This window comes from Desulfovibrio sp. (assembly GCF_019422935.1).
Taxonomy (GTDB): domain Bacteria; phylum Desulfobacterota; class Desulfovibrionia; order Desulfovibrionales; family Desulfovibrionaceae; genus Desulfovibrio.
Window position 1 is genome coordinate 1 of sequence record NZ_JAHZCJ010000008.1, and the last position, 57,671, is coordinate 57,671.

At 58.0% G+C, this 57,671-nt stretch carries 44 protein-coding genes, 1 pseudogene and 1 riboswitch (1 of these 46 running past the window's edge); of the genes and pseudogenes, 26 read left to right on the forward strand and 19 right to left on the reverse strand.

Going from position 1 to position 57,671, the window contains the following annotated elements; genetic code table 11:
- Positions 1 to 281 precede the first annotated feature (281 nt).
- Positions 282 to 857 (reverse strand): rubrerythrin, encoded by a 576-nt coding sequence (gene rbr / locus QZ383_RS10660; RefSeq protein ID WP_192113312.1) that lies wholly within the window; start codon positions 855 to 857, stop codon positions 282 to 284.
- A gap of 116 nt (positions 858 to 973) precedes the next feature.
- Positions 974 to 1,480 (reverse strand): FlxA-like family protein, encoded by a 507-nt coding sequence (locus QZ383_RS10665; protein WP_291445333.1) that lies wholly within the window; start codon positions 1,478 to 1,480, stop codon positions 974 to 976.
- A 201-nt stretch (positions 1,481 to 1,681) separates the two neighbouring features.
- On the opposite strand from QZ383_RS10665, the gene QZ383_RS10670 reads away from it, so the two are divergent.
- The 5 genes and pseudogenes from QZ383_RS10670 to QZ383_RS10690 all read left to right on the forward strand — a co-directional run bounded on the left by QZ383_RS10670 (position 1,682) and on the right by QZ383_RS10690 (position 6,783).
- Complete coding sequence (locus QZ383_RS10670) at positions 1,682 to 2,731, forward strand: YgjP-like metallopeptidase domain-containing protein (protein ID WP_291445335.1); 1,050 nt, start codon at positions 1,682 to 1,684, stop codon at positions 2,729 to 2,731.
- Positions 2,732 to 3,089: 358 nt separating this feature from the next.
- Complete coding sequence (locus QZ383_RS10675) at positions 3,090 to 3,584, forward strand: Orn/Lys/Arg decarboxylase N-terminal domain-containing protein (protein WP_291445337.1); 495 nt, start codon at positions 3,090 to 3,092, stop codon at positions 3,582 to 3,584.
- Positions 3,585 to 3,596: 12 nt separating this feature from the next.
- Positions 3,597 to 4,868, forward strand: a pseudogene (locus QZ383_RS10680) (hypothetical protein); the annotation flags it as partial.
- Complete coding sequence (locus tag QZ383_RS10685; protein ID WP_291445555.1) at positions 4,845 to 5,390, forward strand: hypothetical protein; 546 nt, start codon at positions 4,845 to 4,847, stop codon at positions 5,388 to 5,390. The pseudogene QZ383_RS10680 and the gene QZ383_RS10685, both read left to right, overlap by 24 nt.
- A gap of 70 nt (positions 5,391 to 5,460) precedes the next feature.
- Positions 5,461 to 6,783, forward strand: coding sequence for an amino acid permease (locus tag QZ383_RS10690; RefSeq protein WP_291445339.1), 1,323 nt, complete (start codon positions 5,461 to 5,463; stop codon positions 6,781 to 6,783).
- Positions 6,784 to 6,889: 106 nt separating this feature from the next.
- Here the strand turns inward: QZ383_RS10690 and QZ383_RS10695 are convergent, their stop codons facing one another.
- Together QZ383_RS10695 and QZ383_RS10700 are read right to left on the reverse strand one after the other, a co-directional pair.
- Complete coding sequence (locus tag QZ383_RS10695; protein ID WP_291445341.1) at positions 6,890 to 7,549, reverse strand: TrkA family potassium uptake protein; 660 nt, start codon at positions 7,547 to 7,549, stop codon at positions 6,890 to 6,892.
- Positions 7,550 to 7,591: 42 nt separating this feature from the next.
- Positions 7,592 to 8,956 carry a potassium transporter TrkG gene (locus tag QZ383_RS10700; RefSeq protein ID WP_291445342.1) on the reverse strand — a complete coding sequence of 455 codons (1,365 nt, stop codon included), beginning with the start codon at positions 8,954 to 8,956 and terminating at the stop codon, positions 7,592 to 7,594.
- Between the two features lie 84 nt (positions 8,957 to 9,040).
- A riboswitch (TPP riboswitch) is annotated at positions 9,041 to 9,156 on the forward strand.
- A gap of 57 nt (positions 9,157 to 9,213) precedes the next feature.
- Here QZ383_RS10700 and thiC point away from each other — a divergent pair.
- Positions 9,214 to 10,494: a phosphomethylpyrimidine synthase ThiC gene (gene thiC / locus QZ383_RS10705; RefSeq protein WP_192113305.1), complete on the forward strand. Its 1,281-nt coding sequence runs from the start codon at positions 9,214 to 9,216 to the stop codon at positions 10,492 to 10,494.
- Between the two features lie 70 nt (positions 10,495 to 10,564).
- Here thiC and QZ383_RS10710 read toward each other — a convergent pair whose 3' ends face one another.
- The gene (locus QZ383_RS10710) at positions 10,565 to 10,903 is read right to left on the reverse strand and encodes a hypothetical protein (RefSeq protein WP_291445343.1); all 339 of its coding nucleotides are present in this window, start codon (positions 10,901 to 10,903) and stop codon (positions 10,565 to 10,567) included.
- Positions 10,904 to 10,921: 18 nt separating this feature from the next.
- Here QZ383_RS10710 and QZ383_RS10715 point away from each other — a divergent pair, with 18 nt between their 5' ends.
- Positions 10,922 to 12,133 carry an iron-containing alcohol dehydrogenase gene (locus QZ383_RS10715; protein WP_291445345.1) on the forward strand — a complete coding sequence of 404 codons (1,212 nt, stop codon included), beginning with the start codon at positions 10,922 to 10,924 and terminating at the stop codon, positions 12,131 to 12,133.
- Positions 12,134 to 13,145: 1,012 nt separating this feature from the next.
- On the opposite strand, the gene ahpC is transcribed toward QZ383_RS10715, so the two are convergent.
- Positions 13,146 to 13,712, reverse strand: coding sequence for an alkyl hydroperoxide reductase subunit C (gene ahpC / locus QZ383_RS10720; RefSeq protein WP_291445348.1), 567 nt, complete (start codon positions 13,710 to 13,712; stop codon positions 13,146 to 13,148).
- On the opposite strand from ahpC, the gene QZ383_RS10725 reads away from it, so the two are divergent.
- The 3 genes from QZ383_RS10725 (at position 13,711) to QZ383_RS10735 (ending at position 14,920) form a co-directional block, all read left to right on the forward strand.
- On the forward strand, positions 13,711 to 13,941 hold the full coding sequence (locus QZ383_RS10725) for a hypothetical protein (protein ID WP_291445349.1): 231 nt from the start codon (positions 13,711 to 13,713) through the stop codon (positions 13,939 to 13,941). The two genes, ahpC and QZ383_RS10725, sit on opposite strands and share 2 nt — an antisense overlap.
- A 94-nt stretch (positions 13,942 to 14,035) precedes the next feature.
- Positions 14,036 to 14,497, forward strand: a complete 462-nt coding sequence (locus QZ383_RS10730; RefSeq protein WP_192113301.1) for a transcriptional repressor — start codon at positions 14,036 to 14,038, stop codon at positions 14,495 to 14,497.
- 210 nt (positions 14,498 to 14,707) lie between these two features.
- On the forward strand, positions 14,708 to 14,920 hold the full coding sequence (locus tag QZ383_RS10735; protein ID WP_291445351.1) for a hypothetical protein: 213 nt from the start codon (positions 14,708 to 14,710) through the stop codon (positions 14,918 to 14,920).
- A 218-nt stretch (positions 14,921 to 15,138) separates the two neighbouring features.
- On the opposite strand, the gene uvrA is transcribed toward QZ383_RS10735, so the two are convergent.
- Positions 15,139 to 18,093: an excinuclease ABC subunit UvrA gene (uvrA, locus tag QZ383_RS10740; protein ID WP_291445353.1), complete on the reverse strand. Its 2,955-nt coding sequence runs from the start codon at positions 18,091 to 18,093 to the stop codon at positions 15,139 to 15,141.
- A gap of 222 nt (positions 18,094 to 18,315) precedes the next feature.
- On the opposite strand from uvrA, the gene QZ383_RS10745 reads away from it, so the two are divergent.
- Positions 18,316 to 18,927 carry a hypothetical protein gene (locus QZ383_RS10745; protein ID WP_291445355.1) on the forward strand — a complete coding sequence of 204 codons (612 nt, stop codon included), beginning with the start codon at positions 18,316 to 18,318 and terminating at the stop codon, positions 18,925 to 18,927.
- A 163-nt stretch (positions 18,928 to 19,090) separates the two neighbouring features.
- On the opposite strand, the gene QZ383_RS10750 is transcribed toward QZ383_RS10745, so the two are convergent.
- Entirely contained in the window at positions 19,091 to 19,978 is an 888-nt protein-coding gene (locus QZ383_RS10750; protein WP_291445356.1) for a DMT family transporter, read from the reverse strand.
- A gap of 111 nt (positions 19,979 to 20,089) precedes the next feature.
- Positions 20,090 to 20,680 carry an RNA methyltransferase gene (locus QZ383_RS10755; protein WP_291445359.1) on the reverse strand — a complete coding sequence of 197 codons (591 nt, stop codon included), beginning with the start codon at positions 20,678 to 20,680 and terminating at the stop codon, positions 20,090 to 20,092.
- A gap of 179 nt (positions 20,681 to 20,859) precedes the next feature.
- On the opposite strand from QZ383_RS10755, the gene QZ383_RS10760 reads away from it, so the two are divergent.
- Complete coding sequence (locus QZ383_RS10760; protein ID WP_291445360.1) at positions 20,860 to 22,317, forward strand: sodium:proton antiporter; 1,458 nt, start codon at positions 20,860 to 20,862, stop codon at positions 22,315 to 22,317.
- A 312-nt stretch (positions 22,318 to 22,629) separates the two neighbouring features.
- Here the strand turns inward: QZ383_RS10760 and QZ383_RS10765 are convergent, their stop codons facing one another.
- Entirely contained in the window at positions 22,630 to 24,021 is a 1,392-nt protein-coding gene (locus tag QZ383_RS10765) for a radical SAM protein (RefSeq protein ID WP_291445361.1), read from the reverse strand.
- 403 nt (positions 24,022 to 24,424) lie between these two features.
- Between QZ383_RS10765 and QZ383_RS10770 the strand changes: the two genes are divergently transcribed.
- Positions 24,425 to 25,489: a BMP family ABC transporter substrate-binding protein gene (locus QZ383_RS10770; protein WP_291445362.1), complete on the forward strand. Its 1,065-nt coding sequence runs from the start codon at positions 24,425 to 24,427 to the stop codon at positions 25,487 to 25,489.
- Between the two features lie 188 nt (positions 25,490 to 25,677).
- Positions 25,678 to 26,796 (forward strand): alanine dehydrogenase, encoded by a 1,119-nt coding sequence (gene ald / locus QZ383_RS10775; RefSeq protein WP_291445364.1) that lies wholly within the window; start codon positions 25,678 to 25,680, stop codon positions 26,794 to 26,796.
- Between the two features lie 118 nt (positions 26,797 to 26,914).
- Here the strand turns inward: ald and QZ383_RS10780 are convergent, their stop codons facing one another.
- The 4 genes from QZ383_RS10780 to QZ383_RS10795 form a co-directional block, all read right to left on the reverse strand.
- Complete coding sequence (locus QZ383_RS10780; RefSeq protein WP_291445366.1) at positions 26,915 to 27,913, reverse strand: bifunctional methionine sulfoxide reductase B/A protein; 999 nt, start codon at positions 27,911 to 27,913, stop codon at positions 26,915 to 26,917.
- A 274-nt stretch (positions 27,914 to 28,187) separates the two neighbouring features.
- Positions 28,188 to 29,174 carry a UDP-glucose 4-epimerase GalE gene (gene galE, locus QZ383_RS10785; protein ID WP_291445368.1) on the reverse strand — a complete coding sequence of 329 codons (987 nt, stop codon included), beginning with the start codon at positions 29,172 to 29,174 and terminating at the stop codon, positions 28,188 to 28,190.
- 248 nt (positions 29,175 to 29,422) lie between these two features.
- Entirely contained in the window at positions 29,423 to 29,869 is a 447-nt protein-coding gene (locus QZ383_RS10790; RefSeq protein WP_022659487.1) for a flavodoxin, read from the reverse strand.
- 299 nt (positions 29,870 to 30,168) lie between these two features.
- On the reverse strand, positions 30,169 to 31,596 hold the full coding sequence (locus tag QZ383_RS10795; RefSeq protein ID WP_291445371.1) for a radical SAM protein: 1,428 nt from the start codon (positions 31,594 to 31,596) through the stop codon (positions 30,169 to 30,171).
- Between the two features lie 83 nt (positions 31,597 to 31,679).
- Here QZ383_RS10795 and QZ383_RS10800 point away from each other — a divergent pair, with 83 nt between their 5' ends.
- Positions 31,680 to 32,063, forward strand: a complete 384-nt coding sequence (locus QZ383_RS10800) for a hypothetical protein (protein ID WP_291445373.1) — start codon at positions 31,680 to 31,682, stop codon at positions 32,061 to 32,063.
- Between the two features lie 46 nt (positions 32,064 to 32,109).
- On the opposite strand, the gene QZ383_RS10805 is transcribed toward QZ383_RS10800, so the two are convergent.
- Complete coding sequence (locus tag QZ383_RS10805; protein WP_291445375.1) at positions 32,110 to 33,162, reverse strand: glycosyltransferase; 1,053 nt, start codon at positions 33,160 to 33,162, stop codon at positions 32,110 to 32,112.
- Positions 33,163 to 33,307: 145 nt separating this feature from the next.
- Here QZ383_RS10805 and QZ383_RS10810 point away from each other — a divergent pair, with 145 nt between their 5' ends.
- From QZ383_RS10810 to QZ383_RS10820, 3 genes are all read left to right on the forward strand, one after another.
- Positions 33,308 to 36,796 (forward strand): AsmA-like C-terminal region-containing protein, encoded by a 3,489-nt coding sequence (locus QZ383_RS10810; RefSeq protein ID WP_291445378.1) that lies wholly within the window; start codon positions 33,308 to 33,310, stop codon positions 36,794 to 36,796.
- Positions 36,797 to 36,927: 131 nt separating this feature from the next.
- Complete coding sequence (locus QZ383_RS10815) at positions 36,928 to 37,599, forward strand: adenylate kinase (protein ID WP_291445379.1); 672 nt, start codon at positions 36,928 to 36,930, stop codon at positions 37,597 to 37,599.
- A 531-nt stretch (positions 37,600 to 38,130) separates the two neighbouring features.
- Positions 38,131 to 40,374 carry a GGDEF domain-containing protein gene (locus QZ383_RS10820; protein ID WP_291445382.1) on the forward strand — a complete coding sequence of 748 codons (2,244 nt, stop codon included), beginning with the start codon at positions 38,131 to 38,133 and terminating at the stop codon, positions 40,372 to 40,374.
- Between the two features lie 108 nt (positions 40,375 to 40,482).
- Here the strand turns inward: QZ383_RS10820 and glgP are convergent, their stop codons facing one another.
- Genes glgP through QZ383_RS10840 form a run of 4 tightly spaced genes read right to left on the reverse strand, consistent with a single transcriptional unit; the run spans position 40,483 to position 49,553 of the window.
- Positions 40,483 to 44,739, reverse strand: coding sequence for an alpha-glucan family phosphorylase (gene glgP / locus QZ383_RS10825; RefSeq protein WP_291445383.1), 4,257 nt, complete (start codon positions 44,737 to 44,739; stop codon positions 40,483 to 40,485).
- A gap of 29 nt (positions 44,740 to 44,768) precedes the next feature.
- Positions 44,769 to 46,025 carry a glycoside hydrolase family 57 protein gene (locus tag QZ383_RS10830; RefSeq protein WP_291445384.1) on the reverse strand — a complete coding sequence of 419 codons (1,257 nt, stop codon included), beginning with the start codon at positions 46,023 to 46,025 and terminating at the stop codon, positions 44,769 to 44,771.
- Entirely contained in the window at positions 46,025 to 47,374 is a 1,350-nt protein-coding gene (locus tag QZ383_RS10835) for a glycosyltransferase family 4 protein (protein WP_291445385.1), read from the reverse strand. The genes QZ383_RS10830 and QZ383_RS10835 overlap by 1 nt, the downstream gene beginning before the upstream one ends.
- 10 nt (positions 47,375 to 47,384) lie before the next feature.
- On the reverse strand, positions 47,385 to 49,553 hold the full coding sequence (locus tag QZ383_RS10840; RefSeq protein ID WP_291445386.1) for an amylo-alpha-1,6-glucosidase: 2,169 nt from the start codon (positions 49,551 to 49,553) through the stop codon (positions 47,385 to 47,387).
- 643 nt (positions 49,554 to 50,196) lie between these two features.
- Between QZ383_RS10840 and QZ383_RS10845 the strand changes: the two genes are divergently transcribed.
- From QZ383_RS10845 to mnmG, 8 genes are all read left to right on the forward strand, one after another.
- A complete protein-coding gene (locus tag QZ383_RS10845) occupies positions 50,197 to 51,318 on the forward strand; it encodes a branched-chain amino acid ABC transporter substrate-binding protein (RefSeq protein ID WP_291445387.1) in 1,122 nt (373 codons plus the stop codon).
- Between the two features lie 157 nt (positions 51,319 to 51,475).
- Positions 51,476 to 52,381, forward strand: a complete 906-nt coding sequence (locus tag QZ383_RS10850; RefSeq protein ID WP_291445388.1) for a branched-chain amino acid ABC transporter permease — start codon at positions 51,476 to 51,478, stop codon at positions 52,379 to 52,381.
- Complete coding sequence (locus QZ383_RS10855) at positions 52,378 to 53,349, forward strand: branched-chain amino acid ABC transporter permease (RefSeq protein WP_291445390.1); 972 nt, start codon at positions 52,378 to 52,380, stop codon at positions 53,347 to 53,349. The genes QZ383_RS10850 and QZ383_RS10855 overlap by 4 nt, the downstream gene beginning before the upstream one ends.
- Entirely contained in the window at positions 53,346 to 54,116 is a 771-nt protein-coding gene (locus QZ383_RS10860; RefSeq protein ID WP_291445392.1) for an ABC transporter ATP-binding protein, read from the forward strand. Before QZ383_RS10855 ends, QZ383_RS10860 begins: the two co-directional genes overlap by 4 nt.
- Positions 54,117 to 54,119: 3 nt before the next feature.
- Positions 54,120 to 54,830, forward strand: a complete 711-nt coding sequence (locus QZ383_RS10865) for an ABC transporter ATP-binding protein (protein ID WP_291445393.1) — start codon at positions 54,120 to 54,122, stop codon at positions 54,828 to 54,830.
- Between the two features lie 192 nt (positions 54,831 to 55,022).
- On the forward strand, positions 55,023 to 55,289 hold the full coding sequence (locus tag QZ383_RS10870) for a PxxKW family cysteine-rich protein (RefSeq protein ID WP_291445394.1): 267 nt from the start codon (positions 55,023 to 55,025) through the stop codon (positions 55,287 to 55,289).
- A gap of 159 nt (positions 55,290 to 55,448) precedes the next feature.
- A complete protein-coding gene (locus tag QZ383_RS10875; protein WP_291445395.1) occupies positions 55,449 to 56,690 on the forward strand; it encodes a M20 family metallo-hydrolase in 1,242 nt (413 codons plus the stop codon).
- A protein-coding gene (gene mnmG, locus QZ383_RS10880; RefSeq protein ID WP_291445397.1) for a tRNA uridine-5-carboxymethylaminomethyl(34) synthesis enzyme MnmG crosses the window boundary here: on the forward strand, positions 56,683 to 57,671 show its 5' portion. The gene runs 958 nt beyond the window's last position; 989 of the gene's 1,947 nt are visible here — the first part of the coding sequence; its start codon is at positions 56,683 to 56,685; its stop codon lies beyond the right edge, outside the window. The genes QZ383_RS10875 and mnmG overlap by 8 nt, the downstream gene beginning before the upstream one ends.

A 57,671-nucleotide genomic window follows, 5' to 3' on the forward strand; every position in this document is an offset into this window, starting at 1 on the left:
AGTTGCCAGACCGCAAGTTGTTGTAACAAATCAAAAGGAGTTTTGCTGACATGCTACGGAACCCCCCGCCTAGCGGGGGGGTTTCTACATACAAAAAAAAACGCCAGACCCCAAAGGCCTGGCGTTTGTGGTCGACGCAGCTCGACTGAGATCAATAGATAATAATTAAGGTCGTTACGGGCAAAATACCATTCTATCCGGCGCGTTTCTCTGGCGCACATTCCGTGCCGTCACCCGTGCTCATAAAAGGGCACGACAACTTCTCCCGGAACCCATGCCGCCTAGAACGTGTAGTTGAGCTCGGCAAAGTAGGCCTTGGGATGCGCACAGGCGGGGCACATCTCGGGAGCGTGGTCACCCTCCACAAGACAGCCGCAATTCAGACAACGCCATACCGTGGGCTTGGTGCGCATGAACATGCGCCCTTCCTTGATATCCTTGGCAAGCGTAAGAAAACGCTTTTCATGGTAGGCCTCGGCAACGGCAATCTGGCGCATGACGGCAGCAACCTCAGAAAAACCTTCTTTGTCTGCCGTAGCCGCAAATTCAGGATACATGACGGTGTGCTCGTGGTTTTCACCACTGGCGGCTGCGATAAGGTTGGCTTCGCTATCAGCGATGACCCCGGCAGGGTACGCCGCCGTGATTTCTACATCTCCGCCTTCAAGAAACTTGAACAGGCGCTTGGCGTGTTCTTTTTCCTGCAAGGCAGTTTCTACAAAAATTTCCTGCACCAGCACAAAACCGTCATTCTTGGCCCGCCCGGCAAAGTAGTCATAGCGGTTACGCGCCTGAGATTCACCAGCAAAGGCTGTAAGAATATTTTTTTCCGTCTGGCTGCCTTTCAGCGATTTCATAGCGTCTTCTCCTTGGAATGATTGGTGGCTGCGCGCCTATTGGCGCAACGGCAAAAAAGGGCATGAGCAAAAGTGCCCCTCTTGTTGAACCAGTCTAATCAGGAATCATTCCTATGTCAAGCAGAAGTCGACTCTGCTTCGGCAAGCTGTGCTTCGAGAGCTGCAATCTGCGCCTCGAGCGACTGGATTTTACTTTCCACCGCCGTGCTGCTGCCGCTGCCAGCATGGCTGGCCAGGCTGGAAAGCTGGCTCTTCAGGGACTCAATCTGTTTTTTGATCTTCTCGGTAGGATCAGAAGAACTGCCGTTACCGCCACCGCCGCCAGCGCCACCGGCCTTGGTCGAACCTCCTCCACCGGCTTCGCCGGTTTCACCATCGGCAGTTTCGGCAGAGGTTTCGTCCTTGCTTTCCGCTGATTGCGAAGGCGTGGCCGTGGACGAACCCTTGTCGTACATGTGGATTTTTTCAGAAAAAAGCTTCTTGGCTTCATCAGAAATATCAACGGTGTCGCCTGAATCGGACGAATCACTGCGCGTGCGGATGGTATTCGACCCCAGACCAACCTTGTAAACAGCCTCTGCGCTGCTGGAACCCAACAGATTGCCAATCCCTGTTGTACTCATATGACGCCCCCCGCAGTAATCTTAGCTGCGAAATGCCGCATCATTTTTAATAGTGGCTCCCCCACAGAAACCCTGGGTGCGGCTGCCCAACGGGTTTGCACCCGGCAAAACCTGCCGGATGCACCTTTCCGCAGGTAGTAGAGCAACAACCATGCCGCAGGCAGTCTTTACAGCCTTTACCTCCTATGGCAGCTTTGGCGTATGCCTGCCCGCAAAGTCCCTGCCGCCCCTCTGCACGATCTGCCTGCCACGGTAGAATTTCCCCTGACCGACGGCACGCGCCTAACGGCGTCGGTGCGCCTCTCAACCCGTGCCCGCAGGGCAAAACTGTCGCTTACGCCTCGAGGCGGCCTTGTGCTGACTATCCCGCTGAGCATGGGACCAGCACAGCTTCAATCAAGCTTGCCGCTCTTCTTGCCCTGGCTGGAGCGCGCCCGCGCAACCCTGTTGCGCAGGGTTCCCGCCCCCCAGTTGCCGCCCAGTATCACCCTGCCGCTCACGGGCGAATTTTTTGCCGTTGTACCCGGTGGCGATATGGCGGCAGGCCGCAAAGCCGCCACGGCGCAAACCGGCAAAACCGCCACAGTGCAGGTTGCCAACGGCGCACGGCGTTTGCTGTTGGTGGAAAGCGCGGATCAGGTGCGCCTGTACGGCGCCGTAGATGACATATCCTTATGCGCGCAGGCCCTGCGCCAGTGGTGCCGCAAAAAAGCAGCCCGCCTGCTGCCGCCGTATCTGGAACAGCTTGCGACAACGGAAGGATTTGCCCTTGCGGGTGTGAGCGTGCGGGACCAGAGCGGACGCTGGGGCAGTTGCTCCCGTCTGCGCAGGGGGCACACCCCTCAGCCCGGAGCGCAGCGGTCAAAACTGCCGCAAGGGGCTTTTGGCCGCACCAGATCGCTGGAACAGCTCACCACGCGCATCCGCAACTTTTTTTCCACTCCGCCCATGCCCGTTACATATGACGCGGCCCCCTCCTTTGCCCAAGGCGGCTCACCCCTCGCGCCTGCATGCCCCGAGGGGCGCATCAGCCTCAACTGGCGCGCTCTGCTTCTGCCTGCCCCGCTGCTGGAGCACTTGTGCTGGCATGAGCTGTGCCACTTGCGCCATATGGATCATTCCCCGGCCTACCGGGAGGAGCTTGCCCGCTTTTCGCCCCAATGGCCCGCGCATGAAAAGGCGCTCAATGCCGCATGGCGGGGCTTGCCCTGGTGGGCACTGCCCGGCGAAGACGCCTCCCCCATCCGCTGATTTTCCCCAAGCCTCGCCCCGCGCACAAGCCATGTGCAATCCTGCCGACAGACTGACCATCTTACCCGCCCATTTCGCCAGATATTGCGCCAGCCGCCACTGCGCAATCGTTGCATTACATAAAGAATATTCAAAGATTGCTGCAAGATTACGCCAGAGCATTGCACAAATCCTCGCCTAAAATGTACAATTTTCAGTGAACCCCGGCTAAACACAAATGGACAAAGTTTATACTTTGAGCGATAAAAGACAAACAGATAGATAGGCATTCAATCTGCACAGCACAGCTTCATCATGCGCAGGCATTCCCTGCTGCGCACACCCTCTACTTGCCGCTGTAATGGTAAGGAGCGCGCCAATGCCCATAGACAAGCATGAATGGCCTGTATTGATTGTTTCTGGTGAATTTGATGCGGCAACAGATGAAGGTTGCAGACTGCGCGAGCTGAAGAAACAGCTTGTGGAAAACAAAGGCTGCTCTGTTCTCATATCCCTGCGATATGAAGACGCAATAAATATTTTTGCATCCCGCGCAGACCTTGGAACTGTCATAATAGACTGGGACATACAGTGCGAAGACCCCGGCGAGCAGGCAACGGCAGCAGAGTTGCTTGAGGGCATCCGTCAGCGCAACAAAACCATCCCGGTCGTGCTGCTCACTGACCATTCCGAGCTGGAAAATCTGCCCACGGATGTTCTTTCCAAAGTGGACGACTGCATCTGGAAGATAACAGATACCGTGGATTTTCTGGCCGGACGCATTGAAGTGCTGGTCAGCGATTACCTGCAAACGGTGTATCCGGCCTTTTTCGGCGGCATGGCCCGCTACGCCAATGAATACAAATACGCTTAGCACACGCCCGGCCACATGGGCGGCGAGGGTTTTCTCAAAAGCCCCGCAGGCGTGGCCATGCACAAGTTTTTTGGCGAAAACGTCTTTCGCGCCGACCTTTCCATTTCCGTGCCCGAGCTTGGCTCCCTGCTTGACCACAACGGCCCGGTTGGCGATGCGGAAGAAAATTCCGCCAGAGTCTTTGGGGCGGACATAACTTTTTATGTGCTCAACGGCACCTCCAACGTCAACCAGATCATCTGGCGCAGTCAGGTACTGCGCGACGACATAGCCTTTGTTGACCGCAACTGTCACAAATCCCTCAACTACGCCATGGTCATTACCGAGGCCTACCCCGTGTATATGACGCCACGGCGCAACCGGCGCGGCATCATCGGGCCGTGCAGGCTTTCGGAATTTTCAGAAAAAAGCATCCACAAAAAAATCGCCGCCAACAAACTGATTCCTGACGAGCTGAAAAGCAGCCGGGTCAAGATGTCCGCCCTCACCAATTCCACCTATGACGGGCTGTGCTACAACGTAACCAACATCAAGAAGCAGCTTCGCAAGAGCGTGGATAACCTGCACTTTGACGAGGCATGGTACGCCTACGCCCGTTTCAGCCCCATGTATGAGAACCACTATGGCATGACGGATGCCGACAATGTGGCCGATCATCCGCCCATTTTCTGTTCACAGTCCACCCACAAGCTGCTCACGGCCTTTTCACAGGCCTCCATGCTGCACGTAAAGCACGGCACGCATGTACGGATCAACCGCGATGAACTCAATGAATCCTATATGATGCACGGCTCCACATCGCCGCAATACAACATGATCGCTTCACTTGATGTGGCCACCAAGATGATGGACGACGACGGCGAGGTGCTGCTGCACGACACCATTGCCGAGGCCGTTCGCATCCGCCGCAAGATCACCCTCATGGAGCGGGAAATGACCGCCAGGGGCGACTGGTTCTTCAGCATGTGGCAGCCCAGAAGGGTTCCTTACCAGAAGGGCATGCATGACTTCCTGGAAGTGCCCGCCGAATATCTGGCAGAAAGCCAGCTCCCCTGGGTACTGGACAGCGCCAACAACTGGCACGGCTTTGACGATATTGAGCCGGATTACGTCATGCTTGACCCCATCAAGCTGACCTTCATCACGCCCGGCCTTGCGGAAGACGGCACAATGGCGGATACGGGCATTCCTGCTGCCATTGTCACCAACTACCTGATCCGGCACCGCGTGGTGTGCGAAAAAACCGACTATTATTCCTTTTTGCTGCTCAACTCCATCGGCACCACCAAGGCCAAGGAAGGGGCGCTCATCTCGGGCCTGCTCAAATTCAAACAGCTCTATGACGCCAATGCCCCGCTGAGCGTTGCCCTGCCTGATCTCTACGCCGCTTTTCCTGAAACATACAAGGGCGTTGGCCTCAGAGATCACAGCAACGCCATCCACAGGCACTTCCGCGAGCACAAGCTGCTGGACAAGATGCAGGCAGCCTTTCAGGGCATCCCCGATCAGGTCATGCGGCCTGCGGAGGCCTACCATGAAGTGGTGCGCCACAATGTGGAATATGTGGAACTGGCCGACCTGCGCGGGCGCGTTCCGGCTGTCATGATTGTGCCCTATCCGCCAGGCATTCCCGTCATGATGGGCGGCGAAATCATGAACGAGATTGCGGAACCCATATTTGCCTATCTTGAGGCGCGCCAGAACTTTGAAAATGCCTTTCCCGGTTATGAAAGCGACATCCACGGCGTAGAACGCATAGAACGCGACGGCAAAAAATACTTCAGTGTATTGTGCGTAAAAAAGTAACTACGCCCGCTGATTTTTGCCCCGAAACGCCGGGGAGCGTTTTTTAACCGCAGCAAAAAGGACAACAGCCATGACCACGCCCGGCACAAAGAAACTTGGCCTTTTCGCCTGCACCACTGTGGTGGCGGGCAATATGATGGGGTCTGGCATTGCTCTTTTGCCCGCCAACCTTGCGGGCATCGGCAGTATATCGGTCATTGGCTGGCTGGTGGCCATTCTGGGAGCCATGGGCCTGGCCTATGTGTTTGCCCGTCTGGGCATGGAAGACCCGCAGGAGGGCGGCCCCCTTGCCTATGCCAACGAGATCGGGCCGGAGCTGGGCTATCAGACGGGCCTGCTCTATTACCACGCCAACTGGATAGGCAATCTGGCCGTAGCCATAACTGGCGTGGATTATCTTTCGGTATTCTTTCCCGCGCTGGAGCATCCCCTGTGGGCAGGCTTCGCATCGCTGGCCCTCATCTGGATATTCACAGGCGTGAACATTCTGGGCGCGGCCTGGATAGGCAGGCTTGTTTCCATTGGAGTCGTCCTGCTGCTGATCCCCGTATTTATTACGGGCACTGTGGGCTGGCTGTATTTTGACCCTGCGGTGTTTTCCGCCAACTGGCTCGCCGGGGGCAAACCTGCGGGCAGCTCCGTCATGAGCGCCGTTGTGCTCTGCATCTGGAGCTTTATAGGAATTGAAAGCGCCTCGGTGAATACTGCGGTAGTAGAAAACCCCAAGCGCAACATTCCGCTTTCCACCCTCATTGGCACTGCTCTGGCCGGGCTTGTGTACATACTTTCCTGCACGGCCATATCGGGCATGTTTCCCGCAAAGCAGATGGCGGAATCCGGCGCGCCCTTTTCGCTGGCAATGGGGCATATCTGCGCAGGGCTGCCCCTGGCCCACCTGGTGCCGGACATGGTTTCGGCAGTGACCGCATTTGCCTGCCTGGCCTCACTGGGATCATGGATAATGCTTGTTTCCAACGCTGGCTGCCGCGCCGCGCAGGACGGCACCCTGCCGCCCATCTTTGGCAGAAAAAACGCCAAGGGTCAGCCCGTGGCAGGGCTGATTCTTTCAGCCTGCATGATGAGCGCCATGCTGCTTTTGATGATGATTGTCAGCCGCTCCGGCGACACTCAGGATTTGTTCAACAGCATTACCAGCGTGGCAGTGCTGCTGACGCTCCCGGCCTATTATTACTCTGCTCTGGCGCTGCTCAAGAGGTATGGCCTGCGCAACCGGGCCGCATGGCTCAAGGTTGCGGCATCGCTCGGCGCTTGCATGTTCTGCCTCATCGCCTTTTCCGGTGCAGAAAAAAGCGCCCTGTCCGGAGCTGTCATCGTCATGCTGGGCGCGTTCATTTTCTATGTGGGCAAACCGCGCCCCGCCCGTCAGGGATAACAAGCAAACAAAAACGGCCTTCTCCAGTTCAGGGGAAGGCCGTACTGTTTGTGCATCCGGCAATCTGGTCAGCTCAGGGATAAATCCTGGGCCCGGTTTGACGGGCTCAGGGTTTCAGTTGGCGCATGGAATCGGCCTTTCCCGCCACAACCAGCGAATCACCCTTGTGCAAAACCGTTGTTGCGGGCGGCACAAAAACAAAGGCGTTTTTTCCCGCCGGACGAATACCCATGACCATAACATTGAACTGCTGTATAAGGTTCAATTCTATCAGTGTTTTACCGTCCCACGCATCCACGCGCAGTTCCTGAATGGCAATGCCGCCGTACTTGGGGATAAGGTCGAGCATGCCGGGGTGGGTCAACTGGTGGGCCGCCATGACGGCAGCCTCGGTTTCCGGCACCATGGCACGGGTAACGTGCAGGCGTTGCAGAATTTTTTTGTGTTCTTCGTTGGAAGCTTTGACCCATATCTTGGGGCCGTTCAGCTCCTGCACGTTGAGGGTGATGCTCAGCGACTGTTCCACGCTTTCCCCAACGCTGATCACAACCCAATCCAGATCCTGCACGTGCAGCGACCGCAGTACGGCAATATTGGTGGCATCGGCCTTGTATACGGTATCCAGCGCTTCTTCCGCCCTTTGCACCCTGGCCTCGGACATATCAATGCCAAGCACGGTATGCCCCAGCGATACCAGAGTGGAGGCCATGCGCAGGCCAAATTTGCCAAGGCCGATAACGCCGATTTCCAGTTTCTTTTCCGCCATAAATACCTCTCTGACCGTCAGACCACGACCGGGCAAGCCCGCCTACCCAATGGGAAGTTGGGCCTCTGCCACGCTGTAGGCCTTTTTTGACCGCAAGCTCTGCACCGCCATGAGCAGGCTCAAAATGCCCACCCGGCCCGCAAACATGCTGAAAATTATGATTCCCTTGCCCGCAGAACTCAAATCCTGCGTCAGATTGACCGAAAGCCCCACGGTGCCGAGAGCCGAAACTTCTTCAAACAGCAGGCGTAAAAAGGGCGCGGCCTGCGAGCCTGCTCCGGCAATAACGTCGCCTTCCGTGATGGCAAGCAGAAAGACAGAAATCCCCACCAACATGGAGTAGGCAAAAAACAGGGTCAGCGCCCGACTGACGTTCTCTGCCGACACGCCGCGCCCTTCAAGTACAATCTGGCTGTCACCCCGGAACTGTGCGGCAATGTAGCCCGCAAGTACGCGAAAGGTCACAACCTTGATGCCGCCAGCGCACGAACCGGGGCCGCCGCCGATAAACATCAGGGCTATCAACACAAGCAGGGTGGCATCACCCAGTACGGCGAGGTCAATGGAACTGAAGCCTGCAGTACGCGCCACCACCGAATGAAAAAACATCGTGATGGCAAGATCGGCGCATCCATCCACAGTTCTCGGTACGCTCCCCCGCCAGAACTCGATGGCGAACATGACCACCCAGCCGAGAACAATAATCAAGAGGCTTGTTTTGACCACCAGACGGCTGAAACGACTGAGGCGTTGCACAGGCGCGCCCATGCGCCCCCCCGTGCAGATTCCCAGAAATTCCCGCAGCACGCCAAAGCCTATGCCGCCCAGCACCACACTGGCCGCAATAACGGCATTGACGACCACGTCGTCCCGAAAAAGAGCCAGATTGGTTGTGCTCAAGGCAAAGCCAGCATTGCAGAAGGCTGAAACAGCGTGGAATACGGCGCTGAATGGGTAGAAAAATACAGGGTCGTGCAGCCAGAGCAGAAATGCGGCCACAGCCTCAATGCCTAAAACCAGCCCAAGCACCTGCCGCAAAAAAGAGGCAAGGCTAAAATCACCCCACAACAAGGCCTGACTCACGGCCTCGCGGCTGTTGAAGGGCACGTTATTGCGCCACAGCAGAAAAATGATGCTTGTGTAGGTCATTACCCCCAGCCCGCCTGTCTGGATGAGGCACAGCAGCACCCCCTTGCCGAAAGGGCTGAGCACCTCGCTTATGTCCAGCGGCGAAAGACCGGTAACGCAGACAGCCGAGGTTGCGAGAAAGCAGGCGTCTATGGGGCTGATGCTCTGGCCCGTAGCCCAACTCGCAGGCAGGCCGAGCAGCACAGACCCTGCAATGATAACCGCGAGGAATGACAACACCGGCCAGGTGAAGGGACTCAAAAAACGTTTTCTTGCCATAGCCCGTCTATGCCAGCCGGAACAGGTAAATGCAAGGCACGGCAAGGCGGGCTTTACAGCAGATGGCATACGGAGTATTCATTTAACCAGTGCTAGGGGAGCCGCGGATCGCAAGGTTTGGCGGCTGAGAGTGGGATAAACCCAGACCCTATGAACCTGACGCAGTTCGCACTGCCGTAGGGAAGCCGCGGCCACGACGCTGTTCCGCTGCTTGTGGCTTTTTTTGCGCCCTGCGTCGCAACCCGCGAGGCACAACCATGTCTGCATCTTTTCGTTCGCAGAATTCCGCTCTGAGCGGCCTGCTGGACAAACACCTCACCAATTTGGCCGAGGAAGAACAACTCGCCCCGGAATCCATTGTTGAAGCCATTGAGGCGGGCACAATGGTGCTGCTGGGCAACCCCGCGCATCCCAACCTCAAGCCCATTCTTGTGGGCCAGCCCTCGCGCATCAAGGTGAACGCCAACATCGGCACTTCGCCCCTGTGCAACTGCCCCGCTACGGAAGAACGCAAAATCAAGGCTGCCCTTGATGCCGGAGCCGACACCGTGATGGATCTTTCCATCGCGGGCGACCTTGACGCCCTGCGCCTTGGCATGCTCAAGGCCTGCCCCCTGCCGCTCGGCACCGTGCCGCTCTATGCCGTGGGCCAGCAGATTCTGGACGCGGAGCTGGATATCGCCACCATGCAGCCCGATGCGCTGTTTGCCGAAATCGCCAAGCAGGCCGAGCAGGGTGTGGACTTCATCACCGTGCACTGCGGCCTTTCCAAGCGCGGCGCGGAAATGGCCGTCAAGAACAACCGCGTGCTGGGCATTGTTTCGCGTGGCGGCTCCATGCTCGCCCGCTGGATGCTTGAGAACAATCGCGAAAATCCGCTGCTGGAATACTACGACCGTCTGCTGGACATCTGCCGCCCCTACAACGTCACCCTTTCGCTGGGCGACGGCCTGCGCCCCGGCGCGGGCGTGGACGCGGGCGATGCCGCCCAGTGGGAAGAAGTCATCAACCTGGGCCAGCTTGCCAAATACGCCCTTGAACGCGGCGTGCAATGCATGATTGAAGGGCCCGGCCATGTGCCGCTCAATCAGGTGCGCACCCAGATTCAGGGCATCAAGCGCCTGACCAACAATGCTCCCCTGTACGTGCTCGGCCCCCTGTGCTGCGACAGCGCCCCTGGCTATGACCACATTGCCGGAGCCATCGGCGGCGCCATGGGTGTTGAGGCTGGCGTGGACTTTCTGTGCTACCTCACCCCTGCCGAACACCTTACCCTGCCTGACGAGGCGGACGTGCGCGCTGGCGTCATGGCCTCGCGCGTGGCCGCCCATGTGGGCGAAGTGGCCCTTGGCCGCCCCGCCGCAGTTGCCCGCGAGGCTGCCATGAACGCCGCCCGCAAGGCTCTGGATTGGGAAGCCATGTCCAAGGCAGCCCTTGACCCGCAGATGCTCGAAAAACGCCGCGAAGACCACAAGACAGAAGAAGTCTGCGCCATGTGCGGCAAGTTCTGCTCCGTCAAGATGCTGCGCGGGCATTAAGCAATTAAGACCTGAAATGCTCGCGTAAGGCGGGCGAAATCCTGTCTGCCCGCATTTACGCCAAGGATTTTTAATAAATCCTTACCGAGCAGTTTCCCTGATTTACTGAAGGAGGCCCCCGCAAGGGAGCCTCCTTTTTTGCCTCAGTGTGCAGCATGTGGCTACTTGCCATAAATCCTGATGGCGGCTCCGCACACTCTGGAACGCCTCTCCCCGCGAAGTCCTCGACGCGCTGTGCAGCGTACATTCCGCATACCGCCTCCGGCTTCTCCCGCTTATCAAATTTGCGTGAAAAAATGTTTGTGCGCTCAAAGAGCTTTACTATCTGCCTGAAAGTTTTTATAAACATTTCATGTGAAAAAAATAACAAAATTTCAATCAACCCGCCCTCGCGGCGGATACGTGCCATAGCACTCTGGAGGATCATATGTGGGATCAAGCTGCCGATTACAAAAATGTGCGGGAAATTCGCGTTAAGACAACAACCTATCTGGGCGCTGGAGCCATTGATAAAATAGACGATATCCTCGCCCAGCTTAAGAGCGAGGGCATCACGTCAATACTCTGCGTTTGCGGCGGGCGCTCATACAAAATAACCGGCGCTTGGGACAAGGTTGAAGCCGCTGCCCAAAAGCACGGTGTTACACTGGCGCTCTACAACCGCGTTACCCCCAACCCCACCACCGACAGCGTGGACGAGGCCGCAGCCCTGGGCCGTGCCGCCAATGCAGGCGCAGTGCTGGCCATAGGCGGCGGCAGCCCCATCGACTGCGGCAAGAGCGCCGCCATCCTGCTGGCGAATCCCGGCAAGACTGGTGATGATCTGTACTGCTACCGCTTTACGCCGCAAGTGGCCCTGCCCATCATTGCCATCAACCTCACCCACGGCACCGGCAGCGAAGTGAACCGCTTTGCCGTGGCAACTGTGACCAAGCTGAACTACAAGCCCGCCATTGCTTACGATTGCATTTATCCCCGCTTTGCCATTGACGATCCCGCGCTCATGACCGGGCTTTCGCCCGACCAGACGCGTTATGTGTCCATTGACGCCGTCAACCATGTGGTGGAAGCCGCCACCACCACTGTCACCAACCCCTTTGCCATTTCGCTTGCGGCAGAGACCATCCGGCTTGTGCATCAGTGGCTGCCTGCCGCCCTTGCCGATCCCGGCGATCTCAAGGCCCGCTACCAGCTGTGCTACGCCGCCATGCAGGCGGGCGTGGCTTTTGATAACGGTCTGCTGCACTTCACGCATGCGCTTGAGCACCCCCTGAGCGCCGTCAGCCCCGACCTGTCGCACGGTCTTGGGCTTGCCGTTCTGCTGCCCGCAGTCATCCTGGAATGCTACCCCGCGCGGCCCGATGTGCTGGCGCACATTCTTGCGCCCCTGGCCCCCGGCCTCAAGGGCCTGCCGGAAGAAGCTCCGCAGGCCGCCAAGGCTGTGGAGCAGTGGCTTGCCAGTGTGGGCGTGCCGCAAAAGCTTGAAGACCTCGGCGTGACCGCCGCTGACGTGGACAAGTTTTGTGATCTGGTGGAACAGACCCCTTCGCTGGGCCTGCTCATTTCCGTTGCGCCTGTGGAAGGCACGCGGGAACGCGTAGCGCGCATTTACAACAATTCTCTCAAGCCCATGGCTTAAAAAGGATCGCCATTGCCAACGCACGGTGCGTTGCAATTGAAAGAGGTCAGCGCGAGAGTGCTGGCCTCTTTTTTGGGGTGCCTGCGCGGCGAGCGATTTCGCCTTACCGGCGTGGTGTTGTGAATATTTGCTGCCCTGCGGGCGCGGGGTTCCGCCCTCCGGCGGAGCTTGGGACGCCTGCGCGGCGCGCGGCAAGGTGGGGCCGGTTATGGGGCTACGCCCCCTTCTCGGCCCCCCTTGCATCCCCCCCGAAGCACCCCCTAAAAGGGCTTTCCAAATTCCTTAGCATGACGAGGGCAACGCGGCATCTGCTGCGGGGAGCTTCCTTCGCTCGCTCCGCGTGCTCAGGTGATCTCCCTCCGCGCCGCGTTAATGCCAGAGGACGCTTTCGCTTTGAATGCGAGTCCGTTTCAGCCAAATACCACTAGTTATCTCCTTGTTTAGGGAATGGCTTCGTACTTTTTCCCGTAGCTTCTGAAATTTCAGTAGCCACAAAAACAGGGCCAAGCACGACATAAAAATATGCACTATATCGATAAGTTACTTGTGGTAATGCCAATAATCATTCAGCCCTAACCAGACGAAAAATTTAAGAGTCAGAAAAATCCGGCCTCCATCAAAAGTTGGTCGTGGGGTTGCCTTCCTTATACTCGCCGGAGCGCATGCGGAGGCGATGGCTGGTGTTGGGCGAATTTGCAAAATACGCATTTTTCTGGCCTGACAAGGAAAAATCCTGTTTTTGAGCGCAGCGTACTCAAGTACGTGAGCATCAAAAACAGGATTTTAACGCCGTCAGGCCAAAAAAGTCGGGTTTGCGTAAATACGCTCGACAGGCTCCCCCCTCGCACCCAAACAGCCCTGCCTTTCCTTCCTCCACACCGCCGCGCGGCAAAGCCCACACGTCAAAAGAGGCCAACACTTGCGTGCTGGCCTCTTTTAGCGGGGTTGCCTGAGGAGGGCATTGGAGGAAGAGAAAGGGAAAGGCGCTGTGTCTGCGTGGAAAAATCTCTGCCTAGATCTTGCCTACAAGATCAAGTCCGGGCTTAAGGGTGGCACTGCCGGGCTTCCAGCGGGCGGGGCACACCTGATCGCCGTGTTCGGCCACAAACTGCGCGGCTTCCAGCTTGCGCAGCAGTTCTTCAACATTGCGGCCAATGGGCGTGTCGTGGATTTCATAGGCCTTGATGACGCCCTCGGGATTTACCAGAAAACTGCCGCGCAAAGCCTGCCCTGCGCCTTCAATCATGACACCGAACGCGTTGGAGAGCGTTCCGGCGCAGTCTGCCAGCATGGGATAGTGAATCTTGGCAATGCTGGGCGAGGCATCGGCCCAGGCTTTGTGCACAAAGGCGCTGTCGGTGGAGACAGAATAGACTTCACAATTGAGCTTTTTGAACTGCTCGTAATTGTCGGCAAGGTCTTCCAGCTCCGTGGGGCACACAAAGGTAAAGTCGGCAGGGTAGAAAAAGAAGATGGACCAGTGACCCTTGATATCTGCTTCGGTAACCGTTTTCAGCTCTCCACCGTGAAAAGCCTTCACGTTGAAAGGTTCAACCGCTTTATTGATGAGATTTCCCATGATTGTATCCTTATGGCGAAGCATCACGCTCCGGCAGAGGTTGCTGCAACTTCGTTTTGAAAACAGTATTCAATCCTATTTAATCTGTCAAGAAATTACGGCTGAAAAATCTCTTTTTTCCGCACACGCCCTTGCTCTCCACGCACCACAACCCTACCATAGCTTGCAGGGCAGTAAAACAGTGCGCAGCCGCCTTTTAGCCGCTGCATTGCTTTTTGCCTTTTTTTAGGCCAAAAGGTACCCTACATGCTGGCGACTGCAAGCCTTGGCCGCATCGACAGTTTTAACAAACGCACACTTGTTATTCGGGGGTGGGCATATATATGACAACGCAACAAAATAATGCCGGTCTTTCGGAATTTCTGGATTTTATGAACCGCAAAGGCCTGAACACCACATCCCAACGCCGCATCATAGCCGAGGCTTTCTTTGAATTGCCCGGGCACCACTCACTTGAAGAATTTTATCAGCACGTGATCAAGCGCGATTCCGGCATCGGTCAGACCACCGTGTACCGCACGCTCAAGCTGCTTTGCGATGCTGGCCTTGCCATGGAAATTCACTTCAGCGACGGCATCACCCGCTATGAAATTGCCAAGCCAGACAGCCATCACGATCACCTTGTCTGCCTTGACTGCGGCAAGATTGTGGAAATATGCGATCCGCGTATTGAAAAACTCCAGCGCGAAATGGCCGAAAAATACGGTTTCAAGCTGCGCGGCCATGTGCACAACCTGTACGGCATCTGCAAGGATTGCCGCGACAAAGCCGCCAAGGACGACTAGGGCTCACAATTTGAGCTTTAGCGATTTTTTCGGGCTGCCCTTGGGCAGCCCTTTTTTATTCCTTTGTGACCAGGCGTATGCTTTCCGCACATGGCAAATATTTTTTATGGCTCATTCAAATGAAGTTGACATTCATTTTCTTCAAGGGCAGACTATTTGCACATCCTCCCTGCGACGCAAGGAACTTTGGGGGAAACAAGAGGTAAAGACATGGATATTCAACTGGTTATCGTCATATTGTGCATAATTGCGGCTGCATATTACTTTGGCCGCAGAATTTATACGGCGGTCAGCAAGGGCAAATGCGGCTGTTGCGATGGAGGCTGCGGAGATGGCAAAAAAAGCTCATGCGGCTGCACCCCCAACGATGCAGAGGCGCAACGTCTTGAAAGCAAAAGACTGAAATTTGACCCCAAAAAATAGAGAGCAAAGCCAAGGCTTCCGACCCCGCATGCCCCCTCCTCCGGTTCGTCATGTTGGCAGAGTGCGAACCGGCTCAGCCCCGGCCCTGGCCTGTACCATGTGCCGGGGCTTTTACATGCCAAGCTTCCCCTTTGTCTGCTCCCTCGCACCCGCTGACGACACATACAAAAAACCCGGATTTCTCCGGGTTTTTTGTATGTGTCGCAAGGCAATTCTGCCTATTTGCGTCGCTTGAGCCTGTCCAGCCTCTCCTGCATGAGGAAGCGCCCGGTGACGGAATTGGGGTCAGCCACAATGGCCTCTGGCGTTCCGGCAGAGACGATCTGCCCGCCGTTTTCGCCGCCGCCGGGCCCCATATCCAGCACATGGTCGGATGCCAGAATCATGTCCGTATTGTGCTCGATAACCACCACGCTGGCGCCTCTGTCCACCAGCGCATGCAGCACCTTGATGAGCTTGCCCACCTCGTGCATGTGCAGGCCCGTGGTCGGCTCGTCAAGAATGTACATGGTTCCCGGCAGGGACCGCTTGCCAAGCTCGCGCGAAATTTTGATGCGCTGGGCTTCGCCACCAGAGAGCGTCGTGGCAGGCTGCCCCAACCGCAGATATTCCAGCCCCACCTCTTCCAGCACGGCAAGGCGGCGCTCCAGCGAAGGATAATTTTCAAAGAGCTGGCGGGCCTGATGCACGGTGAGGTCGAGCACCTCGGCGATGTTCAACCCCTTGTAGCGCACTTCAAGGGTTTCGTGGTTATAGCGCTTGCCCTTGCAAACGTCGCAGGTCACGTACACGTCGGGCAAGAAGTGCATTTCAACGCGAATCTGCCCATCGCCGCCGCAGGCTTCGCAACGGCCCCCGCGCACGTTAAAGCTGAAACGCCCCGGCTTGTAGCCGCGTTTGCGGGCGTCCTGCGTCATGGCAAAAATATTGCGAATTTCGTCAAAAATCTTGGTGTAAGTGGCGGGGTTGGAACGCGGCGTGCGCCCAATGGGCGTCTGGTCAATGGCTACAATACGTTCCACAGGCGCAGAGCCTTTTTCGTATTCCAGCCCGCCGATGGTGCCGGGCTGATCCACGCGCAGGCCAAGGTTCAGGGCCACATGCTTGTAGAGCGTATCCACCACAAGCGAACTTTTGCCGGAGCCGGAAACCCCGGTCACGCAGGTCAGCACGCCCAAGGGGATGCGGCAGTCAATATCGCGCAGGTTGTTGGTGGTGATGCCGTGCATGACCAGCGCCCCCTGCCCTTCACGCCGCTCGTCCGGCAGGGCGATCACGTCATCGCCGCGCAGATAGCGGGCAGTGAGCGTGTCCGCCTTGCCAAGCAGGTCGTCCACCCGCCCCTGAAACATGATTTCGCCGCCCTGAGAGCCAGAGCCAGGGCCAAGTTCAATGACCGTATCCGCCGCGCAGATGGTGGCCTCGTCATGCTCCACCACAAGCACGGTATTGCCACGCGCCTGGAGCGAACGCAGGGTTCCCAGCAGCCGCTCGTTGTCACGCGGATGCAGGCCGATGGAGGGTTCGTCCAGCACGTAGGTGACGCCCACAAGGCCCGAACCGAGCTGCGATGCCAGCCGGATGCGCTGGGCCTCGCCGCCCGAAAGCGTGGACATGGAACGCCCCAGCGAAAGATACTCAAGCCCCACGCTGCGCATGAACGACAGGCGGTGGGTCAGTTCCTTCATGAGCGGCTCGGCAATGACCACATGCCGCCCCGTAAACTCACGTTTTTCCAGCCATTCCAGAGCGCGCTCAACCGAAAGGTTGCAGAATTGCGCGATATTCAGATCGTCCACCCGCACGGAAAGCGCGTTGGTGTTCAGGCGTGCTCCGTGGCAGTCGGGGCAGTCCATTGTCTGCCGAAAACGAGACAGGGCTTCGCGCCAGGCATCGCCGTACTGCATGCCGCTTTCAAGCAGGGGGATAACGCCGGGCCAGCGTTTTTCGCTCACGCCCACCTGTCCCTGCGTACGCAGGGCATCAGAAAAATGCTCGCTCTGATAATCGCCGCCAGCGCCAAGGGCAACGCTGCCGCCCATCCAGTTGCGGCGCAGGCCCAATGAGGCGCGTGCGGGGCGTCCCTGTTCATCCTCGCCGTAAAAAAGGGCGGAAAGCGCGTCTTCGCTAAACTGCTCCAGCGGCGTGGAGAGCTGAAATTTGAAGCGCTTGCCCAGAGCCTTGAGGGCGTCCTCATAGCGGCTGAACATTTTATCCGTAGCCCAGGGCAGCAGTGCGCCAGTATTCAGCGAAAGCCCCATGTTTGGCGCAATGAGGCGCGGCTCAAAATAGTCCACCCCGCCGAGGCCCACGCAACGCGGGCAGGCCCCTTGCGGCCCGTTGAACGAAAACAGCTGCGGGCTGGGAGCAGGCAGAGAAATACGGCAGTGCGCGCACACCGAAGTGGTGGAATGCACGGTGTCTGCATCCTGCCCTGCGGCGGCCTTGTCCGGCTCGTGCAGCACAAGGCGGCCCTCTCCATAGCGCAGGGCCAGCTCAACAGAATCGGCCAGACGTCCCCGAATGCCCTCCTTGTTCACCAGGCGGTCAACCACAAGGTCAATGGAGTGCTTCTTGTTCTTGTCCAGCGTGGGCACATCGTCCAGCGTATAAAACTCGCCGTTGACACGCACGCGGGCAAAGCCTTCGGCCTTGAGCTTTTTAAACTTGTCCTGATGCGTGCCCTTCTGAAGTTCCACCAGCGGAGCCATGACCATAAACTTGGTGCCCTGCGGCAGGGCCATGATATCGCCAATGATTTCATCTGCGGCGCGGGCCTCGATGGGCCGCCCGCACTGGGGGCAATACATGCGCCCAAGCCGGGCAAAAAATACGCGCAGAAAGTCGTAAATTTCCGTGACCGTTCCCACGGTTGAACGCGGATTGCGCGAAACGCTCTGCTGTTCAAGCGATATGGCGGGCGAAAGCCCCTCGATCTTTTCCACATCCGGCTTGTCCATCTGGGGCAAAAACTGGCGGGCGTAGGCAGACAGCGATTCCACATAGCGGCGCTGGCCTTCGGCGTACACGATGTCGAACGCCAGCGTTGATTTGCCGGAACCTGAGGGGCCGCAAATCACCACCAGCTCGTCGCGGGGGATATCCAGGCTGATGTTCTTGAGATTGTGCTGGCGGGCCTTTTCGATGTGGATGCAGGGCTTGCTTGTGTTCATGAAAGCATATGTAAGCGGCCCAAGGGGCATTGGCAAGGGCAGAGCCAGCGTATTTTTGTGCGCCCCGCCGCTACAAAATGCGCTCTCCGCCGCGCGACCGCGCCGCCATCTGCCCGAATCGCGCAATCCTTTGCCTGCGTGCATGGACAAGCCTTGCCGAAAGCGGTATAAAAATTTTTACAGCACGTCTGTTTCTGCAACCATCTGTCTGCGGGAGGATGTATGCCGCGTCATATACATTGTTTACTGATTGTTCTGTTGCTTGCCGCACTGTCGGATTCTGTCCGGGCCGCCGAAAGCGAAGTCACCGCCCGCAGTATCTTTACACTGCTGCCTGAAAGTATTTTTGAAAACACTCCTGAAGGTCTGAGCCCGCAGGAAAAGCAGAAACTGCTTTCTGCCGGGCATTCGGAATTTTGGGAGATCGCCGGAGAAACGGAAGACGTACTGGTGTTCGCCTCCATGCCGTTCAGGGATACAGCCGTTGCCCTGCGCCTGTTCCGCAACGCTACGGACGGCTCCGTACTTGCCGCATTCGGCACTCTGGGCGGCGCTGTGTGCACCCTTGAGCTATGGCGGGTTGACGCCTCCGGCCGCGCCGTGCCGGTGGACACCCCGCAAGAGCCGGACATAAGCGCATTTTTTGCCCCGGGCCGCAAAATGCCGCCCGATGTTCAGGCTACGGTCATGATCTGCCTTGGCCTTGGCGGCCTCAAGGCGCAGCCCATGTTCTGGACCAGTACGGGCATGGCCCATGTTCCGGTAGACAATGACGTAAGCTTTCAGTGGAACGGCAAAAGTTTTGAAAAGCTGGTGCAGCCGCACACCGATTAGCGGCCCAGCGTAAAAATCAGGGTTGGGTTCCCGCAAGGGAAAGGCCCGTTTCTGCCGGAAATCTCCAGCAGAAACGGGCCTTGTTTTGTGTGAAAATTCAGCATTGGGCAACGCCTACAGTGCTATCTTATTCTCTAACACAGCCAGAAAGCAAAAGAGCAGTTTAGCCCCGCTTGCCCGCAAGGCTGAACAGCACCAAAGCCCCCATGATGATCGCGCCGCCCGCAAAAGTAGAGGCCTCGGGCAGGCCGCCAGTCACCGCAAAATCAAGCAGCATGGACAAAAAAGGCGTCAGGAACATGTAGTTGGTCACAAGGCTTGTGCGCGGGGCCAGGGCAAGGGCTCTGGTCCAGAGCAGGTAGGCAGCCGCGCTGGGGAAAATCCCCAGAAAAAGCGCAAGCCACAACGCGCTGGCGGGCGCAGCCTGCACCTGGGCCACGGTTTGCGGCAGGCAGTAGAGCAAAAACAGTGTACCCGCAAAAAAACTCCAGGCCGCGATTTCCATGGAGCCGTAGTGTCGCGACAATGAGCGCTGCGTAATATTATAAAGGCTTATAAGCACTGCGGCCACCAGCACCCAGCCCATGCCGGGGGCCAGCATAAATCCCTGCCCGCCGCCGTTCATCACCACTACGCCGCCAAATGCCAGCGCAAGCGCAAGCCAGCGCAGTACGGGCAAACGCTCGCTGAAGAACAGCCGCGCCAGCGCCGCCGTCAGAATGGGAGCCGTGGAAATGACAATGCAGTTGGTAGTGGGGTTGAGGGTGATGGAACCCTCATTGAAGGCCAGCAGATACAGCGTGAAGCCGCTCAGCCCTGCCGCAGCAAACAGGGGCAGATGCCGGGCAGAAGGGACAAAAAATCCCCCGCGCGCCCTGCCCCTTGCCAGCAAAATGCCAACAAAAGCCAGCGATGCCACCGCGCAGCGTACAAGGCCCAGCGGGCCTGGCGTAAAAAATGCCAGCGCAACCTTGGTGTACACATAGGCGGTTGACCACAGTACAACAGTGGCAAAGGCATAGGCCTGACAGATCAGCGCGGGATTGTTCATGACTATTCTTGGCGAATAGTTACATGCGGCGGAAGCCCGAAGTATCGCCCGCATACGCCGCGCGGGCGGCCCGGGCTTTCGTGGCCGGATATCGGCCAGTTCGGGCTATCGTTATTTTTCCAGCCACTCCCCAAGGCGGGTTGCGAGAGTTGCCTCATCAAAGCGCGGGGTGGCGTACATGCCTGCGGCCTCGCGCTGGCGGGCTGCTTCTGCAAGAATAATGGCCGAGGCCACAGAAACGTTGAAGCTCTGGATCATGCCGTACATGGGGATGTACAGCTCGCCATCGGCGGCAGCCAGCAGTTCCGGCTCAACGCCGCTGTGCTCGTTGCCCATAATCACCGCCGTGGGGCGGGTGAAATCCCAATCACGCATGGGGCGTGCCTTTTCTGTAAACGAGGTGGCAAGCACCTGCATGCCCTGACCGCGCAGCTCTGCCATCATGCCTTCGCAGGTTTTGTGGCGCTCGGTTTCTACCCATTTGCGGGCCGAGGCCGATGTTTTGCGCCCCAAAGCTGGAAATGCCGTGTTGGTGTAATACAGGTGCACACGGCTGACGCCAAAAGCATCACACGAGCGGTAAATGGCCGAAACGTTGTGCGGGTCGTGGATATTGGCAAGCACCAGCGTAAGGTCCGGCTGGCGGTGACTCAGCACTTCCAGAAAGCGGGCCTTGCGCCGTGCCGTAGGTTCTTTGGGCATGGCTGATTCCTTACACATGTAATTGATTGCTGCCCTTGTGTGGCAGAAAACGGCCATTCAGGCAAGTGCGCCGATCTGCCGGGATGGACGGATAATTCCGGTTAGGGTATGTTCAACGCACTAACCTTGGTCGATTTTTCTTATCGGCCTGCAATCCATTCACTTTTTTCAGGAGCAACATGAATCTACTCCGCCTCTCTGCATATGCTCTGAGCGCACTGCTGCTTACTCCTTACACGGCTCTTGCCGCCGCCGACCATCTTACAGTTCCCGGCACCCTCTCCGCATGGTGGATCATCCCTTTTGCGGGCATGCTGCTTTCCATAGCCATACTGCCGCTGACCGCCCATATTTTCTGGGAACATCACCGGGGCAAGATTTCCATTTTCTGGGCGCTCACCTTTCTTGTCCCATGCCTGGCTGTCTATGGCCCCGGCGTGACCTTCTATGAATTCTGCCACATCATCCTGCTGGATTACGTGCCCTTCCTTGTACTCCTTTTTTCGCTGTACACGGTTGCAGGAGGCGTGCGCCTTAAAGGTTCACTCACAGGCACGCCGCCCGTGAATCTGGGCATTCTCGCCATAGGAACCGTGCTGGCAAGCTGGATGGGCACCACAGGGGCCGCCATGCTGCTTGTGCGCCCACTGCTGCGGGCCAATGCGCACCGCAAATACCGTGTGCATTCTGTGGTATTTTTCATTTTTCTGGTGGCAAACATCGGCGGTTCGCTCTCGCCGCTGGGCGACCCGCCGCTGTTTTTGGGTTTTTTAAAGGGCGTGGACTTTTTCTGGACAACCTCGCACCTGTTCTTGAAAACCCTGAGCCTTTCCACTGCCCTGCTGGCGATCTACTTTGTTCTGGACATGGTGCTGTATAACAAGGAAGGCCGCCCCGTGCCGCCGATCAGCCCTGCCGACGCTTCGCCAGAGAGGCCGGGGCAGGTACTGCCCAGCCAGGAAAGACTCGGACTTGACGGCAAGATCAACCTGCTGTTTCTGCTGGGCGTGGTGACTGCCGTGCTGCTTTCCGGCCTGTTCCCGCTGGGAACAATCGCCACGGTGGGCGGCGTACCGCTGGAAGCCCAAAACGTGCTGCGCGATGCCGCTCTGCTCTGTCTGGCGTGGCTTTCCATGCGCTATACCAGCCGCAGATGCCGCGAACTGAACGGTTTTACATGGGGGCCCATTGAAGAAGTGGCTCAACTCTTCTTTGGCATTTTTGTCAGTATGATTCCGGCCATGGCCATTCTCAAGGCAGGAACCTCCGGCGCGCTGGCCCCGCTGGTGGAACTGGTCTCGCGCGATGGACAGCCGGTCAATGCCATGTACTTCTGGCTGACGGGCATTCTTTCCAGCTTTCTGGATAACGCCCCGACCTACATGGTCTTTTTCAACACTGCTGGTGGTGATGCGCAAACGCTCATGCACCATATGCCCGAAACTCTGGCGGCCATTTCGGCTGGCGCGGTCTTTATGGGCGCATGCAGCTACATAGGCAACGCGCCCAATTTTATGGTTCGGGCCATTGCGGAAGATCAGGGCGTGCGGATGCCCGGATTTTTCGGCTACATTTTGTGGTCGTTCTGCATTCTTGTGCCGCTGTTCGCCCTGCTGACCTGGTTTTTCTTTACCTAGGCGGCTGGTCTGGCCGGAGTTGAGCAGGCTGCTGACACGACCTTAGGACGTCAATACGCAAAAAGGCGGGCATGAAGCCCGCCTGATACTGATCAAACGCCGCTTTGCGGCATTTGCGCCGCCAGCGTCAGCAAAGCCGCCGGGCGGAATACACGGAAACCAGTCGCTATCGGTGCGGCAAAGCCGCAACCGGCTCCTGATTTCCGACTGTGTTGACAGCGTCAACACGCAAAAAGGCGGGCATAAAGCCCGCCTTTTTGCGTTAACAACAGAGTACGCTTGCCGTTGAGGGTTTTATCTGCAAGCGGTCTGTTAAATGAATTCGTCAATGCGGCCAGCGCGCACCTTGGTCAGCAGCCTCTTGGCCGCGCCAAGCTCACCCGTGGTCATTCTGTCCATTTTTTCGGCCAGCAGCTGCTCACCGATCATACGCGTGTAGGGCGTGGCATAGTGCAGCAGAAATTCCAGGAACGAAGCCGCAGAGTTGGGGCCGCACTGGTTTTTCATGCCGCATTCGCGCACCATGGAAAGGAACTCCTCACCCGTGCGCCCCAGACGGGGGCAAGCCGCGCAAAATGACGGCAGATGGCGGGCTTCTTCCAGCAGAAAGCGCACCACCTCATCCACATGGCAGTCTTCGCCAATGGGGAAGGGAACCTTGTGCTCGGGATTGTCGATCCAGTTGCCGTAGGGATTGGCAACGCTGCCCGTGAGCAATTGCGAAGCGCCCGCGCTACAGCCATCGCGCCACAGGCCCGCAGGTTCCTTGGTGGTCAGGATGATGCCCGCGTAAGGAACCGCCAGCCGGGCAATAGCCACGCAACGCAGGTAGTCGGCATCGCTCACGGGATAGGGCGTTTGCATATTGCTGCCGGGGGCGCAACGCATGCGGTGCAGGCTCAGGGTGCGGCAGCCGGTGTCATAGGCCCGCAGCAAATGCGCCTGATGCTGCACAATACCCAGCAGATCGTACTGCCAGGGGCCAAGGCCCAGCATCAGGCCGCCGCCCACGTCGGGCACTCCAGCCTGGAAGGCAACATCGGCGGCGTTCAGCCGGGCATAGTAATCACTCTTGGGGCCAGAGATGTGGGCTGCGCGATAGCAGGCCTCGTGGTAGGTGTCCTGATAGATCAGTACTGTGCCCACATACGATTCCAGCAGGGCGGCATACTCGTGCGATTCCAGAGCACCCACGTTCACGTTGACGCTGTGCACCTCGCCCACGCCGTCAAAAGCCGTGTAGAGGATACTTATGGCCTCGGCCAGATATTCAATATCCGCATTGGGCAACTGCCCGCTGACAAGAAAAATACGTTTGTGGCCCTGACGGATGAGCTTGAGGGCTGCCTCGCGCATTTCAGGCGAGGTCATGTACTTGCGCTCAACGGCCTTGTTGCTTTTGCGGTTGGCGCAATACAGGCATTCGCTGCCGCAGTGGTTGGAGATGTGCAGGGGGGCGGAAAGTACAATACGGTCCCCGTAAACCTTTTGCTTGACTTCATCGGCGGCAGCCATAATGCGGCCAACGCCCACGCCGTCCTGCACGCGCATGAGGGCGACCGTTTCCGCCAAGGTTAAAGGCTGCAATTCAAGCGACTTGTTGAGGATATCCCGAAGCTCTGCGGCGTCAGGTGCTGTTTCCCTTTCCAGAGCTGTGCCAATGGCCTGGGCATCAAACCAGCGGGGCTGTGCATCAACAGACATGGGAACCTTCCTTGCAATAATTTTCAATAATTTCAGCAGGATTATCGCAATAACAACCCTGCGCTACATGTTACTTTGTTCACAAGCAGCACGTTATTTATTTCACATTCGCAAGTCAAGGTGTGTACACGCACTTGTTTGATTAATCAAACTATAAATTGGGCTGTTGCCTGAAAAATAAGCTAAATGAAACTGGCAAGATAGAAAAAGCACTCTCCTCCTGCGACCAAAATCAAACACATAAAAAAATTTTGTATTTATTTGCGCAGTGCCTGCCAGCAGATGCTCTTGCGCCGCAAAAGCCGCAGCGATATATTGCGCATGGCAAAAAAAGGGCACTCAGCCTGCCAAAAACCTAAAAAAATAGATCCCTCTGCCCGCACATCCACTTCAAGGAAAATCCATGTTCTCACTCCGCCCTGTTTCCCTTATGCTGGCCTTTTTGTTCTTCCTTTGCCTTGGCTTTGCCCAGCCAGCCCATTGCGCCGAAAAGCCCCAAGGCCCCCTGCGCGTGGCCCTTCTGCTGGAAACGCCCACGGGCGATAACGACTGGAACGACAGTCTTGTGGACGGCCTGAGGCAGGCCGAGCGCGAGCTGGGCATAAAGGCCTCTGTGATTACCGCCCAGCCAGGGCATGACGAAGCAGCGCTTCAGGAGATGTTCCGCGCGGCTGCGGGCAACAATGATCTGGTACTGGTGGCCTCCAACGGTCTGCACGAAGTGCTGCGCAACAATGCCGCCAACTTTCGCCGCACCATGTTTGGCTGCATTGATGCCGGCATCCGCGCGCCCAATATAATGTCCGTAACCTTTGCCGACGAGCAGGCGGCCTATCTTGCCGGGGCGGCTGCGGCCATGCTTGCGCGGCAGACCGGCATGCCCGGCATAAGCGGGCGCAAAATTATCGGCTGGATAACGGGCGAGGACTGCCCCGCCATGCGCTCCCTGCTGGGAGGATTCACCGAGGGCGCGCGCGTGATTGACCCGGAAGTACGTGTCGTCAACGTGGTTACAGGTTCATTTGCCAATGCGGAGGCTGGCCGTGCCGCAGCAAAGAACCTGCTCGACCAGGGTGCGGATATTCTGGTGCTGGCCAGCGGCATGGGCAACGGCCCTGCCCTGCAGGAGGTTAAGGCGCGCAACGCATATGCCGTGGGCCTGAACACCGACAAGGACAACCTGCTGCCCGGCCATGTGCTCACATCCATCCTCAAGCACCCCAACAAGGCCGCGTACGACATCATAGCCGCTACGGCATCCGGTCACTTTGCAGGCAAGGAAATCCTCGTGCGCGACCTGCAAAACGGTGGAGTGGACATTACATCTATGGAGCCTTTCAAGGCTGGGGCTGGCAAGAATCTTCCCCCAGATATGGATCGCCGTCTGCGTGAACTGCGGGGCGAAATCACCAATGGCGGCATCCGGCTCAAATCATTGCGGGAACGCACCTTGTGCGATTGTCTGTAAGAAGACGCCGCAAAACATCGCAATTTTATTGCTGATAAACGGGAAAAAATATACGGTTTCATATCGGGCGAATCAGGCCGCCCGAAAGGCGTCATCCCCCCCAGCGCCCCAGACCATGGAAGAAGCATGCCCCCAGCGTGACCGGTATTGCCGGTTTCGCCACAACCATAAGCTTGCGAGGACTATCCATGATTATTGGCGTCACCAAGGAGATCAAGGCCGATGAATACCGCGTGGGCATCACGCCCGCCGGGGTCAAGGCGCTCACTGACCACGGGCACAAGGTTCTGGTAGAAAGCGGCGCAGGGCTTGGCAGCCGCATTGGCGATGACGAATTTGCCAAGGCTGGCGCGAGCATGCTGCCAGTGGGCGATGTATGGGCCAAGGCTGAAATGATCATGAAGGTCAAGGAGCCACTGCCCAGCGAATACAAATATTTTCGCCCCGGCCTGCTGCTCTTTACCTACCTGCATCTTGCAGCGGACAAGGAGCTCACCGATGCCCTGCTCAATTCCGGTGTGGTGGGCCTTGCATACGAAACCGTACAGCCCAAGGATCGCAGTCTGCCGCTGCTGGCCCCCATGTCTGAAGTGGCGGGCCGTATGGCCGTGCAGATGGGGTCCTATATCCTGACCAAACAGGCAGGCGGCGCGGGTATGCTGCTGGGCGGCGTAGCTGGTGTGCAGCGCGCCAGGGTCGCCATTGTGGGCGGCGGCACTGTTGGTACGGAAGCCGCCAAAATGGCCATGGGCCTTGGCGCGGAAGTGACAATTCTGGACAACAATCTGAACCGCCTGCGCTATCTGGGCGATATTTTCTCTTCCCGCGTCCAGACCCTCGCTTCCAACGAATACAATATTGCCGGGGCCGTTCAGGAATCCGATCTCGTTATCGGCTCCGTGCTTATTCCCGGCGCCATGGCCCCCAAACTGGTGACAGAAGCCATGATAAAAACCATGCGCCCCGGCAGCGTGGTGGTGGATGTGGCCATTGACCAAGGTGGTTCGTTTGAAACCACGGCGGGCAGGCCCACAACCCACCACGAACCCACCTATGAAAAGCACGGCGTCATCCACTACGCCGTTGCCAACATTCCTGGGGCCGTGCCGGTCACGTCAACCTATGCCTTGACCAACGCCACTCTGCCCTTTGCGGTGGAACTGGCGGACAAAGGCTGGAAAAATGCCTGCCGCGACAATATCGCCCTTGAGCGCGGCCTGAATACGGTTGATGGGCAATGCACCTTTGCGGGCGTGGCCGAAGCCTTTGGCCTGCCCTGCGCCTCCACTGCCCAGATACTGCGTTAACTGCAAAAGATTCAAAAAAAATTCAGGCCCGTTTCAGGGAGAACAAACGCTCCGCATCTGAAACGGGCCTGTCTGCGTGCAGCAGAGGGAAATAGCGGGCCGCCGTCAGCCAAACCTTTTATTTAACCGGGGTTCCATCCACCCTTTGCGAAAAGCGCGGCACAGACATGTGGCATACGCCCCGCCCCGTACGGCGAGCAAAATCCTGATGGTAGGCCTCGGCCTCATAAAAAGGCCCTGCGGGCGCGATCTGCGTAACCACCTTGTAGCCAAGCTCGCGCAGGCGCGCCACCAGCTTTTCGACCACGGCCTTTTGTTCCGCGCCCTGATAAAAGACCGCTGAACGGTACTGCTCGCCCCAGTCCGGCCCTTGCCTGTTGAGCTGTGTGGGATCGTGGATTTCAAAAAAACGGCGCAAAATCTGCTCGTAACTCACGCGCGAGGGATCATAGCGCACCAGCACGGCCTCCGCATGGCCGGTATCGCCCCGGCACACGTCTTCATAACTGGGGTTGACCGTGTGACCGCCCGTATAACCCGAAATCGCCTCGCACACGCCCGGTATTTTCTGAAAAGCGTCTTCCACCCCCCAGAAGCAGCCGCCAGCCACAATGGCTGAAGCAGTGCATCCTCCAGAGGCTGTATTCTGCCCTGAAGCCCCGGTAGACGCCAGCGGAGCGCCCCCGGCAGCGGAGGTTTCCTTCTTTGCAGCCAACCTCGCCAGAGCCGCTTTTTCCGCCTCGCTGCCCGCAGGGGCAAAACTCATGGACAGCGAATTGACGCAATATCGCGTGTTTTTTTCGGTGAATCCTTCACCCTCAAACACATGCCCCAGATGCCCGCCACAGTTGGCGCAGAGAATCTCAACTCTGCGACCATCTGCATCGGGCACACGGCGCACCGCACCGGGCACCGCCGTGTCAAAACTGGGCCAGCCGCAGCCGGACTCGAACTTGTCGTCAGAATGGTAGAGCGGCATGCCGCACTGGCGGCAGATATAGGTGCCCGCCTCATGATTGTTGACGTATTTGCCCGTATAGGGCGGCTCTGTGGCCTTGCGCAACAGCACGTCCGCCTCCAGGCCTGAAAGCGGCGGCATGGGATACGTGTTTTGCATCGAAACCTCCGAAGCTGAGGGCGAAGCGCCAAAAACCGCCAATGGCAGACCCGGCAGCAGAGCCAACAGCATGAATGTGCAAATAAGGAGACAACTCGTTCGTCCTAATCTGGGCATGGGTTCCTCCCGGCGCAGGCAGCGCATACGTTTTACATAAGCACAAGGGCGATCATGTCGAGGGGGATGCACGGTCTGCCCTTCCGGCAGACCGCACAAAAAAGCGCCCATCCGCAGAGCGGACAGGCGCAAGACAGTCGCGGCGCAAACCGGCATGTTATTCGGCAAATCCTTCTGGATTACGCGAGTGCCAGTTCCAGGCCGAGGCGATGATGCTGTCTATATCAGCGCGGGCTGTCCAGCCCAGCACCTCGGCGGCGCGTTGGGCGGAGGCCACCAGCCGTGCCGGATCACCGGGGCGGCGCGCTCCGATGCTGACGGCAATGTCGCGTCCGGTCACACGACGCGCTGCTTCCACCATCTGCCGCACAGAAAATCCCGTGCCGTTGCCCAGGTTGCACACTTCGCTGCCGCCGCCGCCACGCAGGTAATCCACAGCGCGCAGGTGCGCGTCGGCCAGCTCCATCACGTCCAGATAGTCGCGAATGCACGTACCGTCCGGCGTGGGATAATCATCGCCAAAAATGGTGACATGGGGCCTTTTGCCCAGCGGCACCTGAAGAATGATGGGGATAAGATGGCTTTCCGGCCTGTGATCCTCGCCAATAAGGCCCTGAGGCCATGCGCCAGCCACATTGAAATAACGCAGAATAACAGAGCGTATACCGTGCGCCCTGCCCACCCAGTGCATCATGCGCTCCATGGTGAGCTTGCTTTCGCCATAGGGATTGGTAGGCCGCAGAGGCGCGTGTTCGGGAATGGGGACGACATCAGGTTCGCCATAGACCGAAGCCGTGGACGAAAACACGATCTTGTCCACCCCGTGGCGCGCCATGGCTTCAAGCAGCACCATCATGCCATGTATGTTGTTCTGAAAATATTTGAGCGGCTGCTCCATGCTCTCACCCACAAGGGAGCAGGCGGCAAAGTGCAGCACGGCCTCAATGGGCTGTTCTGAAAATACGGCATCAAGCAATGCCGGATCACGCATATCGCCGGAATAGAGGCGCACATCCTGCGGAACGGAACCACGATGCCCCGTAAGAAAATTGTCGAGCACCACAGGTGTTTCGCCGCGCTCCAACAGGGCGCGCACATTGTGAGAACCGATATATCCGGCACCGCCGCAAACCAGAATTGCCATGAACTCCTCGCTTGTCCGTTACGTTTCGCTCTTGCGAACAATAATTCTGCACTCGACGTAAGGGTTTGGCAAGAGGCGCAATGTGTTGTCTGCGCACCGGCACAGCCTGAGCGTGAGAAACGGAGAAGAACTGCACGATGAACGCAAAGAAAAAGCCCGCTGGCTTCAGGGCAGACATGACACTGACCTGAAACACAGCGGGCCCATATGACGCAGCCGAAAGGCTTAACGCCGTGCGTAGCAGAATTTTACAGCTGCTTGAGCACATCCTCGGCAAACGAAGCCACGGCTTCGGGGTCGTTGGAAGCATCGCCTTCCATCTTGAGCCCCTCGGCAATGATGGTCGCGCCCAGTTCCTTGGCGCGCTCTTCAATGGCAGGCACCGCGCCGCAAAAATGTTCATATTCCTGGTCACCGGAGGCAAAGGCGGCTACCTTGCGGCCAGCCAGCCCGATGCGGTCAAATTCCTCAAACAGGGACAAAAAGTCGTCCTGCATTTCCAGATCTTCCATACCCCAGGCCGAGCAACCAAACAGCACGGCATCATAACCGTCAGCCAGGTTCTCTGCCGAGGCGTCCGCCGCGTTGAGCAGCGTGACTTCATGTCCGCCAGCAGCAATCAGTTCCTCAAGCTTCTGGGCGATGCTTTCCGTATTGCCAGTGCTGGAACCAAAAACAATCAGTACCTTACTCATGACATTCTCCTTCGTTGCGTCTTATTTAAAATTGAAATTCATTTTCTAAATGGATAGGGATGTTCGAATCTCCTGTCAAGGGAAAGAATCACCAGAACTCTTTTATTACATCCCTGTCACTCACGTCCGAGGCTTTTCCAGCAGATTGTGCGGGAATCACAACCAGCGCAACTCCACCTCAGCACGGTACGCAAAGAAAAACTGTGACATTGGTCACAAAAATAAAAAAAGGCGAAAAAAAATCGGAGCCCCGCGCAACTCGCAGGGCTCCGAAACTGTTAACCGTCGGAATACGCTAATTATTCGCTGTCTGATCCGTTGTGCGAGTCCTCTTCCGCCCCGGCGTCCAGACCATCTTCTATTGCCGCTTCTCTTGCGCGCGGGGCTGGCATGCTCCACTCTCCCGGCATGGGCGCGGCAAGCTCGGCTTTTTCACCCAGATAGGGGTTAAAATAGCCATAGCGCAGCCAGGGGCAGAGCTTTTTGAGGCGTTTCATGAACGATGTCAGCCCCATGCTGGGCGAGAGTTCCAGTTTTTGCTCTCCCTCGCCGCCGCTCATGAGCTTGAAGTACCATTCGGGATCAATATTGAGGTTGCGCCATTGGATCATGCTCACGCCGTTTTCGCCCACCAGACGCGCCAGAGCGTCCAGCTCTTCTTCCGTATCCGTAACGCCGGGGAAGACCAGCAGGTTCAACGAAACCCATATGCCACGGCTGCGGGCCTCGCGAATGGAGGCGCGCACATCGTCAAAGGAATAGCCGGATGGCCTGTAATAGCGTTCATAAAGACCGTTACGGGCGCTGTTCAGGCTCACTCGCATGCTGGTCAGCCCCGCTTCGGCAAGGCGGATCACAGCCTCGGGCCGGGAGGCGTTGGTATTACAGTTGACCGTGCCGGGGCCTTCGCCCGCGCGGAACTGGCGCACGCTCTCCACCAGCAGATCAGGGTTCATGAGCGGATCGCCCTCACAGCCCTGACCAAAGGAATAAATGGGCGTACGGGTTTCGCGCCCGGAATGGACGCGCATGACCTCGGCCAGCTCTTCCGGGCTGGGCGTAAAGGCAAGGCGGCACTGCGGCGTTGACTGAATGGGCGAGTCCTTCTCCTGCGCTGAAATACAGCCAATACAGCTGGCGTTGCAGGCGCGGGACGACGGCAGCGGGGCCTCGTAGCGGCCCAGTGCAAAATTGCGGGCCGCAGGGCAATCGTAGCGCGCCACGCAGTTATCCATAATATGACGGATAAGCCTGTTCTTGGGGTAATCGCGCAGCAGGGCGCGGGCGCCCTGCTCAATGCGTCCGCGCGGAATGTTGCTGAAAATCTGCCGAGGTTCGGTATCCACCCTGCGGGCACAGATATAGAAACGCCCTCTGGCGAAGCCCACGGCCCCGTAGGCAAACAGGGGCAACATGGGCGCGTTTTCGCCGCTTTCATAGGCGGGATGAGCCGAAAGCGTATAGCCGGGTGCGGCAAAGGCCGCGACGGCGAGCTGGGCCTCGCCCTCAGGGGGCGCAATGTGCCCGGTTTCGGGGTCAAGGCCCACTGCTTGCCTGCCAGGCAACAAAAAGAACTCGCTTTCCTCCGGCAGGGGAATCAGTTCGTCCGGACGAGGCAGCCCCCACTGCGCGCCTCGCCGACAGACCATGAGCAGATCGGGATCGTCATAGATATTGCCGCGCTCGTCTGCCATTACAAGATGCGGTTCAATGTGTTGCGCGGCCATAAAAGCTCCTTGCCCAAGAAGTGTTGAACGTATATAAAAACTGCTGGCCGGGCCTTCCCGGCCCGTATTTTTGGAGGCCTGCCATGTTTTCCATCATGCTTTTCATTTTTTTGTGCTTCTTCGGAATACTGGCTGTGCTGTACCACATGCTGCGCAGCCAGGAAAAACTTTGCAAATCACTGCACGAAGAACACGCACAGATGCGTGTGCTGCTGCGCTCGCTGGAATCGCGCCTTGACGCGCTGGACGTGACGGAACCTGCCGATGCCGCGTTCCCCCCCAGGGGAGCCGCCCACATTGCGCCCCGCCCTGCCCCGCAGCCTGCGCAAGACCCCCTGCTGCATCTGAGTTTTGACGAACCCACGCAGAGCGTCAGCGTTGCGCCCGATGTAGACCCCGCGCTGGATCTGCACTTTGACCCGGCGGTGGGTATTCCCGCTTCTTCAGGAAGAAACAGCAGAAATTAAAAAACATCAACGTTGAGAATACCCGTTCTCAACGTTTTTTTATTGCTCATTCCCGCCCCGTCAGCCCGAATTTTCCCTTGGCAGCCGCAAGATAGGCCTCGCTCAACCCGGTACTGCGCAACTCCTCGGCCCAATGCAGATAGGGCAAACGCAGGCAATCCTTGCGGATGGCTGCGGCCCTGCCCCTGCGGCGCGCAACACATTGCGGATCGCTGGCCAGGAGGGCGCGCGCCCTGTCACTGAAGGTTCTTGCCCGGTGCACCGCCCTGTGGCCTCCGTCTATGCAGGCCAGAGCGGCCTGGCGCATGCGCGCGGCAACATCCGGGTGCGCAAGCAGATAGCGCACCTGCGCCACGGCCTCGCCAGCAGAGGTTGCAGCATCCACAATGCTGCCATTGTCTGCCGTATCCGCCCCATAGCAGAGCATGTGTTCGCCCTCGGCAAAAATATCCGTCAGCCCGTGCCCGATGCGCGGGGTCACAAGGCAACTGCCGCAGCCCAAGGCCTCAAAAACCCGAAAGTTCAGGTCGCCGTGCTCGCAGTGGTTCAGCACCACCCGCGCCCTTGCATATAAATGGCGGTAGGGGCCGGTTACAATCTGCAATTCCGGCAATCCGCTGCGGCACTTTTCCAGAAAGGCCGCGCGGCGCGGCAGATCGGCATTGACCGTGCCCACAAACACGCAGTCCATATCCTTGGCCGTCTGCGGCTCGGGCGCATCCTGAGCCCAGGCAAAGGCCGGAGACCACCACACCCGATCTGCGGGCAGATACGCCCCTGCAAAACGCGGCAGATGATCACGCAAAGACGCAATGCAGACATCAAAAGCCTGAGCGTAATACGGTTGCCACGAATGGATGTGAGAATCCACGCTGTAGAACACAGTGAGACACGGAAAATCCTCTACGCCAAGCACATAGGGAGCGCGGCTTTTGTCGGCCACTACCAGCACGTCTGGCTCAAAACCCGCAATACGTACCAGATCATGCCAGCCAAACACGGCGGCATGCTCAAAATTATGCCGGGCCACAGCATCCCAGCCGCAGGAAGAAAGGGCGTCGCTGAAAAAAGGACTGCCTATCCACAAAAGCCGCTTCATGCGCCCCCGGCAACAATAATGTGGTTTTGCGCTAACTGCGCACAGTGCTTGGCATCTCCTGCCTGACAGTTGCCAACAGGCCCGATTTGCAATAGGTTCAAAACCTAGCCTCGACGCCCCAAGGCGTCAAGACGCGAGAATGCACATGCTGCTCAACCCTGGCCGACTTCGCCTCATCACGCGCATTTTTTTGGCGCTTCTGTTAACCCTGTCGGCTATGTCGGCGGCGGTCTTTTGGCTTTTGCAACGTAATCCCGAAGCGCTGGCCCAACATTATATTGAACAGATTGCCTCCAGCACCGGCCTGAATATTACTGTTGAATCGGTCAACGTGGCTCTTTTGCCGCTGCCCTCCCTGGCTGTCAGCAATGCCAGCGTGGAGGGCAAGAACTTTAATTTTACCGTTGCCTACGCCACACTCAGGCCCGACTTTCTGGCTCTGCTGCGCGGCGAGCTGCTGCCCCGCAATATCACCCTGCTGCGCCCCCGCCTCAAGGGCGAACTGCCCGTGGCGCTCAGCCTGCCCTTTCTGTTCCCTGACAATGCCGAGGACGCACAGCCCAGTGCGGCACATGCTGACACGGCTCTGTCTGCGACACCCCAGTCCACGCCAGTAAGCGGAGCACCCAAAAAAAACTCTCCCAAATCCGCCCCTCAGCCTGCCGCATCTCCAGAGGCAAAGGTCAGCACGTCACCGACACAGGATGCAACGCTTCCATCCGCAACCAATGCGACGGCTCCCTCGCAAAGCGTTGCCGCACAAGAGCAACCCTCTGAGCAGGATTCCGTGCAGTCGTGGCTGGCCCGACTCGCCGGGGACAACATTGGAGGCACGGCACTGTTGCCGGGCATTTTGCCGGGTCGCTTCAGACTGGCTGTTTCACAGGGCGAAGTGGACATCATCGGCGCGGACAAAACGCAAATGACGGCCAACGGACTGCAATGCGACCTGGAAACCGCCTCGGGCACACGCCTTGAGGGCAACTTTTTTTGCGCCACAGCGATTCTTCAGCCAGAAGGTCAACTGCCAGCCCGGATTGAACACCTCAACCTGGAAGGCAAGACAGACCTCTCGGCCCCTCTGGCAAAAACGCCGCAACTGACGATCAAAGGCACCATGCAGTTGCCCAACTGGCTGGCCCGCCTCAACTTCGCACTGGGCCTCAAGACTGACGCCAATGGCTGGAGCCTGACCAGCGACCTTGAAGGCGAACTTCGCAAGGATGAAGTGCTGCTGCCTGCCCACGTGACAGGCACTGTGGCGCAGCGCAACAAGGAAGATCAGGGCATCAACCTTGAAAACCTGCGCCTGCGGCTTGGGCAGGACGATGTGACCGTCAACGGCCTGCTGCGCCTTGGCGGGCCGGACACATTCAATATTGAAGGACGCCTGCAACTTCAGCGCGCAAGCCTGACGGAATGGCTGGGCTTTGCCCGCAATCTGGCACCCGGCCTTCAGGTGGCGCTGGACGAAGTAACCCTGGGCACGCTTGATTTTTCAGTGGATGGCAAAGGGCTGCGCGTTCCTCATATTGATGTAACCGCCGCAGGCAGCCGCTTTTTGGGTTCCGGCGGCGTTGCGAGCTGGGCCAAACCTGAACTGCTGCTGGATCTCAAGGCCGAGACGGTGAATCTGGGGCGCGCCATCCCCGAATCAGTGGGTACTGTGCCTGCCGAACCGCGATACGGCCACGGTCCGCTCACTCCCATGCCCGGCAAGCCTGTGGTGCCTGGCGAAATCGGTCTTGATTACAACATCCGGCTGGCTGCAACACGGGTGAACTACGGCCCCATCGTTATCAACGATGCGCTGGTCGTCATCAAGCAGGGGCTGGTTGACCAGGTCACCCACTTTGAAGACACCCTGCTGATTGTTGACGGCACTCTTTACGGCGGCAGCGTCAAGGGCGATACCATCATGGGCGGTCACCCGGATACCCCCTACGCCATCCGCCTGCACATGCGTGACGTTAACGGCGAGAATCTGGCAAAAGACCTCCCGGTCATGCCCGTGAGCGGTGGCAAGCTACGCGGTGATGTGGACGTTATGAGCCAGGGGCGCGAGCTGGATGTTTTTCTGGGCAAGTTGCGCGGCACGGTAAGCGCCCGGGCAGAGAAAGGCCAGTTGCGCCCGCCGAACAATATCCCCGGCAAAGCCTCCCCCGGCGCGGTGGGCTTTAAAACGCTTGATGTAAGCCTTAAAGCCCGCACTGCGGGCTGGGAGCAGAGCCGTCTGGGCCTTGAAGGTCAGTGGACCGCCACCATTGCCGATGAAGGCATTGACGCCAGCGTGGACCTCAACGGCAGACTCTGGTTCAGCGGCGATGGCCAGGGCGGCGGCAACATGGATTTTCAAAACCTGCCCGGCACCATCAGCCTGAGCCTCAGCCCGGAAAAATCCTTTCAGCCAGAGGGTCTGCAAGCGCAGATCAGCGGCAAATTCAGCTGTCAGGCGGCGCGCAACCAGCTTTCGGCCACAGACATGCATATGAACGCCCTCGGGGCGGACATTTCCGGCGCAGGGCAACTGGGCATGGGCAAGGACGGTATGGTCTGGCAGGGCAAGGTTTCCGCCTTTATCCCGGACAGCACAAAAACACTGCGACTGCTTGGCGCTGCCAACCCCAATGTGCCCCAACCCCTTCGCCGCATTGAGCTGGACACAGCCTTCAAGGGCGATAGCGGCTCCCTGGCGCTGTCTGAATTCCGCGCCAAGGTGGATCAAAACGACATTTCCGGCAGTATCAGCCTTGACTGGCGCAAGGAGCTGGCCCTGCGATTCAAGCTCTCCGCTCCGCAGATTGACCTTGACCGCTACGTGGGCGACAAGGCCGCCGGTCAGGCAGACGGCAGCAAGAGCAAAAAAAAGACTGACGGCAAACCGTGGGATCTGCGCTTCATGCGGGCATTTTCCGCTGAGGGCGAAGCGCACGTTGGCCAGCTCACCCTGTGGAAACTGCGCACTGACGACCTGCGCCTTAAAGCCAAGATGGAGAACGGAACCCTGCGCTACGAAAGCCAGGGTGGTAAATTTTATGGCTCGCCCGTGTCGGCGCATGGTGAAATGCGCTTCAACAAAGGGATGGGATTTGCCAATGCCCTGTCCATCGAGGGATTTGACCTTGCCGCAGCAAGCAAAGATCGCGGCGGCAGCGCGGCCCTTGGTGGGCGCGCGAGCATAAGCTCCGAGGTTGACGCGGAGCTTACAGGGGCAAACCAGTTGCCCGCGAGACTGAACGGCAAATGGCGCTTCAACGTTCATAACGGCTTTTACCAGTCGCGCGACAAAGACGGTCAGCTCAAGGGCAAACCCACCCACTTTGACGCTGCCGGCAGCTCCGGAGCAATCACCAACGGCATTGCAAAAAGTGGTGATTTTTATCTCAAAGGACAGGACCTCACTGTTACCGGCGGTGGATGGATAGACCTCAACAGTGAGACCCTTGACTGTAACTTCACCGTAAACATGAAGAATCTTCCAGAATTCCCCATGCGCCTTTATGGCAGCCTGGACAACAGCAAAACGTCCATTGGCGCTGGCAAGCTGCTGCTCAACACCATTGGCGGCATCACCCAGGGCTTTGTGGATGTACTTGGCAGCGTGGTGGAAGGCACCTGGAAGCTCTTTCGATAGGCAGCGGCCCTTGGCCGCAACATGTCGAGCATTCTTCCCAGCACCCGTTGACAGGGCCTATTTTAGGGGATAGGGTGCCAGTTGTGTTCTTTTTTGCACAAACTAACTCGGTTCCGGCAAGGAGAGTACCAGTGAATATCCTTATTTTTGGCCCTAACGGCAGCGGCAAAGGCACTCAGGGCGACCTGATCAAGCAGAAGTACAACCTCGCCCACATCGAATCCGGGGCCATCTTCCGTGAACACATCGGCGGCGGCACCGAGCTGGGCAAAAAAGCCAAGGCTTACATTGATCGCGGCGACCTCGTACCCGATGACATCACCATTCCCATGGTGCTGGAAACCCTGAAGACCAAGGGTCAGCAGGGCTGGCTGCTTGATGGTTTTCCCCGCAATACCGTGCAGGCCCAGAAGCTGTGGGACGCCCTCCAGAAAGAAGGCATGCAGCTTGACTACGTGGTTGAAATTCTTCTGCCCCGCGAAGTGGCCAAAAACCGCATCATGGGCCGCCGCCTCTGCAAGAATAACAACAACCACCCCAACAACATCTTCATTGACGCCATTAAGCCCAACGGCGATGTCTGCCGCGTCTGTGGCGGCGCGCTTTCCAGCCGCTCCGATGACCAGGACGAAGGCGCCATCAACAAGCGTCACGACATTTACTACAACATCACCGATGGCACCCTTGCCGCCGCGTACTTCTACAAGGACCTCGCGGGCGCTGGCAAAACCAAGTACATCGAACTGAATGGCGAAGGCAGCATTGATTCCATCAAGGAAACCCTGCTCTCCAAGCTCGCCTAGTTTGCCATTCTGCAGCTGAGAACGCTGCCTCGGCGGTCTGCCAGGCAGACATCTTGCTGTACGGTTATGCATAAAAAAGGCCCTGCTGTTGCAGGGCCTTTTGCTGTTTTTGCCAAGTTAACTGTGATTACCGCACATGGGGCAGACGCATCCCGCCATTGCAAATGCGGCCTCAACAATATTTTTAACTGTTAATCCATTATGTTATAACTTGTTACAAATAAACATCATTATACAGGCTATATATGTTGACAACATCTGGAAACCGCACGTAAACTCTAGAAAATATCACGACTACTGATATTGATTGCACATTCCTTACGCATAACAGGAAAAGTACAGACAGCAGAATTTTCCCTTTCCAGGCCTTTAGCAGAGATACAGAGACTCCCCCGATACAGCTGGAGCGGCAGCAACTGATACTCAGCGGCTTTTTTTGCCGCACCGTGCAGATACAAACTCTTGGGCAATGCCCAGGGGTTCTTTCGTCTCAACGGCCTACCCTGGTTCAAACACCACGGATAATGAGACATGTCAGATATCTCCAAGCCTCTCATATCATTTGCCGTTCTTGTCCTCCTGTTTCTTGCCCCTATTTTTTTCATTCACGATTACGCAAGCGATGTTACATCAAACATCTCAGCCACTACGCTTACGCGCCTTGCCGAGGTGAACGCCCGCGCAGGAAACAATTTTTATCAGGCTGTTCGCAACAGCATGATGGAAATGAGCGGCATGACCAAGTATCTGGCGCAGCAGGAATATCACGTCAGCAGGGAATACGTGCTTGGGCTTGCCCCCCTGTTTTACGCCCACAGCGTGCGTCGTTTCAGCATTGTTGATGCTGAAGGCAATGGTTTTGACGGCGGAGGCACACAGACAGACTACAGCAACGACCCGATCTTTTTACGCGCACGCCAAGGCTTGACCCATGTTGCGACTGCTGGCAGCACCTCCGACCCGCGGCTTCTGATTATTGCCAACCCGCTGGTTGCCCGCGGCAGCGTACAGGCGGTGCTGATCAGCGAGTTCCCGGCTGAAGGCATAGAAACCAATATGGAAACTTGGGCGTTCAGCAACAATACCTACAACATGGTTTTTGACGATTCAGGCCAGCCTCTCTTCTGGTCGCCGCCTCCCGGCAAGGTCATGGATGACCTCTTTGCTTCATTCTCCGGGTGCGGCCTTCCCCAGAATGTTACGGACATGCTGCGGCAAAAATTTGCAGACGGCGCGCAGCAGTCCGTGACTTTTTTTGACAAAGCCACGGGTCTTTTTATCGCCACTACGCCTGTTGAACGTTTTGGCTGGCGCATGGTTTCTTTTGTTCCGCAACAAGCAGGCAATGCGGCAGTTTCAAAACAGTCGCTCATTACCAACGAGCTTGTCTGGCGGCTGGTCATTCTGGCTGGCATCATCCTCACTTTCCTGCTGTTGCTCGAGCGCAACTCCTCCCGCAAGCTGCGCCGCCAGCAGGAGGATTACCGTTCCATTATCACCAGCATGTCCGGCGGGGTTCTCAAATTTTTCAGCCCTGACGGCACATTCCTTTTTGTCAGCCCCAATTATGTAAAAATGCTCGGCTTTACCGAGGCGGAATTTAAAAAAACATACGGCAACAGTTTTGCCGCCACAGTATATGAGCAAGACCGTGAAACAACGCTGCGCACCATGCGCAAGCAGATGAAAAACAGCCAGCCCATAGACGTGGAATACCGCACCCGCACCAAGAGCGGAGCTTTGATCTGGCTGTACCACAAAGGGTCTGTGGTCAACATTGAGCACGGCCGATCGTACATACAAAGCATTGTCTTTGACATTACCCGCAATAAAGAAGCGGCGCTTTCCAAGCGCATATCCGATGAACGGTACCAGTTCATCCTGGAGCAGCACGACATCAACATTTTTGAACAAAATCTGGTCAACGGCTATTTTTCCTGTTCGGCCCAATGGTTGCACACCTTTGGCGCTGTTTTTAATATTCTGGAGAACGACCCGGCCATCCCGCTGTTTCCTGACGATCAGGAACGCCTGGTGGCTTTTCAAAAAGAAGTGCGCCTTGCGCCGCACCAACATAAATGCACTCTTGAGGCGCGTTTGCGTGATGCCGAGGGGGAATACCGCTGGTTTCGCATTGAGGCCTCCAACATAGCCAATACCCAAGGATCCCCCATCTACTCAATTGGCATTATTACTGACATCGACAAGCAAAAATCTCTGGAACTGCAATTACGCACCCAGGCCACACGCGACAGCGGCACGGGCATGCGCAACAAGATGTCTACGGAGAAGGCCGTATCCCAATTTCTGGAAACGCACGAATCCCCCCTGCCGCAATTCTACGCCATGTTCATGGTTGATTTTGACAACTTCAAAGGCGTCAATGACCGATTCGGGCATGCCATGGGCGACAAGGCCCTCTTTGACATGGCCCAGATCATCCGCCGCAATTTCCGTGGTGTGGATATTGTGGGGCGCATCGGCGGCGATGAATTTCTGGTTTTCTGTACAGAAAAAATGTCGCTGCTTGGCATACGCGAGCGCGCCCATATGCTTGTGGAACAACTGCACACCCAGTGCTGCGACCAGCACTCATGCCTCACCCTGACCGCCAGCGTTGGCGTGGCATGCAGCCCACGGGACGGCACAACCTATGCCGAACTGTTCAATAAGGCAGACAAAGCCACCTATGCGGCAAAAAAACTGGGCAGAAACAGGTGCGTGTTCTATAAAGAAATGAATGGCGATTCACCCCAGAGCGACCCACTGCACTAATACTCTTCACCACTCCTTTGCCGCGCCTGATAAAAACTGCCGCGCCCCGTATTCAAACACGGAGCGCGGCAGAATTACGCTTTCATCTCGCAAAGAGCGGTAAAATGCCTAGGCCCAGAGGATATTATCCGTTTCCAGCGGCGACGCCTGCGCCGGATGCACGGGCATGATGCGCACGCCGTACCGGTAATGCCCGCTGAACGTTGGAATGTAGCTTGCGGTATAGCGCATGCCGTCCTGTCCGTTTTCTCCTGATCTCGGTTCAAGCCGCAATATTTCCGGCTTGTCGCGGAAGCTGCCATTAATGAGCGCCTGCCCGATCACAAGTTGCACCAGTATCTCCTGCGGCTTCATTTCGCCAAGATGCATGCGCAGTTGCACACTCACGGGTTCGCCGCAGATCATGGTGTTGTTTTCCACCCCGCTGATGGTCAGTTCGTCCACCTTGACCGTGCCAAAACGCGCGGGCAAATCACTCTGCCAGGCGGCAAGGGCGCGGCAGGCCTCCCAGTGGTTATCACGCAGCATGTTGCGCCTGCGCGCCGCCCGCAGATAAAACTGACGGATATAATCGTTGAGCATGCGGTTGCTGCTGTACATGGCCGTGAGGCTTTTGAGCGAACGCTTGGCCGTGGCAATCCAATTCAGGGGCAGGCCTTCTGCATTGCGCTCAAAATACAGGGGGACAACAGCGTTTTCCAGCAGTGAATACAGATCCTCGGCATCGGCGTAGTCATTCTGCTCGCTGCTGGGCAGTTCTGTGGAAACAACCGGGCCAATGGTCCAGCCGTTCTGGCGGTTATAGCCTTCGCACCACCAACCGTCAGAAATGCTCAGGTTGATGCCGCCGTTGACAGGTAGCTTCATACCGCTGGTGCCCGAGGCCTCGTGCGGCCTGCGCGGCGTGTTCAGCCAGACATCGCAGCCCTGCGCCATAATGCGCGACACAGCCAGACTGTAGTTTTCCACAAAGAATATGCGGCCCAGAAAGCGCTCGTCCCGGCACATGCGCAGCACTTCCTGAATCATGTTGATGCCCGCCTCGTCCGCTGGATGCGCCTTGCCAGAGAACACCAGCACCACAGGGCGATTGGTATTGCTGAGTATGCGGGCCAGCCTGTCCGGGTCTGCAAAAATCAGCGTGGCGCGCTTGTAGGGGGCGAATCTGCGGGCAAAGCCGATGATGAGGGTATCGGGCTTGAGCATGGATTCCATGTGCTTGCGTTCATCCGACGACAAATGGAACTTCTGGATAAATTCCGGGATCCGGCGGCGCAGGTCGTCAAGCAGGGCTTCCTTCTGGTGCATGCGGGCCGCCCAGAAGGCCTCGTCAGGAATATTGTCCACCTTGTCCCATACGCTGGAACCAGGAGGCGACTGCATCCAGCCGGAACCAAGATACTGGTGCAGCAGTTCATGCATCCAGCTACCCACATAGGACGGCACGTGAATACCGTTGGTAACGTGCCCTATGGGCGTTTCCGCCACGGGCAAACTTTTCCAGAGGTTGTTCCACATGTGGCGCGAAACAACACCGTGCAGGCGGCTCACACCGTTGGCCCAGCACGAATGCCGCAAAGCCAGCACCGTCATTTCAAAGGAACTGCTGTTACCGCCCTCTATCTGCCCAAGCTGCACAAACTGCTGCCAGGATAAACCAAGGTTGGCGGCGATTCCGCTGAAATACCGTTCCATCAGCTCCAGAGAAAACGATTCGTTGCCAGCGGGCACGGGCGTGTGCGTGGTAAACACCGTATTGGAGCGCACCCGCACAGTTGCCTCGGCATAGTTCATGCCCATGCTCAGGCATTCCTGAAGGCGTTCCATGGCCATAAAGGCCGAATGCCCTTCATTCATATGAAAAACGCTGGGCATTATGCGCATCGTGCGCAGCAGCCGCATGCCGCCCATGCCGAGCAGCATTTCCTGCAACAGGCGCACCTCGCGGTTGGCCTCATAGAGCTTGTCGGTAATGCGGCGGTCTTCGTCAGTGTTGCGGCGGGTGTCCGTATCCATGAGGTACAGGGTTATGCGCCCCACGGCCATCTTCCACACCCTTGCAAACAGCAGACGGCCCGGCAGTTCAAGCTGCACATAGACCGGCTGGTTGTCCGCATCGTACACCATCGAAATGGGCATGAGGCCGAAGTTGTTGACGGGATACTGGGCCACCTGCCGCCCATCGGCGTCTATATCCTGCCGAAAGTAGCCGTTTTTGTATAAAAGCCCCACGCCCACCAGGGGGATGGCCATGTCCGAGGCAGACTTGAGATGGTCGCCAGAAAGGACGCCCAGCCCGCCTGAATAAATGGGGATGGATTCGCTCAGGCCATATTCCGTGGAAAAATAGGCAATGGGGGCTTCTGGCGTCACATCAGTGCTGAGCGAGCGGATGGGCTCGGCCATGTAGGCATCAAACTTGGCGACGACCTCACGGTAAAGATTCATGTAATCTTCGTTTTCCAGCAGATCGCGGAAGCGTTCCGGGTCGGCCTGCTCCAGCATCCTGAGTGGATTACGCCAGCTTTCCCAATGGGAAGGACTCAAGGCCATAAACAGGGCCTTGGCCTTGTCGTGCCAGCACCACCACACATTACGGGCAATGTCGCGCAGGCGGGAAAGCTCTTCCGGCACCTCGGCAATGGCCATGATGGGCCGCAAAAATGGCGTGGCGGAGCACGATGTGGAAAGCACCCTCGCCAGAGCCGCATGCCCGCAATCGCAGTTAATCCGGGTGGAGGCTTTTTTGAAGGCTATTTCAAAGGCTCTGACGTAGTTTTCAAAAAAGAACTGCCACGATGATTTTTCCGCCAGCGCACGCGCCTCTGCGCGCCATTGGGGCAAATCATCCACTGCGCAGGTGGCAGCGCGGATCAGGTGCTCGTGCAATACTGTGGCGCTCTGCTCAAAGTTCATACCCCTGCGGGGCATGACGCACACGCCCTTGGGCGCAGCGGCCCCCTCCTGCAACTGCGTGCGCGCCCACATGCCAAAACCGGAAAGATCCGTGGTAATGGTGGGCACGGCCCAGGCCGCGCTTTCCTGCGGCGTGTACCCCCACGGCTCGTACCAGGAGGGAAAGCAACCCACATCGCAGGCCGACATGACATCTTCGTAGGGCATATTCAAAAAGCCGTCTTCTCCATTGAGCATGGCTGGCACAAAGATGACCTTGACCTTATTCTCCGGATTGTTGTTCAGGCCCAGCCGACGGCAGGCATTGAGTATGGGATCTTGCGGCGCATTCCAGGCGAAATGCGTGCAGATAAAGGGCAGGCCGTTGTCGTTGGCCTCTGGGTCGCCAGAAACCGCAGCGGTATTAACGCCCGTATGCCCGCCCATGACAAGACATAGGGCAAGAATGGAAGCGTCCGTGCCTGCCAAGCTCTGCTCAAGCTTGGCCAGGGCATCCAGAAAGATGTCCACGCCCTTGTTGTGCATTTCGTAGCGGCCGGAAATGGCGAAAATACGTGTGTTGGCGGGCAGTTCGCAACGCAGGAAGCGGTTGGAGGCCTCCACGATGCGCGCACGGTGTTCCGCGGGGCGGGAGCGGTCTACGGAATAATCGGGAATAACCCGCATATCCAGACCGTTGGTGGTGATGACATCAGGCTGCCGCCCCAGCAGCACCGTTGATTCCTCGCCGGTGATGGGGCTGACGGTGGTAAAAACGTCCGCCTCGCGCGCGCTGGCCCCTTCAAGCGACCACTTGGCCGTGATGTTCAGGGCTGCGGCCTCGTTGGCGGGATTAATGCTGCGCAGGTTGGAGTAGATATCCCGCCCGGTTCCGGCCATGGCCCGCCCAAGCATGGTGGCGTGCGTGGTGAACACCGTCCCTATGCCGGGAGAAAGCCTCTTGAGCGAAAGCAGGCCCGCGCCGCACATCCATTCGTGGAACAGGGCAACGCTGCGGCCCTCAAGGGGTTCCACCCGACTCTCATGAATGGCCTCAATAACCGCACTGCAAGCCGTGGCGAACATGACAGGTTCAATATAGTCCCACCCGCCGGAAAGCGAATCCACACCGTAATTTTTCCACAGATCGTACAAAAGCTGATTGCTGGAATACCGCTTGGTAAAATCCACCAGAATGGCCTTGGGGCGACCGGGAATATTCCAGCGGCCCATGCGGCATTTGAGATCCTTTGTGGCAAATGCCAGACGGAGCGAATCCCAGATATTCTCGTCCGTTTCTTCAAAACCCACATTTTCCGCCAGGGACGGGCCAAGGAGAAAATAATCCTCGCCAAACTGCTCTACAGCCTGCAATGCCTTGCTGCTGACCACAGAGTAAATGCCCCCCACCTTGTTGCAGACTTCCCAACTGACCTCAAACAACGTGACGGTGCTGTTATCGAAATTCATGATTTCTCCTTGTGGAAAAGCCGATTGGCTTAAACGGACGCATCAGTGACGGAACGGACATTGCTCTTGCGTGCCCTGCGGGGCTTGTGCTCTTTACCTGCCAGTTCTGCGGCTTCAAGCCGCAGCTCAAAATCTGCCAGTACGTTCATATAGGTGATGTACGCATCATAGGGGCTGTCAAAGGGGCTGGGCCTGTCCTGCTGTGGACCGGAAAACCACTTGGTGGACATGTGCCGGAAATGGTCGGCGGTTTGCAGGCGCTCGTAGTCGTGCAGCAGCATCTTGTCGCCGCAGGCGCTCACCCGGGCGGCAAGGCTGTAAAGCGTGTGGATAGCGTCTTTCTGCATGTCGTTGCCGAGCCACGAGGTCAGGTCGTGGCCGCTTTCTTCCCACGATACGAACTGGGGCACGTCCACCTCTCCGGCTGGGGTGCGCTTTCCGACAATGGATCCGGGCGTGGCAAACCTGAAGCGGCTGTCGCGCAGCAGGGCCTCGGGCAGAGCCGACATAAAATCGAAGATGCCCGAATCCTGCCCATGACGCAGGCCGAATATATGAAAGTCATTGTAAATATTGATCACATCAGCTTTGTCGCCCAAGCTGTGGCACCACGAGGCGAACTTGTCGGCAGTGAGCGGCCAGTCGCTCCACCCCCTGTCGCCAAAGCGCAGCCCCATGTCGTCAGAAAGGGCCGTGTTGCGCAGCAAAAGATTCATCTTGGGGCCAGAAACCGGGCGGTACACCCAGTTGGGGCTGCGCCAGCCAAGCACCTGGTCCGCACCCTCGGCCAGCGCGGTTTTAAAGCCAAGCTGTTGCAAGGCGGCGGCAAGGTCATTGTTAAACACGCATTCCGTATGCATGAAGGTCGTGGGCTTTTTGCCAAACAGTTTTTTGATGCGCGCGCTCTGCGCCTTGACCTGCCTGTCAAATTCCACGCGGGAATACAGAAAGGCCAGCGAATGCGCCGAAGTTTCGGCGACAAATTCCACGCAGCCCGTAGCCGCGAGGGCGCACAGGCTTTCTGTCACTTCAGGGGCGTACTGCTCAAAAAGATCCAGGGCGGTGCCCGAAACGCACAGCGACACCGCAAACGCGCCTTCATGGCGGCGCACAAGCCTGAGCAGCATTTCTGTGGCTGGCAAATAGCACAGACGCGCCGCGCGCAGCATGGTTTCGCAGTTGCGGTCATCATCTTCGTAAACGGAGCTCTGCCCCATGTCGAAAACCGTGTAGCGGCGGAACTGGTACGGCTCATGTATATTGAAACACAGGCATAGCGCAGGCATCAGTGACCTCCAAGGACATCCCGGTAAATGGTCAGCAATTGGTCAGCGGCATTTTCCCATCGGATGGATTTCATTTCTTCGCGGCAGTTTTTCACCAACTCTGCGGCAAGGCAGGGATAACGCAGCACGGCGCAGATTTTGTCGGCCATGTCGCGTGTATCCCAGAAGTCGGCCTTGAGGGCGTGTTCCAGCACTTCTGAAACGCCCGACTGACGCGAGAGCAGCACTGGCACATCGTACAGCATGGCCTCCAGCGGCGTTATGCCGAAAGGCTCGGAGACTGAAGGCATGACGTAAAGATCGCTGAGGGCAAACATGCGGTCCACATCTTCGCCGCGCAAAAATCCGGCAAAATGGAAGCGCCGCCCCATGCGCAACTGCCCTGCCCTGCGGATCAACGCTGGCAGCATGTCGCCGCTGCCAGCCATGAAAAAGCGGACATTGGGAATTTTTTGCAGCACAAGACGGGCCGCTTCCATGAAGTATTCCGGCCCTTTCTGGAATGTCACGCGGCCGAGGAATAACACGCGCTTTTCATGCCGTATGCGTTGCGGCACAAGGTAGCAGCGCCCGGCTTCATGCCGCGCAACGGCATTGTGCACTACCACCACCTTTTCGGGCGCTACGCCGTAGCGTTCAATGACGGTTTTTCGGGTCAGGCGGCTTACGGCTACGACCACATCGGCGGCGTTCAGCCCGGCGCGTTCTATGCCCGCCACCTGTTCGTTGATGTTCAGGCCGCTGCGGTCGTATTCCGTGGCGTGGATGTGCGCCACAAGCGGCTTGCCGGTCAGCGCCCTGGCCATCATGCCCGCAGGATAGGTCATCCAGTCGTGCACGTGGATGACGTCAAACCGTTCCTGCACGGCAATGGCCCCGGCCAGACGACTGTAACGCTGCACCTCGGCCATGAGGTCAGGCCCATAACCGCCATGCAGTTCAAACGTGATCTCGCCTTTGCAGTCGGCATGGCCCGCATGCGGCGCAAAGGCGTGCGTACTGGCCGCATTGCCTGGCTCATGCCGCAGGTTTTCCAACGCTTCGGCATAGCCCTGCGGCGTGAGGTAGGGAACAAGCGGGCTTTCCACCGGCAGGCAGCGGATGCTGCTGGCCCAGAGTTCATGCCCGGCCTGCGTCATGCTTTCCGCAAGTTGGGCCGCAACCGGAGTGCCGGAGGCCCCCCGCAGACGCACAAAGCCGTTCTGCCCAATACCTCCTTCCACGCGGGGCAGTACAAAGATGATCTCCGCCCCTTTTTTCGCCAGAGCCTGGGTCATGCCAAAGCATGCCGTTCCCAGTCCTCCACTGATGTGGGGCGGAAATTCCCAGCCAAACATAAGCACTCGCATGGCTAAACCCTTATTCTTCACTACCGGGCGCAGACACGCCCAGAGTCATGGTTGCCCTGCATACGCCGGTTTTGTCGCCGGATGCGGGATGGGCCAGACAATGCGCCACCCTTTGCTCCCATTGGGCGTAAACATCCGGCGCGGCCTTTTGCAGATTCTTGAGCATGCGCAGGCACTCGGCCACGCTCCAGGCCTGGGCGGTGCAACCGCCGGGATTGTAGGGCGGGGAGCCGTCAAAAACTTCAGAAATGCTGCCAAGCCCGGCTTCGCAGAGATGCTGGCAAAACAGGGGCGTAACCATATCAAGCACGCCCAGAACAGCGCCGTCCATATCCCAGGCCGTGTGCAGCAGCGCATCCGCATAATGGCCCAGCAGCCAGGGCCAGACAGTGCCCTGATGGTAGGCGGCATCACGGCTCTCGCCATTGCCTTCGTACCTGCCTTTGTAAGCGGCGGCGTCAGGGGCAAGGGTGCGCAGGCCAAAGGGCGTGAGCAGCCTGTTTCGCACACATTCCACAACCTGCGGCTGAAAATCGTCTGCAAGCACCGCATGCGGCAGGGAAACGGCAAATATCTGATTGGGACGCACGCTTCGGTCAAGCTGCCCATTGCGCCACACATCACCCAGATAGCCGCCCGCCTCGGTTGTCCAGAAGCGGCGCAAAAACGCATCGCGCATGGCGGCGCGCTGGCGCTCGCCCGTGAGCAGCGGCTCCTGAAATGCGGCGGCAAGGCTGTCTGCAAAGGCAAGGGTGTTATACCAGAGGGCGTTGATTTCCACGGGGCAACCGTGCCGGGGAGTGACCGGGCAGCCGTTTACCTGGGCATCCATCCAGGTGAGCTGAGTGTGGGCGTCGCCCGCATGCAGCAGGCCCTCGGCATCCACAAAGATGCCCATGCCCGGCCCCTTGCGGTAGCCCTTGATGATGGCTTTCAAAGCATCCCAGGCATGTTGCCTCGCCCAGGCCAGGCCATCGGGAACGACGGCAAGTGCCTGTTGCAGGGCAAAGGCATACCACAGGGATGCGTCTACTGTGTTGTAGGCATGCCCGCCCGATTCCGAAAACATGTTTGGCACAAGGCCATTGCGGATATGCCGCCCCACCTCGGCCAGAACGCGCAGGCCAAATTCTTCGCGTCCAGCATAAAAAGTCAGGCCCGGCAGGCTGATGAGCGTGTCGCGCCCCCAGTCGTCAAACCAGGGATACCCGGCAATCACGGAGGCTCGGCCCGAAGGCGTCGTGATGCAGAACTGGCCGCCAACCTGCGCCAGTTGCCCTGCAAGGCCGCCGCCCGCAAGGTGGGCATCTGTGCGGGCGCGGCTCTCCGTCTCCCACAGGGCGCGCAGGTTTTCGCCGCAGGCTTCCGTGCCAGCCGCCACATACACGTAGCCGCCCTGCGGCAGCGGTGGCAGAGCTATTTCAAGCGTACCTGGCATGAAAAGGTCTTCACTGTCGTCAAAACCGCGCTCGCGCTCTTCAAAATATTCCACATTGCGGCACCAGTCCGGCTCGGCCAGAAAACTGGCGGCAGCGTGAGGCCCGCACTTTTCGCTGGTCGCCGCGCTCTCGGCATTTACAGCCTTCGCGCAAGCCTTGCCGGAATCCCCGGCGGCCTGAATATACATGGGTGGCAAGCTTTCATACGGACGGATGGAAAAACCACCGGGCACGGCAACGATATCTGTCCGCAGGGCCGGGTTAGCCCGCGTGAGCGCATGAATATTGCGGTAAGCAAGCAAGGGCTTGATGCGCAGAGTGAGCGGAGGGATATCCTCCGGCCCGCGCAGTTCATAGCGCACCAACAGCAGGCTTTTATCCCGCGCGAGCAGTACCTCGCGGTTCAGGCTGACTTCGCCCACCCGATAGGTGCTTTGGGGCCACTGATCGAGCTGAAAGGCTTCAAGATACTCGTGCCCGTTGGGATAAAGCGTGCCGGGATGCTGACGGGTGGAGAAAAAGAATTCCCTGCCGCCGCCGCACACCGATTCCTCAAAGGCAGAAAGCAGCACATGACGACCGTACGGGGTGTTGACCACAAGCAGGCCGTGATATTTGCGCGTGTTGCAGCACAAAATGCTGCTGCCGGAGCAGTCGCCATTTTCGTTGGTGAGCAGCCACTCCCGGTGCAGCGCCCTGCGTGTATTTTGGCAAGCTGCCTTGTCAAAGCTGAACCGCATACGGCCTCCTTGGCGCCCATATGGAGCGCGACGGCGAATGCTGCGGAAAGACGAAGGGCGCAATCGCCGCCTGACCGCCAGACGATGCTGGGCGGCCCAAGTTGCGGCAATGCTTGCGGAAGGGGTACGGCGGAAAGGGCGCAGAGAGAAACTGAAACAGCCGAACCTCTGACCGCGAAAACCGCAACAGAAAAACATTTAAGAAAATAAAGGCGTTCTCTGTTTTTACAGCTTTACCTTATCCCATTATTTTTTGGCTGTCGAGCGCGCGCTACTTTTGTTTTCAGGTTTATCGCCTTAACGATGCGCCAAACACGACATATCTGTTAGTTGGCTAATAATACATGAAGAATTTGACCAATCTGAAGTAATCATGTGAGCATCACGTTACAATCACGCAATTTATCGTGACGGCCTGAACAGGCTCACAATGCTTTGCTGATAAACCCGTCGCAAGTACTCATAGCTGATTACAACTGCCGCGCAAGGCCGGATGGTTATAACGCAGCCCTGCGACCCTTGCTGGATTGCGTCTGCTTGCGCCAATGCGCGGCCCGACGATACTGGGGGCTTTTTCTTTCTTCATTTTTAGGGTACGCTTGTTCGTTGCTCATAATATTTGCATACCTGACGGGGGTAGTTCATGAAAGCACTTGGTCGTTGGCTTGGGGCTCTGGCCCTTACCCTGCTCGTGCCCGTTGCGGCGCTGGCTGGTGACATCAAGGTTGGCCTTATGTGCCCGCTTACGGGCAAATGGGCCTCCGAAGGCCTGGATATGAAGAACATCGTTACCCTGCTGGTTGACGATGTGAATGCCAAGGGCGGCATCAAGGGCCGCAAGATTCAGCTGGTTGTCGAAGACGACGCGGGCGACCCGCGCACTGCCGCTCTGGCCGCGCAGAAGCTTGCTTCCGCCGGTGTTGTGGCCGTTATCGGCACCTACGGCTCCGCCGTGACCGAGGCCAGCCAGAGCATTCTGGACGAGGCGGAACTGGTGCAGATCGGCACAGGCTCCACCAGCGTGCGCCTTACGGAAAAGGGCTTGAAACTCTTTTTCCGCACCTGCCCGCGTGACGACGCGCAGGGCAAATCCGCCGCCGAAGCCATCAAGAAGGGCGGCTACAAAGCCGTGGCCCTGCTGCACGACAATTCTTCGTATGCCAAGGGCCTGGCGGAAGAGACCAAGGCAGTGCTTGAAAAAGACGGTACAAAAGTGGTGTTTTACGATGCTCTTACCCCCGGAGAGCGCGACTACACCGCCATTCTGACCAAGCTTAAGGCTGCCAATCCCGACCTCGTGTTCTTTACCGGTTACTACCCTGAAACCGGCATGCTGTTGCGGCAGAAAAGAGAAATGGGCTGGAACGTTCCCATGATGGGCGGCGATGCCGCTAACCATCAGGATCTGGTCAAGATCGCCGGTAACGAAGCCGCTACGGGCTATTTCTTCATCAGCCCGCCGCTGCCGCAGGATATGGACACGCCTGAAGCCAAGGAATTCCTCAAGGCCTTCAAGGCCAAGTACAATACCGTGCCTGTTTCCGTGTGGGCCGTGCTGGCTGGCGATGCTTTCAAGGTTATCGAAGGCGCGCTTGAAGCTGGCAAGGATACTCCCAAGGAAATGGCCGCATGGCTCAAGGAACTCAAGGGTATGCCCGGTCTTTCCGGCAACCTTGGTTTTGACGCCAAGGGCGACCGCGTGGGCGAGTTCTACCGCACCTACAAGGTTGACGCCACGGGCAACTTCGTTTTGCAGCCCAAGTAATGCGGTGCGGTCATAAGCCGCGCCCATGATGCACAGATACACGCCTGGGGCATAAATACCCCGGCGAAAAGCGCAATCCCCTCGAGGACGCGTTCATTACGGCGGGCGACCGGTATCCCGGTCGCCCGCCAAATGCCGAGTACCAACGCCGAACATTATGGAACAATTTCTCCAACAGCTTTTGAACGGCCTGGCCGTGGGCGGCATCTATGCGCTTGTGGCGCTGGGCTACACCATGGTGTATGGCGTGCTCAAGCTCATCAACTTTGCCCACGGCGACCTGTTTACCATTGGCGCCTATCTGGGGCTTACCCTGCTTGTCAGCTGCAATATGGCGGGCGCGCTCAATCCCTTTTTGGCTGTAGCCGCCGTTTTTGTCATGGTGGCCCTGCTTGTGGCGATTATTGGCTTTTTGCTTGAGCGCACGGCATATCGCCCGCTGCGCAACGCCAACCGCCTCTCGGCTGTGGTTTCCGCCCTTGGCGCATCCATATTTTTCCAAAACGCGGTCATGCTGATCTACGGCGCGCGCTTTTACGTTTACCCCGACTATCTGCGCCCCAACTTTACGGTGAGGATGCTTGGCCTTGAAGTGCCCGGCGTGCGCCTGCTGGTTATCGCGGCCAGCGTTGTGCTGATGCTCGGCCTCTGGGCCTTTATCCAGCGCACCCGCACAGGCGCGGCCATTCGTGCCGTGGCCATCGACCCCGGCGCTGCGCAGCTTATGGGCATCAATGTTGACCGCATCATCTCGCTAGTCTTTCTTATCGGCCCCGGCCTTGGCGGCGCGGCGGGTCTGATGGTGGGCATCTATTACGGGCAGATCGACTTTACGATGGGCTGGTCTTACGGCCTCAAGGCCTTTACAGCCGCCATCCTGGGCGGCATCGGCAACATCCCCGGCGCCATGCTGGGCGGGCTTTTGCTCGGCGTTATCGAAGCCCTGGCCGCAGGTTACATAGCCATTGCCTGGAAGGATGCCATCGCCTTTCTGGTGCTCATTCTCATTCTGATTATCCGACCCACTGGCATTCTGGGCGAGCGCACGGCGGACAAACTATGAAAAAACTTCCGTGCAATTTTGCCGTGTATGCGGCTGCGGGCCTTTTTTTGTGCGCTCTGCCGCTCTTTTGCAATGCCTACTGGCTTGACGTGTGCGTGAGCATTGGCCTCTACGCCCTGCTGGCCCTTTCGCTCAATGTTATTCTGGGGCAGGCGGGCATATTCCACATGGGGCACGCCGCCTTTTTTGCGGTGGGCGCATACACCACCGCCATTCTCAACACTGTCTGCCACTGGCCCGTGCTGTGGGTCATGCCGCTCTCCGGCGCGGCGGCGGCTATTTTCGCCCTTATTGTGGCCCGCCCCATCATCCACCTGCGCGGCGACTATCTGCTGATCGTCACCATCGGCATTGTGGAAATAGTGCGCATTGCGCTTATTAACGATGTTTTCGGCCTCACGGGCGGCGCCAACGGCATTTTCGGCATCAGTCGCCCCATGTTTTTTGGCTTCAAGATCGTCAAAAGCATGCAGTTCTATTTTCTGGTCTGGGGCATGGTGGGCGTGAGCCTGCTGCTGTTCTACGGCCTGTGGCATTCCCGCTTTGGCCGCGCGCTGAACTTCATCAAGGAAGACGACGTGGCAGCGGAAGGCTGCGGGGTCAACGTCACCCATTACAAGCTGGCGGCCTTTGTACTGGGCGCTTTCTGGGCTGGCATGGCTGGCACGCTCTATGCCGCAAAAATGACGACCATTGCTCCGGAATCGTTCAACTTTATGGAATCAGTGATCATCTTTGCGGTGGTCATACTTTCCGGCGGCAGCCAGCTTGGCGTGCTTATCAGCGCTTTTCTGTTCATTGGCCTGCCCGAAGTGCTGCGCGAATTTTCCAATGCGCGCATGCTTATCTTCGGCCTTGCCATGATGGTCATGATGGTCTGGCGGCCCCAGGGACTGCTGCCCCCGAGGCAGCGGCGCTACAAGGTGGATGCGCCGCCAATGGCCGCCAGTGACGGGAGGCCCGCATGACCCTGCTGCGCCTTGAAGAAATGAGCAAGATGTTCGGCGGCCTGATTGCCCTGAACGATCTTACCTTTGACGTGGACGCTGGCAGCATTGTAGGCCTTATCGGCCCCAACGGCGCTGGCAAGACCACGGTATTCAACTGCATAACCGGCAACTATACGCCGGAGTCGGGCCGCATCTTTTTTGACGGCAAATCCATTGCCGGACTGCGCCCGCACAAGGTGGTAGAACTGGGCATCGCCCGCACGTTCCAGACCATCCGCCTCTTCGGTCGCCTTTCTGTGCTGGAGAACGTGCTGGCCGGACGGCACTGCCGCATGAAATCCGGCCTGATATCATGCATGCTGCACACGCCGTGTCAACGCAAGGAAGAAAGAGCCGCCGTTGCCCGCTGCATGGAAGAGCTGGAATTTGTGGGTCTTGCCGATCGCTATACCGAGGGCGCAGGCGGCCTTTCTTACGGCAACCAGCGTTTGCTTGAGGTAGCCCGCGCCCTGGCCTCCGACCCGCGCCTCGTGATTCTGGACGAACCCGCAGGCGGCATGAACGATCAGGAGACCGCCGCGCTGGTGCACACCATCCGGGCCATCCGCGACAGGGGTATTACCGTGCTGCTCATCGAGCACGACATGCGCCTGGTGATGAAAATTTGCGAAAAACTGGTGGTGCTGGAACACGGCACCATGATTGCCCAGGGCAAGCCCGAAGACGTGCGGCAGGATCCCGCCGTCATCGAGGCCTATCTGGGCGCAGACGACGAAAAGTGGTAAGCCATGTCCCTGTTGCAATTGTCTAATGTGCGCGTGCGCTACGGCAGTGTTGAAGTGCTGCACGGCATCGACCTGAGAGTGGACGAAGGCGAAATCGTCACCATTCTCGGGGCCAACGGTGCGGGCAAAAGCACCACCTTGCTGTCCATCAGCGGGCTGGTGCGCCCCTTTGAAGGCGAAATCCTTTTTGAAGGACAAAACCTGCTGCGCCTGCCGAGCCACAAGGTCGTGGGCCTTGGCATTGCCCAGTCGCCCGAAGGGCGGCGCGTTTTCGGCATTATGAGCGTGCTGGAAAATCTGCGCCTCGGGGCATTCTGCATCGAAGACAAAGCCCGCCGCGAGCGCACGCTGGAATGGATTTTTGATCTTTTTCCGCGTTTGCACGAACGCAAGGATCAGCTCGCGGGTACGCTTTCCGGCGGTGAACAGCAAATGCTCGCCATAGGCCGTGCCCTCATGGCCGAGCCGCGCCTTCTGCTGCTGGATGAACCTTCGCTGGGCCTTGCTCCGCTGCTGGTACGCTCCATCTTTGAAACCGTGCGGGCCATCAACAAGAAAGGCGTGACGGTGCTGCTGGTGGAACAAAACGCCCGTGCGGCGCTGAAGCTTGCCACGCGCGGCTATGTGCTTGAAGTGGGCAGCGTTGTCATGGAAGACCGCGCCGAGAACCTCCTTGCCAATGCCAGCGTGCGCGAGGCATATCTGGGTGGCTAGGCCAGACGGAACGGCTGCTTTTTTACAAGCGTCCGCAATAGTGCGAGGTTTCCGCGTCGCAACCCGGCTGAAAATTTTTTCACTTCTTTTACTTGACAGAAAATTGCTTTCAACTATATTTTTCCATTCCAACGCGGCGGCATTCCGCCGTTATTTTAGCAATACGGCGCTGCTGCGCATGGAGGTTTTGCTATGACCCCTCTGGAAAAAGCCACCAAAACCGCTGAAGGCGTGGTGGTCAACGGTTTTGTTCTTTCCCCGGTGGTTGAACAGTGTTCTGGCTGCGACCGCTTGCGCGAATTTGAAGGCGAACAGTTCTGCTCCAGCTACCCTGTCCCTGCCAAGAAATGGTCTGCTGGGCGCTGCAACTTTGCCACGCACGTGAAGGCCTCTGTTGCCGCTGCCGCAAAGGTCAACCCTTTGAAGGCGTCCAAGCGCGCCGCCAAGGGTGGCCGCTAGGCCAACCAGGCTTACATCGGTTCCGACATGCCGCTGGCGGTCAGTTTGCGATTTTATCGCAACAGGCCGGTACAACAACGGTCATGCCGGGGCTGAAGACTTTTTCAAGGGGCTGCGCGAGCAGCCTCTTGCGCGTTGTAACGCCATACGGGAAACCCCATGTTCAAGACACTCGACACCTTGTTGCGCGGGCTGGCCGGGCGGGAAGACCGCGTTGCGGAGCTTCAGGCCGTACTTACGGCATGCCAGGCCCTTGGCCCGGACAACGGCGGCCAGGGCGAAATGGAAAAGGTGCGCTGCATCACCAACTGGCTCAAGGCCTGCGGTGTAACCGCCCTTTCACGCGTTGACGCGCCGGACCCGCGCGTTACCGATGGTCAGCGTCCCAACCTAGTGGCCCGCATCCCCGGCAAAAGCAGCCACACCCTGTGGCTGTTTGGACATACGGACGTGGTGCCCCCGGGCGACCTCACCGCCTGGACCAGCAATCCATGGCAGGTGCGTCGCGAAGGTGATTTTCTGTACGGGCGCGGCGTGGAAGACAACCAGCAGGCCATAGTCAGCATGTTGTTGCTGGCGGAAGAAGTGCTCTCGCAGGGCATTACCCCCGAGCTTTCACTGGGTCTTGTTTTTATGGCTGACGAAGAAACCGGCAGCCTCTACGGCCTGGAGCATCTGCTCAATACTGCCCCGCACTTTTTTAATCCCGACGATCTCTACATCGTGCCGGACGCTGGTTCATCCAAGGGCGATGTCATCGAAATCGCAGAAAAAAGCCAACTCTGGCTCAAGGTGCAAACCACGGGCATCCAGTGCCACGGCTCCACACCGCAAAAGGGACGCAACGCCTTTCTGGCAGGAGCGGACATGGCCCTCTCATGCCATAATGCCCTGCGCTCCGCCTTTGCCGATGCCAATCCCCTGTTTGACCCGCCCTATTCCACCTTTGTGCCGGGCAAGCACGAAGCCAATGTGCCGAACATCAACACCGTTCCCGGCAATGATGTTTTTTACATTGACTGCCGCCTCCTGCCCCATGTGGATATGGACAACGTGCTTGCAAAAATGCGCGAAGTGGCCGCCGAAGTGGCGGAAAAGCACACCGTGCAGATACAGGTGAGCGTGGTGCAGCGGCAGGATGCCACGGCCATACCGCAAACAGGCACCGTCGTTACAGCGCTCAAGGCCGCCATCGCACGCATTTACGGCGTTCAGGCGCAGGCCGTGGGTATAGGCGGGGCAACCGTTGCTGCATTTTTGCGGCAAAAGGGCCTGCCCGCCGCCGTTTGGGGCTGCCTTGAAAACACCTGCCACCAACCGGACGAGCGCTCCTCCATCACCGCTACCATCAAGGATTCGCAGGTGTTTGCCCACATCCTCATGCACGCAGCCCATGTCTGATTCCATATTTGACTGCATTGTCGCCGGCGGCGGGCACGCTGGTAGCGAAGCCGCCGTGGCCCTCGCCCGCATGGGGCACAGTGTGCTGCTCGTCAGCGGCAACCTCGACCGGCTGGGCTACCTCTCGTGCAACCCCGCCATCGGCGGCCTGGCCAAGGGCCATATGGTGCGCGAAATTGACGCCCTTGGCGGCATGATGGGCCTGTGGGCCGATGCCGCGGGCATACAGTTTCGCGTGCTGAACATGAGCAAGGGGCCTGCGGTGCGGGCCACACGCGCCCAGATCGACCGCGAGGCCTACCAGCGCGTGCTCAAAAAAACGCTCTACAACACGCCTGGCCTGCGCATCTGGCAGGATTCCGTGGTGGACGTGACCACTGATGACGGCCGCGTCACGGGTGTGCGCACAGCCCAGGGGCTGACCTTTGCAGCGCGCCACGTGCTGCTGACCACGGGCACCTTTCTGGACGGGCGCATCCACATGGGCCTCACCAATCTGCCCGGCGGCCGCCTGGGCGATGCTCCGGCGCTGGGCCTTTCAAACAGCCTGCGCAGCCTCGGCCTGACCCTCGGCCGTCTGAAAACCGGCACCACGCCCCGCATTCTCAAATCATCCATCGACTATTCGCAGCTTGAGGAACAGCCGGGCGACACGCCGCCTCCGGGCTTCAGCTTTCACGGCCCCGGCCCGGCTCTGGAACAGGTGTCGTGCCATGTGACGTGGACAAACGAACGCGCGCACGAAATCATTCGCAGCGGTTTTGACCGCTCGCCCATGTTCACGGGCGTCATCAAGGGCACTGGCGCGCGCTACTGCCCTTCCATTGAAGACAAGGTGGCCCGTTTCCCCCACCGGGAGCGGCACCAGATTTTTCTGGAGCCGGAGGGCCTCAACAGCGCGGAGGTGTATGCCAACGGCATTCCCACCAGCCTGCCCCTCGATGTGCAGCTCGACATGGTTCACGCCCTCAAAGGGCTGGA

Coding starts and splice junctions, on each gene's coding strand:
- rbr (WP_192113312.1), bottom strand. CDS start 857: ATGAAATCGCTGAAAGGCAGCCAGACGGAAAAAAATATTCTTACAGCC.
- QZ383_RS10665 (WP_291445333.1), bottom strand. CDS start 1,480: ATGAGTACAACAGGGATTGGCAATCTGTTGGGTTCCAGCAGCGCAGAG.
- QZ383_RS10670 (WP_291445335.1), top strand. CDS start 1,682: ATGCCTGCCCGCAAAGTCCCTGCCGCCCCTCTGCACGATCTGCCTGCC.
- QZ383_RS10675 (WP_291445337.1), top strand. CDS start 3,090: ATGCCCATAGACAAGCATGAATGGCCTGTATTGATTGTTTCTGGTGAA.
- QZ383_RS10690 (WP_291445339.1), top strand. CDS start 5,461: ATGACCACGCCCGGCACAAAGAAACTTGGCCTTTTCGCCTGCACCACT.
- QZ383_RS10695 (WP_291445341.1), bottom strand. CDS start 7,549: ATGGCGGAAAAGAAACTGGAAATCGGCGTTATCGGCCTTGGCAAATTT.
- QZ383_RS10700 (WP_291445342.1), bottom strand. CDS start 8,956: ATGGCAAGAAAACGTTTTTTGAGTCCCTTCACCTGGCCGGTGTTGTCA.
- thiC (WP_192113305.1), top strand. CDS start 9,214: ATGTCTGCATCTTTTCGTTCGCAGAATTCCGCTCTGAGCGGCCTGCTG.
- QZ383_RS10710 (WP_291445343.1), bottom strand. CDS start 10,903: ATGGCACGTATCCGCCGCGAGGGCGGGTTGATTGAAATTTTGTTATTT.
- QZ383_RS10715 (WP_291445345.1), top strand. CDS start 10,922: ATGTGGGATCAAGCTGCCGATTACAAAAATGTGCGGGAAATTCGCGTT.
- QZ383_RS10725 (WP_291445349.1), top strand. CDS start 13,711: ATGATTGTATCCTTATGGCGAAGCATCACGCTCCGGCAGAGGTTGCTG.
- ahpC (WP_291445348.1), bottom strand. CDS start 13,712: ATGGGAAATCTCATCAATAAAGCGGTTGAACCTTTCAACGTGAAGGCT.
- QZ383_RS10730 (WP_192113301.1), top strand. CDS start 14,036: ATGACAACGCAACAAAATAATGCCGGTCTTTCGGAATTTCTGGATTTT.
- QZ383_RS10735 (WP_291445351.1), top strand. CDS start 14,708: ATGGATATTCAACTGGTTATCGTCATATTGTGCATAATTGCGGCTGCA.
- uvrA (WP_291445353.1), bottom strand. CDS start 18,093: ATGAACACAAGCAAGCCCTGCATCCACATCGAAAAGGCCCGCCAGCAC.
- QZ383_RS10745 (WP_291445355.1), top strand. CDS start 18,316: ATGCCGCGTCATATACATTGTTTACTGATTGTTCTGTTGCTTGCCGCA.
- QZ383_RS10750 (WP_291445356.1), bottom strand. CDS start 19,978: ATGAACAATCCCGCGCTGATCTGTCAGGCCTATGCCTTTGCCACTGTT.
- QZ383_RS10755 (WP_291445359.1), bottom strand. CDS start 20,680: ATGCCCAAAGAACCTACGGCACGGCGCAAGGCCCGCTTTCTGGAAGTG.
- QZ383_RS10760 (WP_291445360.1), top strand. CDS start 20,860: ATGAATCTACTCCGCCTCTCTGCATATGCTCTGAGCGCACTGCTGCTT.
- QZ383_RS10765 (WP_291445361.1), bottom strand. CDS start 24,021: ATGTCTGTTGATGCACAGCCCCGCTGGTTTGATGCCCAGGCCATTGGC.
- QZ383_RS10770 (WP_291445362.1), top strand. CDS start 24,425: ATGTTCTCACTCCGCCCTGTTTCCCTTATGCTGGCCTTTTTGTTCTTC.
- ald (WP_291445364.1), top strand. CDS start 25,678: ATGATTATTGGCGTCACCAAGGAGATCAAGGCCGATGAATACCGCGTG.
- QZ383_RS10780 (WP_291445366.1), bottom strand. CDS start 27,913: ATGCAAAACACGTATCCCATGCCGCCGCTTTCAGGCCTGGAGGCGGAC.
- galE (WP_291445368.1), bottom strand. CDS start 29,174: ATGGCAATTCTGGTTTGCGGCGGTGCCGGATATATCGGTTCTCACAAT.
- QZ383_RS10790 (WP_022659487.1), bottom strand. CDS start 29,869: ATGAGTAAGGTACTGATTGTTTTTGGTTCCAGCACTGGCAATACGGAA.
- QZ383_RS10795 (WP_291445371.1), bottom strand. CDS start 31,596: ATGGCCGCGCAACACATTGAACCGCATCTTGTAATGGCAGACGAGCGC.
- QZ383_RS10800 (WP_291445373.1), top strand. CDS start 31,680: ATGTTTTCCATCATGCTTTTCATTTTTTTGTGCTTCTTCGGAATACTG.
- QZ383_RS10805 (WP_291445375.1), bottom strand. CDS start 33,162: ATGAAGCGGCTTTTGTGGATAGGCAGTCCTTTTTTCAGCGACGCCCTT.
- QZ383_RS10810 (WP_291445378.1), top strand. CDS start 33,308: ATGCTGCTCAACCCTGGCCGACTTCGCCTCATCACGCGCATTTTTTTG.
- QZ383_RS10820 (WP_291445382.1), top strand. CDS start 38,131: ATGTCAGATATCTCCAAGCCTCTCATATCATTTGCCGTTCTTGTCCTC.
- glgP (WP_291445383.1), bottom strand. CDS start 44,739: ATGAATTTCGATAACAGCACCGTCACGTTGTTTGAGGTCAGTTGGGAA.
- QZ383_RS10830 (WP_291445384.1), bottom strand. CDS start 46,025: ATGCCTGCGCTATGCCTGTGTTTCAATATACATGAGCCGTACCAGTTC.
- QZ383_RS10835 (WP_291445385.1), bottom strand. CDS start 47,374: ATGCGAGTGCTTATGTTTGGCTGGGAATTTCCGCCCCACATCAGTGGA.
- QZ383_RS10840 (WP_291445386.1), bottom strand. CDS start 49,553: ATGCGGTTCAGCTTTGACAAGGCAGCTTGCCAAAATACACGCAGGGCG.
- QZ383_RS10845 (WP_291445387.1), top strand. CDS start 50,197: ATGAAAGCACTTGGTCGTTGGCTTGGGGCTCTGGCCCTTACCCTGCTC.
- QZ383_RS10850 (WP_291445388.1), top strand. CDS start 51,476: ATGGAACAATTTCTCCAACAGCTTTTGAACGGCCTGGCCGTGGGCGGC.
- QZ383_RS10855 (WP_291445390.1), top strand. CDS start 52,378: ATGAAAAAACTTCCGTGCAATTTTGCCGTGTATGCGGCTGCGGGCCTT.
- QZ383_RS10860 (WP_291445392.1), top strand. CDS start 53,346: ATGACCCTGCTGCGCCTTGAAGAAATGAGCAAGATGTTCGGCGGCCTG.
- QZ383_RS10865 (WP_291445393.1), top strand. CDS start 54,120: ATGTCCCTGTTGCAATTGTCTAATGTGCGCGTGCGCTACGGCAGTGTT.
- QZ383_RS10870 (WP_291445394.1), top strand. CDS start 55,023: ATGACCCCTCTGGAAAAAGCCACCAAAACCGCTGAAGGCGTGGTGGTC.
- QZ383_RS10875 (WP_291445395.1), top strand. CDS start 55,449: ATGTTCAAGACACTCGACACCTTGTTGCGCGGGCTGGCCGGGCGGGAA.